We start from the raw sequence: 57,671 nt of genomic DNA on the forward strand, positions 1-57,671 counted from the left end.
ATGAGAATTTCCGTACCTGATTTATGGCAAAAGGTCATAAACAATATTAAATTGTCCGTAACACCTGAAACTTATAATCTGTGGATTTCACCTATAAAACCTCTAACCCTTGAAAACAATATATTTACTTTAGAAGTGCCAAATATCTATTTTTCACAGTGGATAACAAACAACAAAAAAAATATTGAGCAAATTTTATCCGATTTATGTGGACAACAGATAGCTTTAGAGTTAAAACCACATCAAAATATATCCGACATAATAAAAAAAGTTGAAGATATGCCTGATCATGAAGATGTTCGAGTGCTGATAATGCAGAAAGATCAGATAAATCCTAAATACGTTTTTTCCGGCTTTGTTATCGGCGCTTCAAACAGATTTGCGCACGGATGTTCCGAAGCGGTTGCAAAAAATCCCGGCAAACAGTTTAATCCTTTATTTCTTTACAGCGGAGTAGGACTAGGTAAAACGCATTTGTTAAACGCAATAGGCAATCACATAAAACAGTCAACGCCAAAACTAAAAGCTCTTTACGTCACCTGTGAGAAGTTCGTCACGGAATTTATAGAGTTAATACGATTTGATAAAATATCGTTTTTCAAAAGCAAATACAGAAGTTTAGTAGGAACGAAGTATCGACCCTGTCTAATGTGCTTAATTGGAGTTTTCCGACTTTACTTGTGCTTGGAGAATGTCTGTATTTCTCTGGACATCGAGTATTAATTTGAGGCAAAAGACTTGATTAATTATTAAATTATAAATTATGAAAAAGCCTGCAGAAATGCAGGCTCTTTTTTTGCGTTGTGTTATGTGTTTTCGGTTTGGTTTTTTTGGCAAAAAGTGGCTATAAATAAGGATTTGGCTTACTCTCTATCTCTAACTACTCTATTGCTACTAAGTCTGGCAGACAATTTTTGAGATTTTAAAAAGATAAAAAGCAAAGAATTTAACGGCAAGCCTTATTATAAAAATTACAAAGAGATTGTATTAGTCGCAAAAGAAGCAAAGCAAATAAAAATAAAAGAGAACAATATTAAGAAAGTCGAGTTAACTTCAATGCCGACTAAATACGGCATAGAGAATGTAGCAACTTTCAATCTATTCAATAGCAAGATGTTTACTTATCCAAACGACAAAAGAAAAAAAGCGAAAGTAAGTATGAAAATAAGATTTAACGATGGCACCAGCAAAGAGTATGAATTGTACAGAGGACAGATTGCACGTCATAACGATACGGGAACAGGGCAATTAACAACAACGCACGCAAAGATATTCCTTGCCATCACACATATTTGGCAAGAGCAGAAAAGCAGATTCGCTAACGACAGCTATTGTGCCGTTGTTGATACTTCATTAACAGAAATCGCAAAGAAGTTAGGTTATAAAAAAGTAAGCGGAGCCGACCGAAGCAGAATACTGCAAAAGATAAAAGAGATGGTATATTTTTATATGATGGTTTCAGACGGGGTACGAGATTGCGGATTTTCACTTTTAAACAATATTATCGTATGGGATAAAGAAGACCGCAAAGAGAACAATTACAAATCAACGATAAGAATTTCTATAAGTCCATTCGTTTCAAAACAATTATACGACAGAAAAATTATTATGAGAAAACCTCAATGCTATAAGATTAAAAATCCTACGGCTATTAAATTCCTGTTATGTTATGACAAAAGAATAGTTGCGGGAAACAGCTTAAGAATGAATATATCCGAAGTAGCAAATGATTTGGAAATAAATATATCTACTAATAAATCAATGATAATTGAAGTACTAAACAATGCATTAAAAGAATTAAACGGCTACGAACTTAACGATAGTTATCGCTTGTATGTAGAATTAGTTAAAGAGGAAAAGGAATGGATTGTCGTTGCCGACCGTATCTTAAAAGAGAAACAACAATCATTAGAAGTGAACTGCAGAACTGACATAGAATGCGAAGCATAAGAGGAGCGAAGCTCCGTGCTTGTCTTTCCTATCTTAAAATACTGCCCTCAAAAAGCTCAAATCTAAAGGTAAATATAGTCATATCAAACATTGTCTAACATTCTGTCTTTGAAAAAAAAGCTATGATAAAATATTAAGTGGAATATAAAAAAGAAACTGACTATTATGAAAACGATATGCGTCATATTGCTGACGCTCTAAAACTTGAAAAATATTTGTTCAAATAGTATCCGTATCAGCAAGGATATAGGCATTATAACTCTACTTGATGTATATAATTGCCCACTGTAAATAGATTTGAGGGTCAAAAATGACTGACTTCCACCCACGTTTAGACCCTTCAAAAATATATTTAGTCCAGCCAAATAGTGATAATTCTCTTAATCTGTAAGCAGAGATATTCTTATGAAAAAAACTAATAATAAATATAATAAAGATAAATATAAACCCATAGAAAATGCATTTCCTATTAACAATCCGTTTAGAAGTTCTAGAACTGTTCAAAAAGCTTTAAAAATAATTAATAAAAAGGTTGTTAAAAAAGATTAAATGAGGATATGATTGTAATTAAATTTAAAAAAATATTTGCTGTGATTTTAATGTTGTCTGTGTTCTTGTCTGGCTGTCAGAGGAAGGTTATAACAGGCGTTTCTAAAAATAAAAATGATGTTTCAACTTTAACGAATACTCCTGCTCCATGGGATAATGATACATGGTGGGATGGTCATAAGTTTACCGAAGCTACTAAGAACTTGTTACGGCCTTGGGATGATTAGTTGTCTGCGCCTACTCCATCGCTTACTCCTACTTCACCAGAGCCTGCGTCTCAAGGCAAACTCAAAAAAATGGCGTTGTTATGCCCGCCATTAACACAATTTTCTTTTATGTCGCCCGCACTTGTTTCCCCAATCATATCAATTTCAAGAGCAGCGCTCTTAGCTGTGCCAACTGTCTGCGGAATGTGGTTCGCACTATTCTCTTATAGAAACGAAGTATCGACCCTGTCTAATGTGCTTAATTTGAGTTTGCTAGCTCTCTGCATTGGAAGTGTACGCTTATTTAGAATTCTACGTTAAAAACTCGATTAATTATTAAATTATAAATTATGAAAAAGCCTGCAGAAATGCAGGCTCTTTTTTTGTGTTGTGTTATGTGTTAGTAGTTTGTTATAATATGTGTTCCTAGTTTGGTTTTTATGCGTTGGTAGTTTGGTTTTTATGCGTTGGTAGTTTGGTTTTTATGTGTTAGTAGTTTGGTTTTTATGTGTTGGTAGTTTGGTTTTTATGTGTTAGTAGTTTGGTTTTTATGTGTTAGTAGTTTGGTTTTTATGTGTTTTCGGTTTGGTTTTTATGTGTTTTCGGTTTGGTTTTTATGGCAAAAAGTGGCTATAAATAAGGATTTGGCTTACTCTCTATCTCTATTACTACTATTAAAGACTATGTCTGCCTAAAGTCTGGCAGACAATTTCCTTTTGAAATTTTAAAAGAAAAAAAAGACAAAAAACCAAAGAAATAAAGGATAAAAAATGTGGAATGAAATCATTACAGAATTAAAAGAAAAAATACCGACTGAATGGCTTGAACCAATAAAAGAGGAAAGCTTTAAAGACGATATGTTAACGCTTGCTGTTCCTGATACATATTATGCTCAAAAGTATGAAACTGATTATAAACCATTAATTCAAAATATACTAAAAGCAAAAACAGGCAAAGCCGTCGGCTTGCAATTTCAAATTGTTGCTTCTAAATTACTGGCAGAGCCTGTTATAAAAGACGAAAAGCCAAAAACGCAATTAATGAAAAAAACGAAGTTTAACGGCAAGCCCTATTTTAAAAATTCTGCGGAGCTTGCATTGGTTGCAAGAGACGCAATTCAAGTAAAAAATATAGATACTCAAAATGCCGAGTTAACTTCAATGCCGAGTAAATACGGCATAAAAGATGTCGTATCTTTTTGCCTCTTTAATAGCAAAATGTTTACTTATCCAAATGATAAAAGAAAAAAAGTTAAAGTTAGTATGGATGTAAGGTTTAGTAATGGCACTCTTAAAACGTTTGATTTATATCGAGGTCAAATTACGTTTAATGATGTTGGTCGTGGACAGTTGACAACAACGCACGCAAAGATATTCCTTGCCATTATTCATATTTGGCAAGAGCAGGGTTGTAAGTTTGCGGATAATAAGGGCTTTTATGCAGTTGTTGATATTTCAATGCGGGAGCTTGCTAAACGGTTAGGCTATCAAAAATTAAGCGGAGCCGACGTAAAGCGATTGACTGTATTGACTAACGACCTTGTCGATTTCCCTATGATACTTTCTGATGGATATACGGCTTATACTTTTACATTCTTGTTTGACGTTGTTGCCCGCACTTTTAAAAAGAGCAGAAGCAATAGGACTATGTTGAGATTAACTATTAATCCTTTTATTTCAAAACAATTTTACGATAGAAAGGTTTTCTTAAGAAATCCTCAATGCTATAAAATCAAAAATCCTACTGCTATTAAATTTCTGTTATGTTATGACAAAAGAATAGTTAAAGGAAATGGTTTAAAACTAAATATATCTGAAGTCGCAAATGATTTGGAAATTCTAACAGAGCAAAAATCAATAGTTGCCGAACATTTGGGAAATGCGTTTCAGGAGTTAAACGGATACGAACTTAACGATAGGTATCGCTTGTATGTAGAATTAGTTAAAGAAGAAAGGGAATGGATTGTCGTTGCTGAACGTATCTTAAAAGAAAAAACAACAATCATTAAAAGTGAACTGCAGAACTGACATAGAATGCGAAGCATAAGAGGAGCGAAGCTCCGTGCTTGTCTTCCCTCTCTTACTTAAAAGCCTGCCTTTAAAAAACTCAAATCTAAAAGTAAAGATAGTCATATCAAACGTTGTCTAAAATCTTGTCTTTAAAATCTATTCTGTTTACTTTTAAAACGTAAAAAAACTATTAAAAATCGTAAAAACTGTGTTAAAGGCGCGCTGGCGCCTCAAATAACGCAAAAATTACATTAAGAACGTCATAAAATGTCAAAATATGTCAGTATTGTGTCATAATAAGGAATTATCACATAGTCTAAAGCCTTAAAATTGTATTAGCACGCTGTCCACATTGTTTTTGATTATTGTGGAAAAATGTGAAAAAAAACCTTACTTGATGTATATAATGCCCATTGCGTACCAATTTCAGGAAAAAAATGCCAGTTGGATATACTTGATATGCAATTGGCTGACTTGTTTCAAAAAGACACCGATTGTACCTCAAAATAACAGCGATAGTTTATGAAAGCGTAAAAAGCTAAGACGTTATGATAATGCTTAGTCGCTGTTTGTAAATATGGCGAAAAAATGTATTATATGTTTATAGGCTCGTACAACATTTGGATAATGCTTGTGATATATAAATAGTCAAAAGCCGTCTTAAAGTAGACGGCAAAAAAACTAAAAAAAGTGAGCGAAGCGAACACCTATTATACTTGATATACATATCAAAAAATAGACCCGAATAAAACTTATCTGCTTTGTTATACAAACTTACCTTAAAATCCACGAAAAAAAATATCTGGACAGTTTAAAGAAAAAAATGAAATTGAAAAAAACTTTATGCGTATATTTAACGCTTGTTCTGTTTTTGACAGGCTGTGGAAATCTTAAAAGCCATATAAGAGGTAATCAGAATACTGACGCTTTCTGCCGACCAGCAGACAGGCAATATTATAAAAAGCGATAATAGTGGAATAATTGAAAAAGAGGAAATAAAAAAATTTGACTATAAAGTAATTGGATTAGTTGGATTAGACGATGATGGCGATTTATTTCAAGATGAAGATGAAAAGGAGAAAACTTCCAGCAAAGAACCAGAGCTGATGTGGCAGGATAAGGCGAAAAAGTATGCTGGTGATGCTGGACACTTTTTGTATGAACATAAAGGGAAGATAGCTTTTGCTGTGGTAGTAGTAGCTGGTGTTTACTGGTTCGGGATAAGACCTATAAAAACGGGCTACCCGTACAACCAGAAGTCTTACAACTACGACAACAACAAGCTTTACAACAATACCAACAGCAACAGCACGAAATAGAAGCACTATTTGTACCAGACGACTTGTTAGACACGGATAGGACCGAGCTGGATGTGATGTTATCTGACCTATAAAGACAACTAACCCAACTATACCAACTACAAGAACTACTACTACTACAACGACAATTACAACAAAGACTGCTTTTAGCACAAGAACGGCAACAACTATTACAACTACAAATAAGTCTTTCTACAACACCAAACAATGCCATTTCTGCAAATAGAATACTTAGGGTACCAACATCGATTAACACAACAATTATTGCAACAAGAACAACAACTAGCAGAACAACTATGACTACAAGCAGTATAATATTTTAAATAAATTAAAATGAGAGATATTCTTATGAAAAAAACTAAAGATAAATATAAACCCATAGGAAATGCATTTCCTATTAACAATCCGTTTAGAGGTTCTAGAACTGTCCAAAAGGTTTTAAAAATAATTAATAAAAAAGTTGTTAAAAAAGATTAAATGAGGATATGACTGTAGTGAAATTAAAAAAAATATTTGCTGTGATTTTAATGTTGTCTGTGTTCTTGTCTGGCTGTCATAGGCAGGTTATAACAGGTATTTCTAAAAATAAAAATGATGTTTCAACTTCAACGAATACTCCTGCTCCAGAGGACTACGCCTACTACTCGGTCTTGGCTTTGGTAATTTCCATCGTCTACGCCTGCTCCTACTTCACCAGAAGACTACGTCTCAAGACAAACTCAAAAAAATGGCGTTGTTATGCCCGCCATTAACGCAATTAATACTGGTTGAAGGTTTGACATTGCTAATTCTGTAATCCGCGAATTAGTTCTGTATCTCTTTTCTTTTATGCCGACCGCACTTAGTTCACCAATCATATTAACTTCAAGGTTAGCGCTCTTAACTGTGCCAATTGTCGGCGCACTGTCTATTGATAGACGACATACAGTTTCTAGTAGGCAAGGAAGGCTCGCAGGAAGAATTTTTCCACATGTTTAACAGTCTAAAAAAGCAGATAGTCATTTCGTCTGACAGACCGCCTAAAGATCTCAAAGACGTTGAAGAAAGACTCATTTCAAGATTTGAATGGGGTATTATAGCTGATATACAGCCACCGGATTTAGAGACAAGAATCGCAATTTTACGCAAAAAATCCGAAGAGGAAAAAATATATATCCCTGATGATGTTATTTTACATATAGCAACGCAGATCAAGTCAAACATAAGACAACTTGAGGGATCGCTTCTGAGAATAACAGCTTTTTTCAGCATTTACAGGAACACCTTTAACTGTGGATTCCGCACAAAAAATGCTCAAAATCATTAGAATAAATAACTCCGAACATATACAATAGAAAATATACAAAAAGCTATTTCAGACGATTTCAACATAGAAATAAAAGATATGAAATCAAAACGCAGGACAGACGCCGTTGCATTTCCAAGGCAAATCGCAATGTATCTTGCGAGAACGCTAACCGATGAATTTTCAACCAATGCTATTAGTTAGGCGAAGCGTTCGGCGGAAGAGATTACTCAACCGTCATGCACGCCTGCAATAAGATAAAAGAAAAAATGGACTCCGATCCATATTTTAACGCTAAAATTAATAAAATTATCAAAAAAATACGAAGCGAGCAATAAAAAGAACAACTCTGCGCATAAAATATAAAAATTTGATATAATATAAAAACAGGCTAATAATTCTAATAACTTCATTGCTTTATCAGCATAGTTATCTTCATTAAATTTTTATAAATTCTATTTGATAATTATACTTTTTTAGCATTCAAAAAAAACTTATCAACAATATACAGGACATTATAGTAACTAATGTGCTTTTATAGAAATTTGGGAGAAAGTGAATGAAAGTAATTTGTGAAAAAGAAGAATTAATGAGAGGAATTCAGATGGTATCTCCAGTAACACCATCTAAAAATACACTTCCTGCTTTGTCAAACATTCTATTCGAAGCCGAAAGAGATAAAATAAAACTTTCATCCACAGATCTTGAAATAGCTGTACAGTGTTATATTAAGGGAGAAATAACAGAAGATGGTGGAATTACGATACCCTCTAAGAGATTTGCAAACATTATAAAAGAGCTTTCTACTGACGACGAAATAGAAATTAAAGCCGATGAAACAAATCAGATAAATATTAAATCCGGAAAATCAAAATTTAATCTTATGGGAATTTCAAAAACAGAATACCCTGTAATACCGGAACCTCCTAAGAACAACAATTTTACTATTAAAAGAGGAATATTTGCCTCAATGCTCAAAAAGATTGTTTTTGCAGCGTCAAGAGATTCACAAAGATACGTTTTGAACGGAATTTATTTTATACTTGGAGACAGCAAACTTACAATGGTTGCCACAGACGGCAGAAGACTTGCTTATGCTAAGACTAATATAACACAAGCAGAGGTAAAAGGAAAAGCTATCGTTCCGACAAAAGCAGTAAATGATATATTAAGACTTCTTTATTCAGATATAAACTCTGAAGACATGAGAATCGGCATCTCGGACAATCGAATCTCTGCAGAAATCGATGATATAACTCTACTTTCAACGCTTATAGAAGGAGTGTTTCCAAACTATGAGCAAGTTATACCTAAAAAATCAGATTTAAAGATAAAACTTAATGTGAAAAACACACTTACTGCGGTAAAACAAATGGCTCTTTTGACTGATAACCACCTTTCGTCAGATAGATCGTCAGCAGTGAAGTTTTATTTTAGCCAGGATCTTTTGAAAATCTCAGCTTCATCAGCTGGAATCGGTTCAGGCGAAACCGACCTTGAAATTGAATATAAAAATGATCCGGCAGAGATTAATTTTAACCCAGATTTTATAAAAGAAATTTTCCAAAGCATTGATGAATATTCAGCGATATTTGAATTTACTAATTCTTTAAATCCTGCGGTAATATATCCTGAAACAGATGAAAACTATCTTTGTGTCGTGATGCCGATGAGAGTATAGAAGTGTCTTGGACGCGGTCTGAGGAAATAATTAGTTTATTAAAGAAAAAGCTGGGTTTAGACGAAGATTTTTTTATTGTAAGGAAAAGCTGGGAGAAAGAAATAGCTATAAGCGGCATTGAGATAAGTGGATATAAAAGCGGCACGATTTTTGCACAGACGCAGAGTTCAACTGCGAGCTTCGAGCTTACAGCTCGCAAAAAGGAAATAATAAAAAAGTTAAATCAGTATATCGGCAGTTCAAAAATAAAGAATATAAAAGTAGAGATAAAATAGTATATTTTATATTTCAAGTAGAAAAGTTGAATAATATTAAGAGGGTTTTTCATGGCAAATAAAGAAGTGAAGAATGAAAGTTCTGAAAAGGACGGTTATAGCGCGTCTAATATTCAGATTCTTGAAGGATTGGAAGCAGTGCGTAAAAGGCCTGCTATGTATATTGGTTCTACAGGCAGTCAGGGACTGCATCATCTTGTTTACGAAGTTGTCGACAATTCAATAGATGAGGTTCTTGCTGGATATTGCAAAAATATTGACGTTACCGTTCACTCTGATAATTCTATAACGGTACTTGATGACGGGCGCGGAATTCCTGTTGATCCGCATCCTGATCCAAAATTTAAGGGCGTGTCGGCTTTGGAAATAGTGCTTACTAAGTTGCACGCAGGCGGTAAATTTGATAAAAATTCATATAAAGTTTCAGGCGGTCTTCACGGCGTAGGCGTATCGTGTGTGAATGCTTTAAGCGATTTGCTTAAAGCTGAAGTCTACCGCAATGGGAAAGTTTATGTACAGAATTATTCAAAGGGCAAGCCTTTGTGCCCCGTTAAAGAATCCGGCGTAACGGAAGAGAGAGGTACTAAAGTTACATTTCATCCCGATCCGGAAATTTTTTCAGTAATGAAGTATTCATTTGATACCCTTGCAAATAGGTTAAGAGAGCTTGCGTTTTTGAATGCGGGTACGCGTATCAGAATTTCAGATGAAAGAGACGACGATAAGGAACATATTTTTGATTATAACGGTGGTATAAAGACTTTTGTGCAGTATTTGAATACAAATAAAAATGTTATTAATAAAGATCCTATTTATTTTGTAAAAGAAAAAGACGATGTGTATGTGGAAATTGCAATGCAGTACAATGATTCTTATAATGAACTTATTTTTACTTTCGTAAATAATATAAACACTGTAGAGGGCGGAACTCATTTGTCGGGATTTCGCTCCGCTTTGACGAGATCAGTCAATGAATATATCAAAAAAAATGAAGTTTCAAAAATTAAGGATTTAAAACTTTCCGGCGAAGATGTCCGCGAGGGACTCACTGCCATTATCTCAATTAAAGTTCAAGATCCTCAGTTTGAAGGTCAGACTAAAACAAGATTGGGAAATTCTGAAGTCGAAGGCATAATGCAGTCTGTTGTCGGCGATGCGCTTACAACTTTTTTGGAAGAAAATCCGGGCATTGCAAGCCAGATTTTAGATAAGGCGATTAACGCTGCGGAGGCAAGGGAAGCCGCTAGGAAAGCAAGGGAACTCACAAGAAGAAAAGGGGCGCTTGATTCGGCATCTCTTCCTGGAAAACTTGCGGACTGTTCCGAAAGAGATCCGCAAAAAACAGAACTGTTTATTGTTGAGGGAGATTCTGCGGGTGGTTCTGCAAAACAGGGCAGAGACAGATCATTTCAGGCTATACTTCCTTTAAAAGGTAAAATTTTAAACGTGGAAAAGTCACGCCTTACTAAAATACTTGCAAACGATGAAATAAGAACACTGATTACTGCAATAGGCGCGGGTATAGGCAAGGAAGAACAGGATTTTAATATTAATAAAGTTCGTTATCATAAAATTATTATTATGACCGATGCTGATGTTGACGGCGCTCATATAAGAACGTTGCTGCTGACGTTTTTTTACAGGCAGATGCCTCAGCTTTTGGACAGAGGTTATATATACATAGCACAGCCTCCTCTTTATAAAGTTAGAAGGAATAAAAGGGAGATGTATTTGGACTCTGAAGAAGAACTTGACAAGTTCTTATTCCAGCAGGCGCTCGACGGATTGTCGATGTCGCTTATACGAGACGGCGTAGAGGTAAAAGAGATTGATTATAAATCGTTGCACAAGATAGTTGCGAATATAAGTGAACTCGATATACTCTTAAAAAAGCTGTGGAAAAAAGGAGTTAGTTGGAAAGAATATCTCAGATTTAAAAAAGAGGGAAAACTGCCACTTTATAGGGCGATGAAAGATGGCAGTGTGAAGTATATTTATTCCGACAAAGAGTGGAAAGAATTTAAGGATCCGTTGTTTGAAAAACGGAGAGAACTTCTTGCTTCGCAAGGTGAGCTTGACGAAATTACCGAAAATCTTAAAACTGATGAAGTGATGCCGGAATATAAAGATTTATGGGAACTTCCGCGCGTAGATAATCTTGCAGAGCAACTTGAAGAAGAGGGTTTGCATCCGGAACATTATAGTGAAACGCACGCAAAACCGGTTTACAGACTTCAAGACTCTGAAAAGAAAGTTCAAGGAGAAATTTACGAACTATATTCTACGACAGAGCTTATTGAAACTATAAGAGAGTTAGGTAATAAAGGTGCCACTATCCAGAGATATAAGGGGCTTGGAGAAATGAACCCGGAGCAGCTTTGGGAGACTACAATGGATATAAAAAACAGAAAACTTTTACAGATAACTCTTGAGGATGCCATCGAAACGGACAGGGTGTTTACTACTTTAATGGGCGATCAGGTTGAACCGAGAAGACTGTTTATACAGACGCATGCTCTTGACGTGAGAAATTTGGATATATAGTGGCGAGATATGCTGTGTCTGTCGGAAATAAAAAAGAAAAGTAAAATGATTTCTATTTCAATTTTAGTATTTTGTGCCCCTCCCCTAAATGATTTTAAAGATTGTAAAGAAGAAATATAAAGATATTCAAAGAGTGGAAATTTAACTTTTTTTGTCTGTTATATTGAGAGACGAAGTCCCTGAAATATGAAAGTATGTTGATTTTATTGTTAAAATATCAGGAGAGTTAAAAGCATAAGATATATTATTTGTGATTGTTAAGAGGTGCGAACTGTAACTCTAAGTCTAAGAAAGTATTTTTAATCAATCAAATTACATGGTCAAAGCTTAATCCTACACCCAGATAGGAAAAAAGAAAACTCACACAAGCAACTGAACCTTTTTTCATTTTTGTAAAATCTAAAGATTATTATTTTAACTTAGATAATTATTTGCGGCATTTTTATAGCTTAAATAAAAATTTAAGTTCTAACCATCATCAAGACTGGGTAAGAAATATTTTTGAGCAATAGAAGTAAAAGAGACTAATCCTGAACAATATTTAAAATATTTGCTTTTTAGGTTAATAAAATTATCAAAAATAGATGGAGCATTATTTAAAAGTACGAAGTCTCGGATCTTAGATAATAATAAAACTTGATAAGCGATGCTGAGAATTCTACAGAAGTTAAAGGGTTCCATTTGACTGAATGGAATAATATAAGAAAGAAATATGCTGAAGGTGGGTATGAAGAGACAAGAAAGTATAACAAATAAAGCAGATTCTATAATGCAAGAATGCAAATAAGAGGTTTGAAATGCCGAAAGAAAAGAACATAAAAGATGAACAGGAAATATTGCCGGTAAGCATTATTCCGCGAAATATTGAAGATGAAATGAAAAACTCTTATATAGATTACGCTATGAGCGTAATTGTCGGAAGAGCGTTGCCTGACGTGCGCGACGGCTTAAAGCCGGTTCACAGAAGAATACTTTATGCGATGAAAGAAATGGGATTAAAACATAATACTGCATATAAAAAGTCAGCGAGAATCGTCGGAGATGTGCTAGGTAAATACCATCCTCACGGTGATTCTGCAGTTTACGGCGCCATGGTCAGAATGGTACAGGATTTCTCTTTAAGGTATCCGATGATTGACGGTCAGGGAAACTTCGGAAGTATAGACGGCGATTTTGCCGCTGCTATGCGTTATACCGAAGTGAGAATGGATGCGATTACCGATGAAATGCTTGTAGATTTAGATAAAAATACTGTTGATTTTATTCCTAATTATGACGGTTCTTTAAAAGAACCTGTGATACTTCCCACAAAGCTTCCCAGTCTTTTGATTAACGGTTCTGCAGGTATTGCCGTAGGTATGGCTACAAATATTCCTGCCCATAATATAGTAGAAGTCAGCGATGCATTGGTGACTTTGATTGACGATAAAGAGATTTCAGTTTCAGAAATTGTAAAATATATTAAGGGTCCGGACTTTCCGACAGGTGCAATAATTTTAGGAAAGAGCGGCATTAAAGACTATATGGAAAAAGGCAGAGGTTCAGTAAAAATCAGAGCCAAAACCGAAATAGAAGAAGTTAAAAGCGGCAGAGAAGCCATTATAGTAAATGAAATTCCTTATCAGGTAAATAAAGCAAATCTTATAACTTCTATTGCTGATTTGGTAAAAGATAAAAAAATTGACGGTATTGCAGATTTACGCGATGAGTCTGACCGCGACGGTATAAGAATAGTCATTGAAATTAAAAGAGATGCAAATGTGCAGGTTGTTTTAAACCAGTTGTACAAACACACTCAGATGCAGTTGTCTTTCGGCGTTATAATGCTTGCGCTTGTAAACAATAGACCTAAAGTAATGAATGTTAAAGAAATTTTAATACATCATATTGAACACAGAAAAGTTATTATTATAAGAAGAACAAAATTTGACTTACAGAAAGCCGAAGCAAGATTCCATATTTTAGAAGGACTAAAAATAGCGATTGACAATATTGATGCTGTTATCAAAATTATAAAAGAATCTGCCGATGAGGATAATGCGCGTGTAAGTTTGATGTCAAAATTACGCTTAACTAAAATTCAGACTGAAGCTATTTTAGAAATGAAAATCCGTCAGCTGACCGGACTAAAGAGAAAGGAGATCGATGATGAATATTTAGAGCTAATAAGACTTATCGAGAAACTTCGCTCTGTACTAGCGGACCCTAAGAAGGTTTTGGATATAATTAAAAACGAAGCCCTTGATATAAAGAGAAAGTACGGCGATAAAAGAAGAACGCAAATTCAAGCTGCAGAAGCTGATTTCAATATTGAAGATTTAATTCAAGAAGAGGAAGTTGCGGTGACAATGTCGCATGCCGGGTATATTAAACGCATACCACTTGACACTTACAAAGCACAGCACAGAGGCGGACGCGGAATAGCTGCGATGAACACAAGAGAGGAAGATTTTGTCGAGAATTTATTTATTACAAGTTCTCATTCATATATGCTGTTCTTTACAACGCGTGGAAGATTGTACTGGATGAGAATTTACGAAATTCCTGAGGGAGCGAGAACGTCAAAAGGAAAAGCTATAGTAAATCTCCTGCAGCTACAGGGAACGGAAGAGAAAATTACCGCGGCGATTCCGATAAGATCTTTTAATCCTGAATATACTAAAGACGAATATCTGCTGATGTGTACGAGAAACGGCATAATCAAGAAAATTGCGCTTGACAAGTTTATAAATCCGAGAAAACGCGGCATAATAGCGATTAAACTTGAAGACGGTGATATTTTAACGGAAGTAAAAGCGATAAATAAGAACCCTGAAGTTGTAATAGCTACAAAAAAAGGCAGTTCTATTAGGTTTAAAGAGAGTGATATAAGAGTGATAGGTAGAGCCGGTCGGGGCGTAAAGGGGATAGAGCTTAAAAAAGGTGACGAAGTTATAGGTATGGAAGTTTTTTCCCCTGATGATGTTTTCCTTTCGATCTCCGAAAACGGTTATGGCAAAAGAACGAAAGTAGGCAAGTATCGTTTGCAGAAAAGAGCGGGACATGGTGTTATAAATATGCAGATGTCAGAAAGAAATGGAAATATGATAGGCATTAAAAAAGCAAATGATGGCGAAGAGGTAATGATAATAACCCAAAACGGCATAACGATAAGACTCAGAGTAAACAGTATTTCTGTTATAGGCAGGAATACGCAAGGCGTGCGTCTGGTGCGGCTTGATGCCGGGGACAAAGTGGCGGCAATCGCCTGTGTGGTGAAAGATGAAAACAGCGAAGAACCGCAGTGTACTGTAAAGAAAGTTGAAAAAGAGGGTTGGTAAAACAGGATAAAGAATGGAGAAAAAATATAATAGAAAGAAAAAGTGTAAAATCACTAGTATGCTATATGCTAAGAATTTGAAGATATGAAGCTGTAAGAATTTAAAACAATTAGAATAGACCGATGAAACAGTAAGCATTTCCCGAATATATTAATCCACCTGCGTTCTGCATTTATTATTTGCTGAGCCTGTGTCCTTTTATATTATTCAGTAACCGTCCTTACAGTTTTGGATTATAGTAGATATATAATATAAAAATTTGTGGAAAAGCTGGTATTTTATTTGTTATTTTTAACTTTTTTCATTTCGGATATTTTGTACTTTGTACAATGCATAAACAATCAGTATCCAAAGGGGTACTGCGATAGTCTGTCTAGTACATCCACAAAATTTTGCCATAACGATCAAGATGAAAAGGATAAATGCGAATATCAAATAATTTGTATAAGGATAGAGAGGCGATGGAAACAAAGTTTTGTGATTTTCAAGATTTTTTTGTTTTTTAAACTTTATGTGAGACATTGCAATCAGACCCCAGTTAATAAGAATACAAACAACTACAAAGCTTATAACTGTTTGAAAGGCATCAACCCAATTTGGCATAAAATAGTTTAACGGAACTACTAAAAAAGTTAAGACGCCAGATAGCATCTGTGCAGCGACAGGCACACCTTTTTTAGTTGTTTTTGCAAAAATCTGCGGAGCATTATTTTGTAGAGCAAGTCCGTAAAGCGTGCGACTGTTGCTGTAAATACAGCTGTTATAAACTGATAATGCAGCGCTTAAAATTACGAAATTAAGAGCCCATGCGGCATGTTTAAACCCTGTTTTGTCAAATATCATTACAAAAGGACTGTCAGTAGTGTGCAAATTGCTCCAGTGATAGAGTGCTAAAAGCACAATAATAGAGCCGATATAAAAGAACAAAATGCGAAATACCACCTGATTTACGGCTTTAGGAATAGTTTTTTGGGGATCGGCAGTTTCCGCGGCTGTAATTCCTATGAGTTCCAGCCCACCAAAAGCAAAAGTTATCATTGGAATAGCTGCCAGAAGTCCGATAATACCGTGAGGAAAAAATCCGCTTAAAGCAGGATCGCCTGTATGTTCGCCGATAGTTGCCGCCATCCATAAGTTTTTAATGGTTGCACCGTCAACTAAGCCAGGATTTATAATTAATATGTATCCGCCTGCCAGAATCATAGCGCAGATTGCAGTTACTTTTATAATTGAAAACCAAAATTCTATTTCGGCGTAAGCCTTTACCGCGGTCAAATTTATTGCATTTATAAGTATAAAAAATAGTAAAGCTGTTTTCCATGTTGCCAATGTCGGAAACCAGTACTGCGCGTATGCTGCTACCGCGGTCAGTTCCGCTATACCGACAAGAACATATTGAATCCAGTAATTCCATCCTGATAAAAATCCCGGAAATTTTCCCCAATATTTATAAGCAAAATAGCTGAAAGATCCCGTCATAGGCTCTTCTGTTTCCATTTCGCCAAGCTGGCGCATAGTTAAGAAAATTGAAATCCCAGCAATCAAGTATCCCAAAATGACCGCGGGACCTGCCTTAAAAATTGCCTCTCCTGTTCCTAGAAATAAACCGGTTCCTATGGCGCCGCCGATTACAATAAACTGAATGTGACGGTTTTTAAGTTTGCGTTTCAAATTGCCTTCTTGAGGCTGTTTCATAATGACTCCAGTAAAAAATTTTAATTTTGAAAGAAGAGACTATATATTTATATATAGTATAGCAAAGAATTGTCGGTCAATTCACCTGAAGGGGAATCCCTATGCTTTCTTCCAAGCCGTCTCTTTATACATCTTGTATTTAACGTCTGGACTGTTAGGTATTTGTCTATCTGTACCAATCGCGGCCGAACAGTACAAGCTTAGCGTCGTTGTTTTTTATTTCCCAATAAGTATGTTGGGAAGGTCTGGTTATCAAGCAAGTAAATCATACCGGAGTGCCTGCCAGACGTTGTTTAAGCACACACAGCAGCTCCATCCCAACAACATAAGTCCTCTTTATTTCATTGTCCTTTTTAGGTCTTTATTATTCTCGATATAATCGTTGTACACCTTTTCTGATAGCTTTTTGACTTCCTTATTATTATAAAAGACCTCTAATAAGCTCGCGGACATTGTCCAGTCTTTTAAGATCGCCATAGCGGCGGCTGGGGCCTGTCTTAAACTCGCTGATGCACGACGGAATGTTATATTACTTTCCCCAACAATGTATGGTTTAAAGACATAAAGCCAGCCGTATCGAGGCAGGCATAGCCGAGAAGGAGAGAGATACCATTATCCCTACACTATTATTATATCAATTATATGATAGCATAAAGCTATTTCTATTCCTTGCTTGTCAACATATTGACACTGGAAAAGTGTAGCATGATGGTAAAAGCGAGCGAAAAGCTAGAAGAGAATTTAGCGACAAAAGAAATAATTGAAGCGGATAATAAAGCGGAGAGAATGATAAAAAAAGACAAGTCGCTTATAAATCGTCATATCTGAAAATCCTCTTCGGTTTCAATGCAAGAGAGCTGAAAACTATGGAAGACGAACTGAAAATAGAATGACTATAAAAGCTAAATATAGTAAATATAGCAAGCCATCCCTTTCAAATACGTCTTATCAGGGATAGTTAATACTTCTTAGTGGAATGGAAAAGCTGAGTAGTGTAAAAAAACCTAAAAGTCAGACAAGCAAAGTTTGAAAACGCTCTAAAAGCCGCATAGAAAGATATGGAAGATCTAATTTCATGGGAGCTACTTTACTTATGTTGTAATCCGTATATCAAAAATATCTCAAAAAGCTGGAGTTGTAAAATACCGACTATCAGGATATAAAAAGAATCTAGAAGATAAACACGCAGCAGCTTAAGAACTTCTAGAATCCAAAGAATTAAAGATAAAAAGAAAGACTAAGAATAACTATGAATTTCAGAGCTGTCAGTGATACTATTTTTGAGTTGCGCTGACAAGCGAAAGACTTTGAGTTGAAAGCTGTCACGGCTATTGACTCAAAATTTTCTGTAATGCTAATGGCTAAGGCAATTGCTTTTAGAAATGCCGCAAATAAAATAGTAGATAAAAATATTGAATATAGTATTACAAAAAAAGAGATGGATATAGATAACTATCCAGAGTCTGAGTTATTAGTAATAATAAAAAGAATAATTAGATTTACGTAGCAAATAAATTGTTGATGTTGAAAGAGAATGCCAAACGAGATCTTTACTACGCTTATAAAAATTATGAAAATAAAAAGAAAGAAGCTTTAGAAAAAGGCTGAAAAAACTCCTAGCTAAGAAGTTCTTTCCAATTTTGTACACCCCGGATTAACGGAAATAAGACAAAATATCTAATTAATATTTTGGCGGGCAACGCTCATTAAAAGCTTAATTCTATTGATTTGATTAACTTCGCTTACACCTGGATCATAGTCAACAGAGATGATATTTATGTCATTGTAGCGTCGTTTGAGTTCTTTCATAACGCCTTTGCCTGTAATATGGTTTGGCAGACATCCGAAAGGCTGTACGCAGACAATATTTTTTACACCGTCTTCTATAAGTTCTAACATTTCAGCGGTCAGCAGCCAGCCTTCGCCAGTTTGATTACATACCGAAATAATATCGGAAGCTTTGTGTGCTAAATCTTTTGTTGTCTGATATGAATGAAAATGCTTGCTTTTTTTAAGGGTTTTTCTTATACCAGAACGAAGTCTTTCTATATAACTGCTTGCAATAAGTGACATAACTTTGTTTTTAAAGCTTCCGGCGAGATATTTATGTTTGTATATATCATCAAGCATACAATAATTTATAAAATCTGTCATATCGGGAACTACTATTTCCGCTTCTTCTTTTTCTAAAACTGAAACCAAATTATTGTTTGCGTAAGGATGAAATTTAACTAAAATTTCCCCAACGATGCCGACGCGCGGTTTTTTTACCTTTTGGGCGACTATGCCGTCAAAATCTTTGACAATTTTTTTTACGGTGTTTTTGAAATCAAAGTACAATGTTTTTCCTATTCTGTCGGAAAGCCTCATAAGCCATGTTTCAACTAAAGCATCCGTCTGTCCCGAATGAACTTCATAAGGGCGCATGCGGTTTGACAGTCTCATAAGCAAATCGCCGTAGAGAAGTATAAGCAGAGTATCTTTTAACATTGAAAAAGAAACACCCAGAGATTTATTGAGTGAAGAATCCGTAGTGCTTAAAGAAATTACCGGTACATTTTTAAAGCCTGCTTTCTCTGCGGCTTTTCTTAAAAAACTTGCATAATTTGTAGCTCTGCATCCGCCGCCTGTCTGGGAAATTATCATTGCGGTCTTATTTATATCGTATCTGCCGGATTTTAAAGCGTTTATAAGCTGTCCAACGACAACTATCGTTGGGTAACACGCATCGTTATTTACGTATCTTAATCCTTCTTCAATATCGGCTTTATTAACTTCAGGCAAGACTTCTAATTTTATTCCATAATTGCGCATAACAGAACCTGCGAGGCGGAAATGTACGGGGGACATCTGAGGGCATAAAATGGTGTGAGAATCTTTCATATCTTTTGTAAATTCTGAAAACTTCGAGACCTTCGTCCCTTCAAAAATAGTATCTTTAAATTTTAATCCTTTTCTTTCTTTTATTGCGGCAAGTAGCGAACGTATGCGTATCTTCACCGCGCCCAAATTAGAACCTTCATCTATTTTTAGGACTGTATAAATTTTGCCTGATTTTGAAAGAATCTCTTCCGTTTGTTCCATTGTAATCGCATCTAGTCCGCAGCCGAAAGAATTGAGTTGTATAAGCTCTAGACTGTCTATTTTTGTAGCGAGATTAGCGGCGCGGTAGAGGCGAGAATGATACATCCACTGGTCGACAAAACTAATTTTCGGAAGCGGTCCCGACAGATTTGCCACAGAGTCTTCGCTTAAAACTATTACTTTGTAAGAGGCAATTAAATCTGCGATGCCGTGATTTATCGCCGGGTCAATATGATACGGCCTTCCCGCAAGAATAACTGCCGGTTTTTTGGTTTCTTTAATTTCCCTTATAAGCACCGTCCCTCGTTTTCTTATATCTTTTTTAAACAGGTTAAGAGCAGCTCTCGCTCTAAGTATTGCAAAGACTAAATTCTTTTTTGTTATATTGAAATCTTTGAGTTCTTCAGCAAGTCTGTGTATAAGTCTTTTAATATTGTCAAAAGGCAGAAAAGGCTGAAGAAATTTTATTCCTTTTTCTTCTAAAGCGCTCATATTTAAACGTATAACTTCAGGATAGCTTCCCACTATAGGACAATTATAATGGTTGGCAACATCTTTAAATTCTTCCACTTCATACGGTATGCACGGATAAAAAATTATTTTAATGCCTTTTTCAACAAGATTTTCTATATGCCCGTGAACCATTTTTGCAGGAAAACATACGGTTTGTGACGAAATGGTGTCAAGTCCGCTGTTAAATAAAACGTTCGATGATTGATCCGACAAAACCACTCTAAAGTCGAGTTTTGTAAAAAAGGCAAACCAGAAAGGATAATTTTCGTACATATTTAAAACACGCGGTATGCCGATTTCGCCTCGCGGCGCTTTTTCCAAAGGGAGCGGTTTGTAATAACTAAAAAGGCGTTTGTATTTGTAATCAAACATATTAAAAGCGAAACTCTGCTCTTTTTTATTCTGCAAAACATTTTCGCATCTGTTGCCAGAGATAAAGGTTTTGCCGTTGGGGAAAACAGTTATATTAAGCAGACATTTATTTTCGCAGCCTTTACAACGCGTAGTTCTCATTTTACATACAAATCCTGCGAGTTTTTCCTTAGATATAAGCGAAGTTGAATATTTTTTATTCTGCATGGCAATGATTGCAGAGCCGAAAGCTCCCATAAGTCCTGCAATGTTGGGACGAATAACTTCTGTTTTTAAAAGAATTTCAGTAGCTCGCAGGATACCGTTATTAAAAAACGTGCCACCCTGAACAACGATATGCCCTCCGAGTTCTTCGGGATTGTTTATTTTTATGACTTTATACAAAGCGTTTTTTATAATGGAGTAATCTAGACCTGCGGAAATATTGCCCGCGCTTGTGCCCTCTTTCTGCACCTGCTTTATTTTAGAGTTCATAAAAACCGTGCATCTAGAGCCTAAATCCGCAGGTTTTTTTGCAAACAGCGCCAGCTGTGCAAAATCCTGCAGCTCATAATTCATCGACTTTGCGCAACTCTGCACGAAAGATCCGCATCCCGAAGAGCAGGCTTCGTTTAAAGCTATTTTATCTATAAGTCCATTTTTAACGTATATACATTTCATATCCTGTCCGCCGATATCCAGGATAAAAGACACTTTCGGATTAAAATAATATGCTGCCTTATAGTGGGCTATTGTTTCAACTTCTCCATGATCAAAATTAAGTGCAGCTTTTATCAATGCTTCGCCGTAGCCGGTAATACATGCGCCCGCTATATGTGCCTTGCGGGGAAGTTCCTCATAAATGTTTTTTAAAACGTTTATTGCAGACTGTAGTGGAGTTCCATCGTTTGAACCGTAATAAGAATATGCTATCGCTTTATCTTTGTTTATTAAAACCGACTTAGTGGTTGTAGATCCCGCGTCGACTCCCAAAAACAAATCCCCTTCGACGTCTTTAACTTTAACGGCAGGCGTTTCGTTATGGCGCCGAATAAACATTTCATAATCTTTTTCGTTTACAAACAGCGGAGGCAGAACTTCCGACGCGCTACGCAAAGGTTTGTACTTAAGATTTTTAAATTTTTCTTTTAAACTTTTTAGCGTAATTTTATCGCCTTTGCCTAACAAAGCCGCTCCGAAAGACACGAAGAAGTGTGCATTGTCAGGGGAAAATACGTTTTCAGGTTTTAATTTTAACGATTTAATAAAAAAGTTGCGGAGTTCTGATAAAAAGAAAAGCGGTCCTCCGAGGAAACATACGTTTCCTCTGATTGTGTGTCCTCTTGCCAAACCGCCTATAGTTTGGTTGACGACAGCCTGTAAAATGCTTGCCGCTATATCTTCTTTTGATACTCCATCGTTCAAAAGCGGCATGATATCAGTTTTTGCAAAAACGCCGCACCTTGCGGCTATTGGATAAACTGTTTTATGGTTTTTTGAAAGTTTGTTTATGCCTGCAGCATCAGTCTTAAGCGTCTGTGCCATTTGATCTATAAAAGCACCAGTGCCGCCGGCACACGTTTCATTCATTCTCTGGTCTGTTAAAGCGTTGTCAAAAAATGTAATTTTTGCGTCTTCCCCGCCCAGTTCTATTGCAACATCGACTTTTGGGAGAAAGGTTTTTATGGCTTTTGTGCAGGCTATAACTTCCTGCTCGAAATATATATTTGCTTTACGCGATAAATCTATTGCACCTGATCCCGTTGTACAAATTGTAAGATTTGTAGTTTTCAGTTTTTCCGGAGTTTCATCAATTAAACTGATAATCGTATTTAATAAATCCGACTGATGCCTTTTATAGTTGCAGTAAATAGGTTCGTTATTTTTATTGAGTATTGAAAGTTTAACGGTTGTAGAACCTATGTCAATTCCTGCACTGCCCAATTCGTATTCTAATTGATTCCCCTGCTTATAAAATGTATTCATTTTTATGTATTTATGTAGGTTTGTAAAATATCAGCAATAACACTTTTATAATATCAAAATTAATTTGTTTAGTAAAGCTAATGTAAAACAAAATTGACGGTAGAAAATAAATTTGATACTCTAAAAAAAAGATTTATTGTGTGTAAATAAATAACGCGTATATCGGGCAGTTAGCTCAGCTGGAAGAGCATTTCCCTTACAAGGAAGAGGTCGCAGGTTCAATTCCTGCACTGCCCACTATTGATTATTCCTCTTTCTTTATCTCTCTGCAAAAGAAGTCTTTAAAAAAACAACCGGCAACAGAATATTCCCAATCAATCCCGCTATTACTTATATGTTATATATCATTGGGCATTAAGCGCCGTCGCTGTGAATTTGGGCCAGAGCTGTTTGTTCACTAACGAATAATTTTTTATCTTATAAACTTAAGTTTTGCCTGTCATCTTAAAGAACTATTCTCTCTTATTTGTCCTGTTGATGGAACAAAATTCACGAAACATCTTGTCTATTTTCTTCTTAGGATTTTTCAAAGGCTCTGCTTTCTCAGAATGATAACGACTTTAAAGGTAAATTTTTAATTAGGTTTATATATTAATCAGATAAATATACGGCATTTTAAAATTGATGATGGTTTTTCAGTTGTCAGATTTCAATAGCTCAACAGCTTTATTTTTAACAATACCAATACTAAGCAAGTTCATGCGTGGATAAAACGAGTAAATTCAATATGGACATTCTATTTACAAAAAGAACGAAGTATCGACCCGGTCTTTTAAATAAGCTGTCGGTTATTTTTGCTTGTCTTTACGAGTAGAGTAGAAACTTACGTTTTAAACAATTGAAAGCAACTTTAAATGTCAATGAACCTTTTTCAATATATTATGATTACATTTCAACGATAGAGATTGTTTTGACAGGACATTGTCTAGTAATATCCTGTTTTTTATTCCGCCTTTTTGAGGAAAAAAAAGAAAACGCACGGGCAGGCAAGACAAAAAGGTGAAAAGAATTTAGTTTTATGACCGCTTTTTAGGATGAAAGGGAAACGGAGGAATGCTAACATAAGAGTTTATGTTTTACGAGCTGCAAGATTGGAAGAGAGGACTAACCGCAATGTGATTTTTGAGGTTTTATGACCAATCCATTTGTTGAAACTATCCGGCATAAAATGATAAAATAACTTTTTATTATGGCAAAACTCAAAATAAAAAAATATGGCGATCCTGCTTTAAGAAAAAGAGCAGAAGCGGTTTCAGAAATTAACGAAATCATAAAAGAACTCGCTTCCGATATGCTTGAAACAATGTATTCCGCTTCGGGAGTAGGTCTTGCTGCTCCGCAAGTGGGCATTTTACTCAGGTTTTGTGTTATTGACGTGGATCCAAATAAAAAATCTCCCATTGTTATGATAAATCCTGAGATTATTTCAGGCGAAAACAAAATAACCGCTGAGGAAGGATGTCTGTCTTTCCCGGGTTTTTACGGAAATGTAAATCGTTTTGAGAATATTATTGCCGGATACACTGACTTAAACGGCAATAGACAAGAAATAAAAGCGCAGAATTTTCTTGCTAAAGCCCTACAGCATGAAATAGACCATTTAGATGCAAAACTTTTTATAGATTACCTCCCGGACTGGAAAAGAGAGTCTATTGAAAAAAAAATAAAAAGGAAGAAAAAAGCAGGCGATTGGTGAGGATATTATTTTTTGGCACAGCTTTCATTTCAGAAACTTATCTTAAAGAATTGCATAAAAAATGCCATGAAATTTTTGTCGTAACAATGCCGGATAAACCTGCTTTGAGAGGTCAAAAACTTATTTATCCCGCAGTAAAGGTTTATGCCGTAAAAAACAATATCAGTTTCATCCAGCCTGAAAAATTTACACTTGATGTTATTGAAACAATAAAGAATTTCGCCGCGGATACAGGTGTTGCTGTAGCTTACGGCAAGCTCATTCCGAAAGTTGTTTTTGACATTCCAAAATACAAAACTTTTAATATACATTTTTCACTTCTTCCCAAATATAAAGGGGCGGCTCCTGTTCAGCATGCTTTATGCAGAGGAGAAACAGAAACGGGCATATCTTCTTTCTATATTGAAGAAGGACTTGATACCGGCGGCATAATAATTCAGGAAAAACTTAATATAAGTATAAAAGATAATGCGGAAACTCTATTAAATAAGCTTATTCTTTTGGGTATAGACGTTATGAATAAAACTCTCGAACTTTTTAGATGTGGAAAATGCGATGCAGCATCTCAAACAGGTGATCCGAGCTTTGCCCCGCCCCTTAAAAAGATAGACGGTTTAGTCAACTGGAATAAGAGAGCGGGCGAAATATATAACCAGTTTAGAGGCTTATATCTTTGGCCGGGAATATACTCAACAATTTCGCAGGGCAAACTCGTGGGTAAAAGAATCAAATTTAGGGAGATAGAAGTATTTGACAGCGATTCGATAAATAAAGATTCCGGAATTGTGTACTCGGCAGAAAAAAACAGGGGGTTTACGGTATCATGCGCCGTCGGCAGTATTTTGGTTGTAAAAATGCAGTCTGAAAATAAACCTGTCGTGTCCGCATGGGATTTTATTCAAGGCAGGCAGATTTCTGCGGGCGACCGTTTTTAAATTATTATGATATAATGAAATAGTTGTAAAAATTGACGCTTAATCCTATAAACCTGCCAGTACTCAACGACTAAAACCTTAATTTGTTGCCCGGTTCGGCATTCGGTATGATGCCGGCAGGAGCGGCGGTCTAATTTTTTCACAGCACGAATTGTTTCGCAGTTAAACAAATCAAATAAGGAGGATTTTGCTATGGCAGTCGAAATCAATAAAAACAATTTTGCACAGGAAGTATTATCGTCAGATAAACCGGTGTTGGTTGATTTTTGGGCGCCTTGGTGCAATCCTTGTAAAATGCTTTCCCCGATTATTGAAGAACTTGCCGCTGAATATGAAGACAGTGTAAAAGTAGGTAAAGTAAATACAGATGAAAATATGTCTTTATCAGCAAAATTTCAGATTGTTTCAATTCCGTGCCTGATTTTGTTTAAAAACGGTAAAACGCTACATAAAACAGTTGGATTCAGATCTAAAAACGATATAAAAAAGATTATTGACAGTGCACTTATGGTAGGGGATGAATAGAATGAGTTACTCAAAAGAAGTAATACCTGTTATTGAAAATGTTATGCCTTTAGCTGCGTATATTAAACATGAATGTCTAGATTTAAAGAAGAATACGATATCGCCTTTAAAACTTCAAAAATCGTTATATTTCTTATTTGCGTATTGGGGAGGATTCATAAGAAAAAGTAAACAGATTCAACAGACAGTACCTGCGAAATGTAATAATAATGAAGAATCCAGCTATTATAGTGATTATTCAGAGTATTTGTATTACTCAAAAATAGAAGCATGGATGTATGACCCCTGTACTTCCTATTGTTTATAAAGAACAAGATATTGATAAATACTACAATCCCCAATTTATTAAGGAAAATTTTGTAAAAGAATTTGTAAACGATTTATTATTTCAATTGTTTAAAATTAGTGATTTTAGACTGGTTGATATAGCACATTCTGACAGAGTTTGGAAAAAGTATTTCGACAAACAGGAAAAGCATCATAAGACTGAAATGCTTCTTGAAGAAATAATCGATGAATACGTATCCAAAATTTAAAGTATTTACTTCAGATGATCCATCAAAATTAGATAGAGAAGAATCCTTAATTTTAAAAGAGTCTACATATTTCCCCAAAGATAAGACAGCTAAAATTATTGCTTTGAAATCTTTAAAGTCAAGAATTTTAAGGATTTATCTTTTACAAATTATTTATCCAGTAATGAATGCAAAGAATATAATATTTTAAAAAAGGTATAAGTATTTTGGATATATTTTATATAGAAGATACAAAGGGAAGCAATATATACAAATTAAAACGCTTATGCTGTATAATGTCAAGGTATAGAAATAGAAAATGTTATTCAAATTGTTCAAAGCATTATGGAAAATGTAAGGACAGAAACATACCAAAAATACGAAAATGTAGATATAAAAAAGATAAACGACTCCCCTTGAGAATTTTTTTAAAAGAAATAGACAATTGCTTTTATATATGTTTGATTGACTTGTATCACATGGGTATGGGTTGGCCTGCTACGAACAAAAAAATTGGGAAAGAGGATTTGCAGGGATTATATAATGGTCATAAAAAGTACTGTATATCAAATATTCAGAATACATAATTTTTTATAGCTTTCATTTGCATCATTGTAAATGCCTATCTCCAACACACTAAAATTAAATGAGAAATCTATTCTTGCTTGCTTGTGAAATTATTTAAAATATAGACTTATGATATGAAGCAATCGGTTTCATTTTAAAGTTAAAAAATGGATAAAGATAAGCCAGGCAGTTTTCATGATAAACAGTTTCTCCATCTATTTTATTAACGAGGTGTAATTCCGTATTATAATATTTTATCCAATCAATAATAAAAAGGGGTATTATGTGATATACGATGTTATTATTATTGGAGGCGGACCTGCAGGACTGTCGGCGGCAATTTACGCTTCAAGAGCGAGATTAAAAACGCTTATTATAGAAAAAACAGGTTGCGGTGGACAGATGACAACAACTGATTTGCTTGAAAACTATCCGGGTTTTAACGGAGGAATTAATGGTTTTGAGCTTGCCGTAAAACTTGAGAAACAGGCAAGAGATTTCGGCGCGGAAATAATTTATGATGAAGTCGGCGCTATTGAACAGGGACTGTCGAAAAAGGTGATTACCACAAATTCCGCTTATGAAACTAAGACTGTTATTATTGCCGCGGGGACGTATGCAAAAAAAATGAATATACCCGGCGAGTCAGAGTTTATGGGCAGGGGCGTGTCTTTCTGTGCTGTATGCGACGCTCCTTTTTATAGAGATAAAAACGTATTAGTTGTCGGCGGAGGTGATTCTGCAATCGAGGAAGCTGCTTACATATCAAAATTTGCAAAAAACGTAACTGTTGTCCATAGAAGAGACAAGTTAAGAGCTGCGAAAATTCTGCAGGAAAGAATGAAATTGCATCCAAATATTTCAGTAATATACGATTCTGTGCCGAAAGAAATTTTCGGTAGTGATTCTGTCGAGAAAGTAACGATAACAAATGTAAAGACAAATGAAAGTAAAGATTTGATAATCGACGGCATTTTTGTTTTTACAGGGTTGATTCCAAATACTTTATTTCTTTCGGGTGTTGCACTTGATAAAACGGGATATATTATAACGGATGAAGATATGAATACTTCCTCTACCGGTATTTTTGCCTGCGGCGATATAAGGAAAAAACAGCTGAGACAAGTTGTGACAGCTGCATCAGACGGTGCTCAGGCAGCTGTAAGTGCGCAACGCTGCATAGAAAATCTATGAAAAAATTTTTTATTATAGACGGAAATGCGTATATCCACAGAGCGTATCATGCTTTGCCACCGCTTTCTACTTCAAATAACCGTCAGGTCAACGCAGTTTACGGTTTTGTAAAGCTTCTGCTTAAAATCAAAAATAGTTTTAAGCCGGACTATATGGCAGTTTGTTTTGATTATCCGTCAAAAAATTTCAGGCATGAAATTTTTAAAGATTATAAAGCAAACAGAAAACCTCTTGACAAAGCACTTATAAGCCAGATGCCGATAGCAAGAGAAGCCGTAAAAGCTTTAAACGTTGTGGGAATAGAAATAAAGGGTTATGAAGCCGACGATTTAATCGCCACGGTAACCGGGAACAATAAAGGAAGTGGGGTACAGACTGTTATCGTAACTGGCGATAAAGATATTTTACAGCTGGCTGAAGATGAAACCGTTTTAATCTGGAACTATTCTAAAGACATTATGTACGATACGAAGAAAGTTGAAGAAAAATACGGTGTTGCGCCTAAACAGCTGTCCGATATTTTTGCTTTAATGGGAGATGCCTCCGACAATATTCCCGGTATAAAAGGCATCGGCGAGAAAACTGCGGTAAAGCTCATAGAGAAATTCGGGAATCTAGAAAATGTTTTGCAAAATGCGGATTCCGTAAAAGGAAATATGGGAAAACTGCTCAGTCATGGTAAAGAGCAGGCGTTGCTTAGCAGGAAATTAATAGAACTGAACAGACGGGTCCCTTTGGACTATAAACTTGGAGAGTTTGAAAGTAAAGATATAGATGCTGGGAAAGCCGTTTCTTTCTTTGAAAAATACGAGTTTAAAAGTCTGTTGGCTAAGTACTCCGTTAAGGAGCATGAACTTCAATTCCCTGTTATTTTGAATGAAACTCATCGCAATGAAGAAGCCGGATCCGGTAGCTTTGTGACAGACAAACCGGTTTTTGAAGTAGTAAATTCTCAAGAAAGGGCAGCTGAAGTTGCAGAGAAAATAGAGCAAGCGGGAATTTTTGCATTAAAAACCGTAAGATCCACACTCGACTCTTTAAAGACGCGGATTGTAGGCATATCATTGTGCGTTGAAAACAAAGCTTTTTATTTTCCAATCGGGCATAATGATTTAACCGCACGGCAGGTAATTTTTGAGGACTTCAAAGATATTTTCGCCCCGTTATTTTTTTCGGATAAAATAAAGAAAATAGGACACGACCTGAAACAGGAAAGAAATATTTACAGTATGTCCGGAGTCGGACTGAATAATATATATTTTGACATAATGCTGGCGTCGTATTGTTTAAATCCCGCAAAGTCACACTGTATAACCGATATATCGAAAGAGTATTTAGATTTTACGGCTGGTGTCGGAAGTTATGCATGGAAAGGAGCAAAAAAATCTTCGTTTGCGAATTCTTCAATAGAAGCCGGCGCAAAATATGCAAATTCAATTTCTGCGGCGGTTTTCGCTATATATAAAATATTTGATTTTCAGATAAAAGAGAAAAAACTTTCGCTTCTTTTCTTTGATACGGAAATGTCTTTGGTTGAAATTCTTTCCGAAATGGAAATCTCAGGCATAAAAGTTGACTTGCCTTTTCTGCGCAACTTCAACGAAAAAATTGTTTACGAACTCAAAATAATTGAAAATAATATATACAAGATTGCAGGCATAGAATTCAATATTAATTCTCAAAAACAGCTTTCTTCCGTAATGTTTGAAAAGCTTAATCTGCCTGTAATTAAAAAAACTAAAACCGGTTATTCCACCGATGAGGAAGTGTTGGTTGAATTGTCTTCTCACGAATTCCCAGCCGAAATATTAAAATACAGAGAACTCCAAAAACTAAAAAGCACTTATATAGATCCTTTAACAGATTACTGCGTTTATTACGGCAGCAGAATTCATACTATTTTCAATCAGGCTGTGACAACTACGGGAAGATTGTCGTCAACAGAACCTAACCTGCAGAATATTCCTGTAAAATCTGCCTACGGAAAGGAGTTTAGGAAAGCATTTGTGCCGGAAAGAAATAAGATTTTTATATCTGCGGACTACTCGCAGATTGATTTAAGAGTTTTAGCTCATATTTCGCAGGACACAAAATTTATTGAAGCTTTTAAAGCCGGCACGGACATACACAGCGCAACGGCAAGGGAAATTTTTAACATACCGGAAGGATATCCGCTGACTGACAGTTTAAGAAGCGCTGCAAAGTCTATAAATTTCGGCATAATTTACGGTATGTCGCCTTTCGGGCTTTCAAAACAGTTAAATATTCCATTTGGGAAAGCAAAAGAATATATCGACGGATATTTTGAAAGATACGACAAAGTAAAATTTTGGATGGAACAGATTGTCAAGCAGGCTTCAGAAGACGGATATGTGCGTACGATTACCGGAAGAATAAGATATATTCCCGAATTGCGTTCGACAAACGCTCAAGTGAGGAAAGCAGGTGAGAGGATGGCTTTAAACACTCCGGTGCAGGGGAGCTCTGCAGACATCATAAAAATTGCTATGATAAGCGTATATAATGAAATAAAACTCAAAGGTTATAAATCTTTAATGCTTCTGCAAGTACACGACGATCTGCTTTTTGAAGTTCCTGACGGAGAATCTGAAAATATGATTTCAATTATAAAAAATAAAATGGAAAATCCGTTACATTTAAGTATTCCTATAGTTGTCGATATTAAAGCAGGCAGGAACTGGGGAGAAATGAAAAAAATATGATAATAGGTTTGACGGGCGGGATTGCTGCTGGAAAAAGTGAAAGCGCTAAATATTTTGAATCGCTCGGCGCCTGTGCTATAGATGCCGACGCAATAGCGCACGAACTGACCGCCAAAGGCATGCCGGCTTTAGACGAACTGTCGAAAAGTTTTGGAGGCAGTATTTTGCTTTCCAGCGGAGATCTAAACAGAAAAAAACTTGCCGATATAATTTTTTCAGATGAGAAAGCAAAACTCAGGATTGAAAAAATTATTCACTCTCATATAATTTCGCGTATAAATGAAATAATTTCGCAAAATATAATGAGGAGCAATATAGTAATTGACGCACCGCTTCTTTTTGAGGTCGGGTTAGACAGAATATGTGATAAAAGCGCAGTTGTTCGGGTTTCGTATAATATTCAGGTAGAACGGCTAGTGCTGCGCGATAAACTAAATGCTGATCAGGCAAAAAGGAGAATTAGTTCCCAGATGCCGATGGAAAAAAAAGTTGAACTTGCCGACTTTGTAATAGATAATTCCGGATCTAAAGAAAATTTGAAAAAAAGAGTAAAGGACTTATATAAATTGTTGACATCCGAAGTAAAAATAATATAAAATTCTTTTCGTCTAATTGTAAATGTTTTTCAAATCAAAAATAATAATCAGAATGAAATAACAAGTCAAACAGTCAGTGCAATAAAGTAAAAATATCTATGTGAAATTTCTTTATAATAAAGCAATCGAAAAATCAAAAGAGCGTTAAAAACTCTGGAGGGGCTAATGGAAAGGGGCAAATCTTCTATGGATGTGTCGGTTTTGTCAAAACGGACAATGGCAGAGCTTATAGAAATTGCAAAGAGTTTTAAAGTTGATTCTGTTGCAGGTTTAAGAAAACAAGAGTTAATAGCAAAAATTTTTGAGGCGCAGACAAAAGAAAACAAATCGGTTTACGATGAAGGGGTTTTAGAAATTCTGCCTGACGGTTTTGGCTTTTTGCGTTCTCCGGATTACAATTATCTGCCGGGTCCGGACGATATATACATATCTCCTTCACAAATAAAGAAATTTGCCTTAAGAAAAGGCGATACGGTTGCGGGTTATGTTCGTCCCCCTCAGTCGCAGCAGGAACGCTATTTTGCGCTTCTTCAGGTAAGGTCAATCAACGGACAGGAAAATCTTGAAAATATAAGAGACCGCGATCTTTTTGATAATTTAACGCCGCTTTATCCTGACGAAAAAATGGTTCTTGAAACAAAAAAAGAAGAAATATCGATGAGAATTATAGATATGCTTGTTCCTATAGGGAAGGGACAGAGAGTTTTGATTAATGCTGCTCCGAGAACGGGCAAAACCGTTCTTCTGCAAAAAATAGCTAATGCAGTAACTAAAAATAATCCCGATATTGTTCTTATGGTTCTGTTGATAGATGAAAGACCGGAAGAAGTTACGGATATGCAGCGTTCAGTTAAAGGCGAAGTCATATCCTCAACTTTTGACGAGCCGTCAGACAGGCACATACAGGTTGCCGAAATGGTTATAGAAAAAGCCAAACGAATAGTTGAAAACGGAAAACACGTAGTTGTTCTTTTGGATTCCATTACAAGGCTTGCAAGAGCTTACAATACGGCAATGCCGTCAAGCGGAAGAATTCTTTCCGGCGGTCTCGATTCAAATGCTCTGCAGAGACCTAAAAGATTTTTTGGAGCTGCAAGAAATATTGAAGAAGGCGGCAGTCTTACTATTATAGGCACTGCTCTTGTTGAAACAGGAAGCAGAATGGACGATGTCATATTTGAGGAGTTTAAAGGAACCGGTAACTGCGAGATTTATCTTGACAGGAAACTTGCCGACAGAAGAATATTTCCCTCGATAGATCTTTTGCGTTCAGGCACGAGAAAAGAAGAACTCCTTCTAAGCGAAGATGAAAAAAACAAAATGTGGATATTGAGAAAATGGATGAACTCAATGAATTCCATAGAAGTTATGGAAGAGTTAAGCAAAAGATTACTCAACTCAAAATCTAATAAAGATTTCCTAAAACAGATGGAACTTTCCAGTATGGAAAGGTTATAACGGCTTGGAATCCTGCGGACTAGATAAAACTTGTGTAATTATGTTTACAATATTAAGTTATTGAATAAAGCACGGAAAAGAGGAGCATTACAATGAATTTAGAAAAAACCATTCAGATAGTAAATTACGTTTTACAAAAGTATGATTTCAGTCTAAATTATACCAAACTGTTAAAGCTGCTCTATATTGCCGACAGAGAGTGTTTAGACAGATGGAATTTTACAATTTCTGAAGATAATTATGCTGCGATGAAGCAGGGAATGGTACTCAGCGGGCTTTATGATTTTATCCGCGGAAATGCGGATAAATTATCTCAACTTAAGTGGGATAGTTATTTTTATAGAGACAACTATGATTTGCGTTCCAAACATATAGAGAATTGTTCTTATGACGAATTGAGTGAAGCAGAAAAAGAAATACTGGACGAAGTTGATAAGAAGTATCATTTTAAACCTTGGGATTATTTGGTTAACGAGGTTGTTCATAAATTTCCCGAATGGAAAGAGGTTGAGGATAAGATAAGAAATTCTTCCTTAAAAATTGAAAAAGAAAAAATACTTTCGGTTTTAGACAGAGATGAACGAGAGATAAAAGAGATAATCTCAAGTGAAAATGCGTACGAAAAGTGTAAAAATGATTTGAAAGGCTGATTTTTATGGGATTTAAGGGGATAACTTTCTGGTGCGATGATGAAAGTGAAAAAAATCACTTGCGTTTTGTGATATCTGACCCCGATGTTTATGGTAATGTGCTGACAGTAAACATGACAACGTTGTATAATCGTGAAAGAGCGGACATTTCCTGTGTTTTAGATTGCGGTGACCACCCGGGAATAAAACATGAATCATTTGTTGCTTATCAAAAAGCCCTTGGAGTATCTGTCGAAAAGATTATGACAAAAATTTTAAGGCACTGTTATAAAAACACCGCAAAATTAACTGACGAAATCTTGAGAAAAATTCAGGAAGGCGCAAAAAAGAGTAATTTCCTTCCCCAAAAACTAAAAAAATATTTTGAATATTTTTAAGCTTCTTAAAAAATTCTTAAACAAAAAATGACTGTAATTATTGAATAAAACACAATAATATTGTAAAATTATGCCTCATCAATATAATGCGGCGTGTTCCAAGAGAACTTTAAAAGCGGCACATCATATTATTATGTAAACAATAAATGCTGATAGGAGAGATGGCCGAGCGGTTTAAGGCGATAGTCTTGAAAACTATTATAGGGGAAACTCTATCGGGGGTTCAAATCCCTCTCTCTCCGCCAGACGATTCCATTTTTGTCATTAGATGTTTACTTTAATAACAAGTCTTAAAGCTGCGTTTTCGCTTCATTGATTTTATTATTTTATTATATTATTGACTGGTTTTTTTCCTTAAGAAATCAGATCTTCAATGTTTTTAACAGTCTTAAAGCGGACATCCGTAAATGCTTTAAAATGCGCTTTACCGCATTTTATTTTAAGTTTTTCCTCTGTTCTAAGTTTATCCAAATTTAATTTAGATTTAGTTTCGGCTACGAAATATATTCTTTTATCATTTTTGTATATCAATGCCCAGTCGGGATTATAATTTCCCAGCGGAGTCATTATTTTAAACCAGTACGGCAGTTTGATAAAGAAGTCTATATTATCATTGCTGTCGCAGTCTTCGGCAAATTGTTTTTCCGGATCGGATAAAGAATTAATAACAATGCTGTCTGTTATTGTTTTACTTTGGTTTTTAACAGCATAGAGATTTTCAATATATGTTTCTATTTCGTTATCTTTGAAAAGCTGCATCTGCCATTCCCGTCCTGCTATTTTTTCATATTTAATACCGTCTGTCATAAGCTTATTTATAACGCTGTTTATTTTGTTAACGGCAAGGTCTAAAAACATCTGCGGGTTTTTCAAAATATCTGCAGTTCTGCCTGAACATGTTACTATTTCAACTATGGTCTTTCTTGTCAGTTTTGCATTGAGCTTGTTTTGGATATAATCAATAATATTGGGTATTTCAAAACTGCACTGTACGCTTTTGGAGGCAATGCCTTTCATAGCTGCTGAAACCCTTTCCTCCGTTAGGTTAATATCAGATTTAACGGTTCTTATTATGGGAGCTTTTATTTCGTCTTCAATCTCTTTTAAGTCTTTGCCCGCTTCAGATACAAGTTTTTCAGTCTCATAATTTACTCTGTATGCGGTTTTGTGTTTAATCTTGTCCCAAAGCTCTTTAAATTTTGCATCAAGTTCAAATCCCTTTTTTAAAGTTACTTTTTTTCTGTTTCTTTTATTTTTTATCTTTTCGCTGAAGTCAACTCCGCAGTCTTTTTCAATTTCTTTTTGAAGACTTTTTACAAAATCGACATAAGCTTCGTTAGAGATAAACGTGAGCTTGTTAATGTTGTTATCATAAATTCTTTTCCCTTCGGCGTTTACGGCAAGCCGCAGTCCGCGTCCTATTTCTTGTCTTTTTTTCATTTCGGAGTGAGATTCATTAAGCGTGCATATTTGGAATACCATTAGGATTATCCCAGCCTTCCCTTAAAGCAGAATGGCTGAATATAAATCTCAAAGGGTTATTTATGTCTAAAAGCTTTTCTTTATCTTTCATGATTAACCGGTAAGTATCCATATCGGCTTTTGTTTCTCTGCTTTCAGAGGAATCCGTTAAATGTCCTTTTTTGTTCTGTGAAAAATACCCGTTGTGAATATCTTTAAGTTCAAACGGTATGATTCCTCTGTAATCCGGATTGGAAACCGTTTGATTGTAAATGTATTCAAACCATTTAAATATTTTACCTTTAATAATATTCCCGTTTTCATCATAAGATCTGTAATTTGCCACTCTGTCTATAAAGAACAGCGAAAGAACTTTAATTTTTTGAGTTTTAAAGGATTTTTCTTTCTGCAGATGTTCCATAATAGTTCTTTCTATTTGGGTTTTCGTTATTTCATCTTGTATCCGGCTGTTGTTTTGTCCCGACGAATATATCCTTCTTCCGTTTTCAAACTCAACGAATTTTTCAGCAATATTCATCTCTATTGGTATAAACCCGTTTCTGTAGATTTCTCTTTTTCCGGACAGTTTAAACAAGTTATATTTTTCATCTGCATCTATACCTATACTTACAGTTTTAGGCTTAATTCCCGCTGCGGTTTCACGCTCTATTTTCACTTCTGCCCCCTGATGCTGTTTTTGTTTTGTTTAAATCTCAAAAGCTCTATAAACGCATTATTATGGTTATGCTCTGTTGTTACCGAATCTACTTCTATCTGTTTTACAAGTCCAAGCTCAAATGCTTTGACAGGGTTTAAACTGTAAACCAGATTATAAAGGTTTCTGTGCGTGGCAGAATACCTTAAAGTACAGGCGGGATTCAGTCTTTCGACGGCTCTTTTTCTTATATCCGTTTCCATGTTTTGCGGCTCGTCAACTATAACTATCGGATTTACGTTTTGTATAAATTCTATAGGCTGTTTGCCGGTCAGTTTGTCATTGGGGCGGTTTACAATATTTTCATCTTTTGCAAAAGAATCTATGTTTATAACCAGTATTTGTATATTATTGCTGTCGGCAAACCCGCGTACAGCGGACACTTTTGAGGAATCATAGACCTGAAAGTCTGCAGGCGTATTTCCGTATAATCCCTGAAAGTGTTCGTATGTTATTTCTAAATTTTTAACGACGCCCTCTTTTATGGCAATGCTCGGCACCACTATTACGAATTTTTTAAAACCGTATTGTTTATTGAGTTCATAAATTGTCCGCAGATAAACATAAGTTTTTCCTGTTCCCGTTTCCATTTCAACAGTAAAGTTTAAGCCTTCCAGTTTTGAAGAAACAGGCAGATTATTGTTTTTCTGTATCTCCCGTATATTTTTTAAAATTTGTTCTTCCGATAAAACAATATTATTCTTAACGCCTTTTACAAGCAGATTTAAACCGTCCTGCCCTCCGAAAGATACCTCAAAATCTCCGTTGTTTACGGACTGTCCTTTAAATATTTCCGTTACGGCTTTTACAGCCTCCTGTTGGTGCGGTTGTCCGGCGTCAAAATGTAGTTTCATATTTACAATCTCTTTTAATTTGCGGCTTTGTCTTGAAGTTTAATTCCTAAACCGTTAAAATGTTTTTCATCGTTGTCTTTCATGAATTCAAATAATTCTCTAATTTCTTGTCTGCCGGCTGTATAACTAAAATCATTTGCATCTGTTACTGATGAAATTTCTGTTGTATGGGAAAATGCATTTGCCATATTAAGTAGCCCTGGATACTTATTGTCATTTCCTGCAATTGACTGAAAATTAATATACAAATTTCTTTTATTTGGAACTTTAAAAGATAAAAAAACTTCTAAAACTCTTCTTATCAAGTTGCCGGTCGACAAATCTTTTTCATCATCTTTTCTATTGTATATACCGTTTAACTTTTCAATCAGACTCATATACTCAGAGATATGGGTTTTTATATACTTATTGGCAGGTTTTAGCATTGAACCAGAATCTTTTCTGTTTTCAATTTCAAATATCTCTACAGGAGTTTGAGGTTCCGCGTTGTTTTTAATTTGAGATTTAAATTTAGCTTTCAAAGCCTCTCTTATTTTGGCAAAGAAATAAAAATTATGCGTTAAGAAAAATATCTGTCCGTAATCTATTACTGAACTAGTTAATAGTTCTTGAATATTGAATAAGTTATGACTGTCAAAACTTGAGACCGGGTCGTCAATAACTATAATCTCATTTTTTTTCTCATTTTTGGTTGAAGATTCCAAAGACGCAATAAAATACAGGAAAGCAATAAGACTCTTCTCGCCATCGCTTAAATTTTTAGCAGGTTTGTGCTGTCCATTGATTTCTCTCTTAAAGAAATAACTGTCATTTTCAAGTTCTAAAACAAGGCCGGTATCTAAAAAATTTTTAAGAAATACATTGATTTTTTCAATGACTTGTGGTAGGTTACTAAGCAAAGTTTTTTTATCTTTTATTTCTTTGTCTATATTTTTAACCTTTTGAGTATCTTGCAACTCATTTTCTGTTTTCACTTTTATATCAGCTTCTAGTTTTGTTAAATCTTTATACTTCGTTTGAATATAATAATAAATAACTTTTTTCCTGCTTTCACTTTTCAATGAATTGCTTTTACTTACATATTCATTATTTTGTTCTATGGATTTGATTGTATTAGTTATGGCTTGTTTTAATTCGTTTATCACATCTATAAAATTATCTACATTGTCAAAATAAATTTCTCTGTCTTTATGTTCAGATTTTTCTTTTATTTTTTGTTTTAGAGTTTGAAAATATTCTTTAAAATCATTAAATTGTTTGCCAGTTGCTTCTATATTTGTTTGATATGCCTTAAAGAGTTCTTCAGTAAAAAAGTCAGTATTCTTTAATTTATGATATATTGGGTATGAATTAATCTTTTCAGAAAAAGCATTTATTTTATTTTTATTTTCTTCAAATTCTTTTTCCCATTTTAATAAATCATCGTCTTTTTTAATTATTTCCTTTATCTCATTTGCCCTTGTATCCCAATAGAAGTCAGATATTTTTTGTCCGCAGAACAGACATTTCGAATGGTCTTCTTGATGAATACAAGAACCTTCCTCTATCCATTTTATGACTTTTTCTTTCAATTCGGCTGTTTTTCTTTTGATTGGATTTTTAAGTAATTCAATAGAATTATTGAAATCATTTGTCGATAAGACGACTTCTTCTATATTTTTAAGTATTTCAATATATGGTTGGTCTATTTTTGATTTTTGGGGGGATGTAAAGATGTAAACAGCTTGTCTCTTTTCGTCATCTGTAATTTTATCTGGAGAAGGAGATGAAGATTTGTAGTTTTTATAATCGCTTTCAAAATGGTTTTTTTTATAATCATTCTGTTTCAGATTTAATGTGCCTTTAATTTCGCTAGCGATAGTTGTGTAATGGTTATCCAGTTGCTTTTTTACTTGCGATAGTTCTACAGAGACATTCAATTCGTCTTTGTCATTTTTGAGAGCTTTTCGTTCTTCTTCAAGTTTTGTAATATCATTTTTAATGTCAATGTTTTCTTTTCCGATAACAGCGTATAGTTTTTTTGCCTGCCCTTCTTTTAACTGCAGATTATCTTCAATAAAATCGGAATTGAAAACTCGTATCTTATTTTTTATATGCGAATCGCTGAAATTTTTAATGTTAATGGCTTTATCATTAACTGAAATCTCTAATTCGCATCCTTCAAGTTCCGGCGTAACAAATCTGCCGTTATTAAGACAGGAAAATACTCTGGTAAGTGTTGTTTTTCCGCTCGCATTACAGCCGTAAAATAAATTCGCTTGCTTGAATTCTGGCAAAGAAGTACCTTTTGAGAAATCTCTAAAAGATCCGAAGTTTTTCAATTTATTGACGCTGTTTATAAAGTTTGTCATTATTGCCTGTCTTTAAAGCAAATGTTTTTACAAATTTTAAATTACAACTAAATCAATTTCTGCATCTTGCAGCTGCAATACAGTGTTTGTTTTAAAGCTGTCCCGACCGTCAAACAAGCTGTCCAGCATAAGACATTTTGCAGGTTTTAATTCTAATATTTTTGAAATTATTTTATCCGATACTTTTTCTAAACAAACTATAAGTTCGTTGTCATTTACGGCATAAATTTTAGAATTATCTGCTTCTATAATTTCAGCTTTGACATTGAGATCATATCCGCATTTTAAAAGAAGTTCTAAAAGCACATTTTCTTCTTTAGCGCCGTCTTTCAAGGGATTTTCAAACAGGTCAATGCCGGCTTTCAGTTCCTCTTCATCGGAAACCATATCGCTGCGCCAGATTTTAAAGCTGGATTCTTTCAATTTATACACTTTAAAGCCTAAATCCGGACATTCCTTCCCTTGTCTTTCGCTGGAGAGGGACGACAGTATAGGATATTCTCTTTTCGCTTCGGCTTCAATTTTTTTAGCGGCTCTTCTTATGCGTTCTTTAGATATTTCAGCTATTGTTTTATATCCGGCTTTAAACGCTTCGGATTTTTCTTCTGTTTTTTCAGGCAGTTGAACGCATATAAATTTCCTGTTTCCGCCGTCTTGTTTATTTAATTCCATAACAGCCTGCGCTGTTGTGCCGGATCCGGCAAAAAAGTCTAAAATGATATCTTGATTTGATGCATTACCCAATTTCAATAACCTTAATAACAATGAAACTCCTTTTGGATTATCAAAAATTCCTTTTCCTAGTAAAGAAGCTATTTCCTCATTATTGCCATGTGTATGACCGACAGCTTGATACCTCAATATACTTCCAGATACTACGCCTTTTGGTTCAACTTTAGAAAGATATGTTTTTTTATCCACTCCTCCATTAGAATTGAAATATAATTCTCCATTTTTATATAAGTTTATCAAGGTATCTTTCGAATATCTTGGATAACGACCGGAAGGGCATTTCCATTCTATTCCATTATCAAATACAATAGAATACTTTGAATTTTCAGTGCCGCTTTTAGCATGCAATGGGGTTGCTTTCCATGCTCCTTTAATATCATTATCTCTGTTTTTGTAACTTTGATTTTGTTCATCTGTTCTGTCTAATTTTCCAATAGAAAACTCTTCTTTGTTTTTGCAAAAGAACAGAATATTCTCATGCTGATAGGAAATATATTTTGCATCATTTGATACGGTATATTTACTTTCCCAAATTAAATTTGCTATAAAATTCTCTTCCCCGAAAATCTCGTTCATCAAAAGTCTTAAATTGTGAACTTCATTATCGTCTATAGATATAAAAATTACGCCGTCGTCTTTAAGAAGGTTTTTGGCTAAAAATAATCTGGGATACATCATATTAAGCTACAGTTGCTGTGGAACTGTCCATTTTCTTTGGAGTTTTTGTGAAATAGTCCTTCTTTAAGCAGGTATCCTTTTTCGTCTTTTTCTTTAATTTTTTTGAGATATTCTGATTTGGTTTCTGAAAATTTGTCAGGATATATAAAATTGTCGTTGCCGGTGTTGTACGGCGGGTCTATATAAATCATTTTAATTTTACCGAAATACGGCTTTTGGAGAATTTTTAATACTTCCAGATTTTCTCCTTCTATAAACACGTTTCCTGAAGAATTGAATTCGACGGATCCTTCCGGCGCCGGATACAGAGTTTTTGTCGTAGGGGTTTGTATGGTGGTAAAGGCTTCGCTTTTGTCTGCCCAGTTCAAAACATATCTTTCGTTGGAAATTGATGCGCTTTCGCCGAGAATTAATTTAAGACGTTCAAAATCAACTTTGCCTTCGCTGAAAACTTCCGGGAACAACTGCTTAAACTTTGTTAATTTTTCTTCTGCAATATTAATTGATTCTTTAGAGAAATTCTGCATAAGAACTCCGGTTTTATTGGCTTTATTTACTTATAAAAAATGTATTGTTCCTATTATTTTATTTTAATTTTTATTATTGTAATTATAACTAATTAGGTTAAAGTTGTCATTTTGCCCGCCCTGTGAAGCTGTTATTTTTTTTCTGGATTCTTCAAAGACTATGCCTTTTCAGAGTGGCAGATAAAGATTGCGACAACAAACTATGATACACAGCAGCGGCTGATGAAATTTTTTATTTGTTATTCCTGCGAAAGCAGGAATCTATTTCACAGCTGAAAGCAAATATATGTCGTTATTTATTTTACTATTGTTTTTTTATTGAAAGAAAAACCGCATCCGGGTTTTAGTTAGATAAAAGAAATTATTTTTGTGGTTGTTGCTTAATTTCTTTTAAATTTGATAAACAAATTTTTTTGTTTTATGTTTATTGTGGAGTGTTGTCTCATCGTTCTCTTTGTCTGTCCACGCAAGATGATAAATGTCAATAAGATATATATAAAATACAAAATCACTTCTTACTTTAACATATATTCTTACATGAAAATAAGCCAGACGCGCTCTAAACCCGCTTGCACTCTCCCGCTCTTCATTCAAAAACTTATTTATTATTTATGTCTTATCTTTAACTTCAAAAACGGGACAGTCGTCTAGGTTTGTCCCGCCAGCAACCCTATAGCTTTTTGATTTACTGCAGAGCATCAACATCATTAACGACTCTTTCGCTGTTTCCATAATAAAGCGCTTCATACTGTGCAATTATTATACGCTATGGATCCGCAAAATCGCTTTACAACATGAACATCTAAATTGTGTGTATCTGTCTGATATATTTTATGTTGGGTTGTGTGTGTAGTGCTTCGGCACTGTTGAAAAGTCTTTCTACTTCTAAAAAAACTGCCGTTATTGCAATATTTTAATTATGAAAGATAAGGCACGTACTCCCTATTGCTACTACTACTACTGCCTTTTATACCAAGATCTATCGCGTCATCAAAAGGCACGTACTCCCTATTGCTACTACTACTACTGCTGCACCACCTATTCCCATACCTATTTGCAAGCCCTTATTCAAGCCCTCATTCAAGCCCTCAGAAAAGGATAAACTCTCGCGGCATTCTGTGGTTTTTGCCGTTTGGTCTCCCAAGCTTTTATCACAGTTTGTCTTTGTTGTAGCCAGATCAGTTTTACACTGGTTAAGTTTGGCCTTCTGACGCTTACATAAGTCACATAAGTCTATGCCTAAGGCGTTCGAGTACGACACTAAAAATAACAACATAAGTACAACTGATACTGCTTTTGATACTGCTTTTCTTATTTTCATTTTTATTCTCCTGTTTCTTAAAAGGACTTTTTTTGTCAAACTCTCAATTATAACGTTGTACGCGTGGCAGCTACTGCCCGTCTTTATTGTTTTTTTTGTTTTGAACCGCTGTTGATTTTGTTTTTAAGAGTGGCAGCAGTTGATAGGTAATCTAGATACTCGGTTATAATACTCCAATTCGGAGATGCCACTTTAAATTGTTCTTCAATTTTTTCATACGCTACCTCCATCGACCTAAAGATCTTTTTGTTAAGGGCAGTCTGCGGCTGACTGCACGCCGAAAATGTTAAAGCTAATAACATTAAAGAAACTACTTTTTTCATTTTTCCTCCTTGGGATGGTTGTGTGTGTAGTTGCAGCGCTATTGACCAGTTCTACACTGGTTAAGCTTTGGCTTTTCTCATGCTTACAGAATATGGGGAAAAGGCGTTCGAGTACGACACTAAAAATGACAATCATTGCCTTTCTTATTTTCATTTTTATTCTCCTGTTTCTAAATTTGACATTAAAAGCCTTAACGTTTTTATTTTTTATTATAAATCCGTCCCAATATGCAAACAAAAAATATAATGACTTTTGTAGTTTTAAAGAAGAAATTTCTCTCTTTTGGCATCACGATATTTTTGTTTAACATATCCGGCTAAAGCTATAATATTTTTAATCTCAGCCATTTTATCTCTCATGCTGGGAAGCTTCTTGTAGGATAAATTATTTTTATTATAATGTCAAATGATTGAATATAATTTGTTAAAAAAGAGGATAAATTAAATAGATGGTTTGGCTATGTACTTTTTGTCTTGGCAGTAAAAGACTTCAACTGGTATCCTTTGTCTTGAACACTTCATTGTTTTGTTGTTTAGATTATTTTCAAATCTCTTTATATATCGGTTTTATTACCCTTTTTAAGTTCTCTACGCTTGCTTAATAATATTAGTTTAGTTTTTCTCTGCATTCATATTAAGTTTGTTCACATAATGACAAAAATATAAAAATTTTTATAAATAATATAAATTTTCAAGCAGGATAAAGCGGAGTTTATAATTTTTTGCTGTTTTTTTGCGGTTACCGCTTCCTGAGGCGTTCCGCTGTAAGAAGATTTTCTGTATTTTGCTTCTATAAAAACTATCGTATCGTTATGTTTTGCTATTATGTCTATTTCGCCAAAATTTGTTCTGAAATTTGTCGTTAAAATTATTCAGATGGTTAACGACTGCTTTCTCTTTTTCAAAACCGATGTCTCTGATATTTTTCATTTTATATCCGCAACTGTTATCCGTTCGGAATAAAAAACTTAAAACTTTAAATATTTAATTTAGTTTGGGAAATAATATCGTTTACAGGGGAAAATGTTAATCTGTGAATAGGGCAGATTCCGTGTTTTTTTAAAGCTTCTATATGTTTTTTTGTTCCGTATCCTTTGTGTTTTTCAAACTCATAAACAGGATACTGTTTTGCATATTCAAGCATCATTTTATCTCTGGAGACTTTGGCAAGTATTGAAGCTGCGGCAATGCATGCACTTTTTGCATCGCCGCCTACAATAGTTTCCTGATTAAAAGATAGTCCGTGAACCTTGCGGTTTCCGTCTATGAGGTATAAATCAGGCTGTGTTTTTAATTTTAATACGGCACGCGACATTGCAAGAAACGTTGCCTGTAAAATATTTATTTCGTCAATAATTTCATTGTTGACGAGTTCAACTGCATAATCCAGTGCTGTTTCTTTTATTATTTCAAAAAGGATTTCTCTTTTTTTTTCTGATAATTGTTTGGAATCGTTTAAATAGGGGATCGCTGAATCTTTGGGAAGTATAACAACAGCCGCTACCACTGGACCTGCTAAAGGACCTCGTCCGGCTTCATCAATACCTGCAACCGGATAAAAGCCCTTGTTATAAAAATTTCTGTCAAAAGAGAATATATTTGAAAACATACTCTCACCACAACCGATAAGTCAAAGTTTTTAAATAACGGCAGTTTATCCTTTTCATCTCGAATTTCTCCTTCAAGACATTAGTCCGCGGCGTTAAGAGGTATGTAAAACTCAAATTTGTGTTGCAACTCAAGCTGTCTGCGAATAAACTCGGCGTTTAGTCAACGTATCTAATATCCCGCTGAAATTATCTCTATCATATAATTGACGTTAATGTTTTTTGTATTATTTATGGTGTAGAAGTGGAATGTTGAAGAAAATGGATTATTGAAAAGCAGTTAATAATACTGGCAAATTCAATTATCCTCTCGTACTATCGAGAATAGTTAAGCTCTCTCCTCGTATCTCTAAAAGTGTATTTTGAAAATACATAAGTGTAAGCGACAGTTTAACAGCTTTAAAAAACAGAAAAAAAATATATCCATCTTTCTCAAGCTGGATGAGCGGAAAAAATATTTGTCTCCGAGTGATGAGCTAAAAAATAGTTTCTTAATTTGCCGCGGGAACTTGGTTTACTGTTTCTTTTTTGAGATTTCTTCTTGAAGAATATTCAGAGATTCTTGCAGCTTTACCTGAAAGATTTCTCAGATAATAAAGTTTTGCTCTGCGTACTTTTCCGCGTCTTACAACTTCAATTTTATCAATACGTGGAGAGTGAATAGGAAAAATTCTTTCAACCCCTATTCCGAAAGAAATCTTTCTAACCGTGAAAGTTTTTGAAAGTCCGCTGCCTTTAATGCGTATAACTATACCCTCAAAAATCTGTATTCTTTCATTTCCGCCTTCAACTATTTTAAAGTGTACTTTTATCTGATCGCCCGATTTAAAACTGACTCCTAGATCTCTTTTCTGTGCTATCTGTACTTGCGCTAATAACGATAACGACATTTTACTGCTCCTTATAATACGGAATAAAGTAAGAGCTGAATTTGAGTTAGAGACAGCAGATAACTGCAAAACTGAATTTATCCGTGCAAATAAACACTGTCATTTGTCTTTTTATCGCCGACCTAGATTCATTCAACTTTTTACTCTATTTCTTTAATAAATCCGGACGGCGCTCTTTTGTTCTTTTGTATGATTCCTCTACGCGCCACTCGCTGATTTTTTTATGATCTCCCGACAAGAGAACTTCGGGAATTTTATAACCTTTGAATACCGCAGGCCTTGTATAATGCGGATAGTCCAATAAGTTGTTATAAAATGAGTCGTTTTTTACGGAACTTTTTTCTTTGACGACGCCGGTAAGCATTCTTGCGGTGCTGTCAATTAAAACCATAGCGGGAATCTCGCCGCCGGTAAGAATATAATCGCCTATAGATATTTCTTCGTCAACATAATTCATAGTACGTTCATCAACACCTTCATAATGACCGCATATAATAACCAGCTGTTTAAATTTTGCAAGATTTTTTACAATGCTGTCACTAAGAATTCTGCCCTGCGGAGACATATAGATGACATAAGGCTTTGTATAAGGATTCTTGTAAGTGCTATTCTTTTTTTTAACACCCGTGCTCTTTATGGCATCATAGAGCGGCTCTAGTTTCATAACCATACCACAACCGCCGCCGAAAGACTTGTCGTCAACTTTTTTATGTTTGTCTTTGGAGAAAGATCTTATATCGATTATATTAATCTTGAGAATCTCTTTTTCTATTGCTTTACCTATCAGACTTTCTGTAAGAGGTCCTTTGAACATTCCCGGAAATATTGTAAGAATATCAATCTTCATATACAAAATAGCCGTTGTATTCAAGAACATCGTCTGCCAATTTTACTTGACTGTAAATATATTCGTACTCTTTAGGCAAGATGACAAAAATCTTTTTCCTTATAACGTTTACTTCTTTTACTATATTTTTTAGTGCAGGAATCAAGACTTCTTCGTTGTAGTATTTTACAACCCAGACATCGTTGCTACCTGTTAATATAATATCAGAAAGAATACCCAGTCGCTTTCCATTCTGGTTAAAAACTTCAAAACCTAGAATATCGGAAACTTTCCATTTCAAATCTCTCTTTTTAGAATCCATTTTATTACTCTACAACTTCAACGGTTGCTCTCTTATCGAGTTTAGCAGAAGCTGAATTTATAATAACTCTTATTGCTTTTATAATTCTGCCTTCTTTGCCAATAATTTTACCTCTGTCCCCCTCGGCAACTTTTAATTCTAAAACAGTTGCTTTCTCGCCAGTAACTTCTCTTACTTCTACTTGATCCGGATTATCAACTAAAGCTTTCGCAATAAAAAGCACTAGGTCTTTCATAAGTCCCCCCGTAATTTGTGTAACTTAAAACTAAACTATTGTTTAATTTCAACTGTTCGGTTCTTTTTTATCAATGCAGCTACAGTTTCCGAAGCTTTTGCTCCGACACCTAACCAATAATTTATTCTTTCTATATTAACTTTAAATTTATTATCTTCTGCGATAGGGTCATACTGACCAAGAATTTCAATAGGCTCTCCGTCTCTTTTTGCTCTTTGATCAATCGCTACAACTCTGTAATAAGGCCTTTTGGGTTTGCCCCTTCTTTGCAAACGTAGTCGGACTGCCATTTGCTACCTCCATAGCGCTTAACATCGTAATCCACTCGAAAACTGGAATATCTAAAAAATTATATATAAATGTATTCAGTTTTGTCAAATATGCTTTTAAGACTTTACCTCAAAATTAATGTATAAAATAATTTAGAGTATATTCAAATTGTTGTTAGCGCATCCCAGAAAAAATTAGAGCGGAGGGGGAGAGATTCGAACTCTCGGTACGGATTTTCATCCGTACACCGGTTTAGCAAACCAGCGCACTAGACCTGCTATGCGACCCCTCCACACCATCCACACTTTAAGAAAAAGTGTACTAAATAAACATTATTCTTTGCAACGTTTTATGTCGTTAGCGTTGCTTTTTCATATATTAGTTTATATAATCCTAACTCAATGGCGTAAGGACATATTTGCTGAAAATACTCCAATTTATATTGAGGTAAAAGTGAAGTTAATTGACGGTAAAAAAATTTCAAGCGATAAAAGAGCCGAAATTAAAGAAGAAGTTGCTAAAATTAAGCAACAAACTGAGAAAATTCCGGGTTTGGCGACAGTTCTGGTAGGCGGAGATCCTGCAAGCAGGGTGTATATCAAATCAAAAATTAAAGCATGCGAGGATGCAGGGATAAAATCTTTTCATCATAACCTTGATGCAAACTCATCAAAGGAAGAGATTATCGCTTTAATAAAGAAATTAAATGAAAATTCTGAGATTGACGGGATTCTACTTCAGTTGCCTCTTCCGCAAAATAAAGATGCCCAAGAGTGCCTTAATGCAGTAAGTCCTTTGAAGGATGTCGACGGACTTCATCCTTTTAATGCAGGGCTTCTCAATTTGTCAAAAAGCTGGAATGAGATAATTGAAAAAAATATTCTAGTTTCCTGTACACCTCTTGGTGTTTTGCATATTTTACATAAATCAGGCATTATAATTGAAGGTAAAACGGCTGTTGTCATAGGAAGGTCAAATCTTGTAGGAAAACCTCTTTCTATGCTTTTGCTGGCAAACAATGCAACGGTTGTAATGGCGCATTCAAAAACAAGGAATCTGAAAGAAATATGCAAGTCTGCAGATATTGTTGTTGCGGCTGTAGGCAAATCTAAATTTGTAAACAAGGATTTTATAAAAACAGGAGCTGTGGTTATTGATGTTGGTATAAACAGAACGGCTGAAGGATTATGCGGTGACGTTGATTTTGATGCGGTTAAAGATATGGATATAAAAATAACTCCCGTTCCAGGCGGCGTGGGTCCGATGACTATAACAATGCTTTTAGAAAATACGCTGAAAGCGTTTAATAATAGAAAAAGATATTTGTCTAACAGGATGCCATAAGAGATTCTGTAACAAAAAACTATTTATAATAAAGGCAAAATAATTGCAGAAAACAGAAAAAAAACGTATCCTGTTTTTTTGTAAACGCCTGTCTCATCTCAAAAATAATAAATTAACAACTAACAACTGAAAACTGCAACATTATGGAGATAAAATGGACTTTGATTTTATAATAACTTTTTTCTTCCCATTTTAACGGGTCTTATGTATTTTTTTTATGGCGTTTAAAGTAAGTCGCATAAAAATATTCCGCTCTATGATGTTTGGAGAAATAGGTTTTAAAAAAATTGAGTCCGCTTTTATAATGTTTGGAATTTATTTTATTACGCGCCTGCTTCAGAACATTTTAGGACCGCATCCGCTGCCGTTAATAATAAATTGTATAAGACAGTTTTTTTAATGGCAATTATCGCCCCGTCAATTCTCATTGCGATTTTCCACTGAATGCCCATATCCCAGGTGTGGTGGTACTCCGCGTTCGACGAACTTTGCTGCTTATATAATCCTGATGGGGATAATTTTTATTTTACTTAACAACGTTGTCCTAAGTGGTTTAAAAAAGTTTTGTCGTCATGGGGAAATATCAATATTTATGAGCCTGTGCGGTTTCAGTCCATTTCCACAATACAGTTTTTACTGATACACTTAGTTTATCAGGCAAAATGGAAATATCTTGAAATAATAGGCATTAAACTTCCGCCGCGCGAAGTACCCAGCGATTTAAAATAAAAAAATTTATAATACGGGCGTAGTCTAAAATCTTTCTGTGCTTTATGCAGAAATAAAAATAAGAACTGCATTTATTGATTTTTATTTTAGCATAAGCGGGATCCAGAGAATAATGAAACCTTTATCAAAATATTAGGGTTTTATTATGTCAAAGCCAGTGTATTCGCGTAATGAATTGGGAATCACTACGGATCCGTCTTCCTGCTGATAATTTTCAAGTATTGCGGCAAAAGTTCTTCCAACAGCGACTCCTGAGCCGTTTAACGTATGTAAAAGTTCTCTTTTTTTATTTTGGGAATATTTTACTTTTATATTCATTCTTCTTGCCTGAAAATCTTTTAAATTTGAACACGATGAAATTTCTCTGTATATTCCGTATCCTGCAAACCATACTTCCAAATCATAAGTTTTTGATGAAGAGAAACCAATATCTCCAGTGGATAAAAGCACAACCCTGTAAGGAAGCCCGAGCAGTTCCAATACGTTTCCAGCATCAAGAACGAGAGATTCTAATTCTTCGCTTGAAGTCTCAGGCTTGGCAAATTTTACAAGTTCCACTTTATCAAACTGATGGTTTCTAATAAGACCTTTTGTATCTTTTCCATAAGAACCGGATTCTCTCCTGAAGCATGCTGAATAAGAAACATATTTTTGCGGCAGAGCAGATTCTTCTAAAACGTCATCTCTGTAAATATTTGTTACGGGAACTTCTGCTGTTGGTATCAGATATAAATCGTCAATGGCGCACTTAAATGAATCTTCTTCAAGATTTGGGAGCTGTCCTGTGCCTGTCATTGAAGTCCGATTTACAAGGTAAGGCGTTGTTATTTCTTTGTATCCTTTTTCTTTGTGTTTGTCGAGGAAAAAAGATATGATTGCTCTTTCCAGAGCGGAGCCTTCATTTTTTAGAACCGCAAAATGCGGACCTGAAATTTTTGAAGCAGCTGCAAAGTCAATAATGCCTAATTTTTCTCCAATTTCCCAATGATATTTGGGTTTGAAAGAAAACTTTTCCGGTTTTCCGACAAACCTTATAATTTTATTGTCTTTTTCGTCTTTCCCAACGGGAACACTTTTGTCCGGGATATTGGGAATGCGGAGAAGAAAATCTTCTATACGCTTTTCAATTGTCAAAAGCTGTTTTTCCTGTTCTTGAATTATATCTCTTACTTTATTTATTTCAGCAAGAAGTTCAGCCGGAGGTTCTTTGCTTTCTTTTTTTAGTCTGCCTATTTCTTCGGATTCTTTATTTCTTTTAAGGCGCAGCTGTTCTATTTTGCCGATTATGGTTTTTCTTTCGCTGTCCCAGTTTAAAAGCTGGTCGAAACTGATATCCAGATTTCTGTTTAACATTGCCTGCTTAACTTCTTTTACATTTTCTCTGATAACTTTAATGTCTAACATTTATTCTCCTGTGTCACGCTCGTATAGTCAGATTGGTTGATATTACTACAGCTTTATCACCCAGAGTATGATATCTCCACTCTAACTACTCTAAAAAATTGCAGCTATCTAAATTGCTTTTATTTCAATCAATGTAGCGTCATCGTTATTTTATGAACAAATCGGCTTCGTGTTGCAGCTGTCTCTGTAAAAATATAGATTCTCTCTGCTCTTATAATTAAATTTATTTTTTAGAATATTTAGTGCTGTCATATTTTCAAACACAGTTTCAGAAGTCCAATTTCTGGCAAAGACTCAGCAAAATATTTTTGAGGAATATTTTAAAATGATACCTTACATAAAAGTTTGCTATTCAGTGCGATTTAACGGTAGTAACTTATCTGCATAATTTAGTTTGTATAATGGAGTTCTACTGAATCTTTAACTCCGATTATTGTTTCAACATCGTTTATAAAATTGTCGGAACAGTCGGATAAATATTCAGTTTCAATAGAAAAATTACCGTGCAGTGAATCTTCCAGAATCAGATAAACTTTCGTTTTACCTGTATGTATCTTAAAAATTTTCTTCAGCTCTTCTTCTAAAGCTACATTAAAGCTTGCAGCTGAAAATTTTATGCGTATTTCGTCGCATTTTGACGGAGATTTCTTTTTTGCTTCGTCTATTGTCATTATATCTTCCGTTATCATTTCAAGCTGTCCTTGCATATTCGTAAGCCAGCCTTTTATTACGACAATGTTGTTAAGAGTGAGGTACCCTCCGAATTTTTCAAAATTTTTAGGGAAAAGTAATGCATTAACGTTGCCGTGTAAATCTTCTATCTTAAATCTTGCGTACGGTTCTTTTCTAGTTGTTGAAGTAAGTTTTTTTACCGAAACTATCATACCGGCAATACGCACTGTTTTGCGATCAGCATTTTCCTTGAGCTGAGGAAGCTTATCGAGTCTGTAATTAGAATAAGCAATAATATCTTTCTTTCTATGTGTTAAAGGATGTCCGGAAATATAAAAACCTAAAACTTCTTTTTCAAAATTCAGTGCTTCAAGCGGTTCGAGCGGTTTTACTTCTTGTAGGGAAAGTATGTCGTCTGTAATAGTTTTTACGTTGTCAAAGAGAAAGCCTTGTAATGATTCTCTGTATTGTTTTACTTTTGCGGCTTTATCTGCATATGAATCTATGCTTTGAATCAGTCTTCCTCTTATTGTAAATTTATCTTTACCGAAAGAGTCGAAGACTCCTGCCTTTATAAGACTTTCCAAAGCTTTTTTGTTAATTGACTTTAAATCTATTCTCTGTAAAAAATCAACCCAATCTTTAAAACTTTTAAGTTGCCCGTTTTCAATTCTTGACTGTTCTATGGAGTCTGTTACTCCTTTGCCCACATTTTTAATGGCAAGCATACCGAAACGTATATTTTTATCTTCAGTTTTAAATTTTCCGTCAGAATACTGCACATCGGGCGGAAGCACTTTAATGTCGAAACCTAACGCATCGCCCAGATAGGCTACAAGTTTGCTTTCTTCGTTGTTTTTTGTCGCAGGGCGTCCTATTTCGCTATTACACAGAGCCGTTATATATTCTAGAGGATAGTTTGCTTTTAAGTAGGCTGTTTTGTAAGAAATTATGCCGTAAGCGGCAGAATGGGATTTATTAAAGCCGTATCCGCCGAACGCTACTATATTATTGAATATTTTTTCCGAAATTTTTTTGTTTACGCCTTTTTCTTTAGTGCCTCTTACAAATTTTTCTCTTTGCTTTTCAATAACTTCAGGTATTTTTTTACTCATAGCTTTACGTAAGCTGTCTGCTTCTCCGGGAGTAAACCCTGCGAGCGCTACGGACATTTTCATTACCTGTTCCTGATATAGAATGACGCCGTATGTATCTTTTAATATGGATTCTTGTAACGGATGATCATAAACAATTTTTGTTCTGCCGTGTTTACGGTTTACGAAGTTGTCCAGCATCCCCGAACCCATAGGTCCCGGGCGATATAAAGCGATTAAAGCTATTATGTCATCGATATTACTGGGTTTAAGTTTTTTTATTAAATCCCTCATACCTATGCTTTCAAGCTGAAATATGCCCATAGTTTTAGCTTCGCCAAGGAGTTCATAAGTTTTTTTGTCGTCCAGAGGGATATTGTCTAAATTGAAACTTGGATTTTTTTCCCGTATAAATTTCACACAGTCGTCAATAATAGTAAGCGTTTTTAAACCTAAAAAGTCAATTTTCAAAAGTCCAAGCTGTGGCAGCACGCCACCGTCATACTGAGTTGTAACAATATCTTTTGAACCCTTTGCAAGCGGCGAATAACTTGTAATTTCTTTGTTTGCTATAACCATACCGGCGGCGTGCACTCCGGTATGTCTTTTTAAGCCTTCAAGTTTTTGCGAGGCAGCTATAAGTTTTGCAATTTTTTCGTCCGCTTTAACAAGTTTTGACAAGTCTGTAGAAGCCTGCAGAGCTTCAGCAATGCTTGCATTTTGGGGAATAAGTTTTGCAATATTATTTGATTCTGCGGGGGTAAAGCCCATGACCCGCGCGACGTCTTTTATAACAAGTCTCGATTGCATTGAGCCGAATGTTATAATCTGAGCGCATTTTTCTTCGCCGTATTTCCGACGCACATATTGTATAATCTCATCGCGTCCGTAATCTGCAAAGTCTATATCTAAATCGGGCATTGATCGTCTGTCGGGGTTTAAAAATCTTTCAAAAAGCAAACCGTACTTTAAAGGGCAGATGTCTGTAATGCCTAAAGTGTATGCAACCATAGCTCCGGATCCCGACCCTCTTCCGGGTCCTACGGGAATGCGGTGATCTTTTGCATATTTTATAAAGTCTGAAACTATTAAAAAATAAGAAGCAAATCCCATCTTATTGATTACGGAAAGCTCGTGTTTTAATCTTTCCTCATGTTCCGGCTTTATCGTGTCGTATCTTGCAGCAAGTCCTCTGCGGCAGAGCGTTTCAAGATATTCTGAATCTGATTTATATTCTTTCGGTATTGGAAACTGCGGCAGAAGCAGTTTGTCTGTATTTATCTCAAGATTGGTTTTTTCTGCAATTTCCAAAGTATTTTTTATCGCTTCAGGCACAGAGGAAAACGTTTTTATCATATCTTCTGCGCTGCGGTAGTAAAAAAGATCGGAATCAAAATGAAGTCTTTTAGTCTCATTTAGCATTTTGCCTGTTCCGATACAAAGCAGAATATCGTGTACTTCAGCATCTTCTTTTTTTAAAAAATGGCAGTCGTTTGTTGCGACAAGTGGAATTGCGGCGCTTTTTGATAGTTCAATGAGACTTGGAATTATTTTCTTCTGGGTTTCAAGACCATTGTCCATAATTTCTATATAAAAATTATCTTTGTCGAAAATATCGCGGTATTCTATTGCGGCGTTTTGCGCTTTTTTTTTATTTCCTTTGACTAAAGCAGACGCAACTTCGCCCGCAAGGCAGCCCGAAAGAGCAATCAGTCCGCGTCTGTACTTTTTTAAAACTTCTTTGTCTACGCGCGGTTTATAATAAAAGCCTTCCGTAAAACCTGCGCTTACTATGCGCATGAGATTTTGATACCCTTCAAAATCTTTGGCAAGTAGCGTTAAATGGTGATAGTTTACGTTATCTTCGGTAATTCTATTGATATTTTTTTTATCAAAACGCGATTTTGGAGCCACATATATTTCACAGCCTATGATAGGCTTTATGCCGCTTTGTTTTGCAGCCAAGTAAAATTCCATAGCGCCGTACATATTGCCATGGTCGGTAATGGCAAGGGCTGGCATTTTATATTCTTTAGCTATCAAATTGAATAATTCGCCGGGCTTTCCTTTATCATCTATAAGTTTGCATGCGCCGTCAAGGAGAGAATATTCAGTATGATTGTGTAAATGTACAAATTCCGCAGCCATAAAAAATACCTGTTTTTTGGATTTTGATTATTTGTATTGTATCATTTTTAAAGATTTAATTTAACGAGTATGGATTGTATTCATCCGCATAGCTGAAATCCCCCCCCCTAATCGTAACCTCTCAATAATAGAGGGAAAAAGAGAGAAGAATTAATATCAATGTTAGATATATCTGTTTTATCTATTGAGTAAGGCATATATCTGTAATTTAAGATAATTCAGTTTTTGTTTGTCATGTTGAGGGGACGAAATATCCAGTCTTTTCCGGGTTTGTCAAAATTTTCGCATTTTTAGAATTACAACAACTTAACGTTCTTTGCCTGTGAATGCACTCATCCTCCAAAACTTTTTTACATTCTCTGCAAGAAAATATACCGGATTGTCTTTGCAATGCTTTGGCGATAAAGATAAATCTTATTTTGTTGTACGACAAAAATAATTTCATATAATATAAAAAAGATAGTTATACAATATTTCATTTTGACGCTGAAACAAAAATACTTTCTAAAAGCAGCGAAATGCAGGGATACATAAAAATATCGGACTGTTATAGAAAAATGTCCGCGGTATCTAATGCGTATTTAAATCAAAGATGATGGAGAAAAATTATGTTGACAACAGCTATGACAACTTTCATTGTTTTAATCGTTCTTGCGGGATTATATATTCTTTTGACTTATAATAGATTTGTGATGCTTAAGAACAGGGTAAAAGAAGCGTGGAGTGATATTGAAGTGCAGATGAAACGCCGCTATGACTTAATACCTAACCTTGTGGAAACGGTTAAAGGTTATGCTTCGCACGAAAAGAATACGCTTGATGCTGTTATAAAAGCAAGAAATGCCGCTATGCAAAACACCGGAAACATTGCGGATAAAGCCCAATCTGAAAATGCGTTATCCGGAACGTTAAAATCTCTTTTTGCTCTATCTGAAAGTTATCCGAAATTAAAAGCGAACGAAAATTTTTTAGAACTTCAAAGAGAACTTACGGATACCGAAAACAAAATACAGTCGAGCCGGAGATTTTATAATTCAAACGTTCTTGCCGTCAATACGAAACTAGAGCTGTTTCCAAGTAATATTATAGGCGGCGCATTTGGTTTTACAAAACAGGATTTCTTTAAACTTGACGATACTGAACAAGACGCAAAAAAAAATGTTAAAGTTTCGTTTTAACTTTTCTGTTGCCTGCTGCTGTTTATTTTTTTTGACTGCGTGCACTTAATTGAGTTCAAAGTGATGCTTAGCTTAGTAGGTCTTAATAGTTATATATGCTGCAAATGAGAGTTTTATTATGACAAATATTACGACTTACGACTTTATCAGCTCAAACTCCAGAAAAACCGTATGGCTTATGATTTTGTTTCCGATAAGTCTTGCTGTGATAGTTTATCTGATAATACTGTTGGCAAGTGCTGTCGTGGCTGTTGATAACAGTCAAATATACAATCGGGTTTCCGTGCTTGCGGTTGCCAACCAAACGGCTGCTCATGTTCTCCCGGTAGTGTCGGTTATAGCGATCCTTTGGGTTCTGATAAGCTATTATGCGGGACAAAATTTTGTTCTCTCAGTTGTAGGCGCTGTTGAACTTACAAAAAAAAATGCTCCTGAAGTAATACGCACTGTTGAAAATGTCGCTGTAGCGGCAGGTCTTCCGGTGCCGAAAATTTATGCAATAAACGATGAGGCATTAAATGCTTTTGCAACCGGAAGAGATCCGACTCATTCTTATATAGTTTTGACAAAGGGCATTATCAATAAACTTGAAAAACCAGAACTTGAGGGCGTTATAGCGCATGAAATGTCACATATAGGAAACAGAGATATACGGCTTATGCTTATAATGATTGTATGTATAAGTTTTGCTACTGTTGTTGCGGAATTATTATTGAGATTTGTGTTAACAGCAAAAATAAACAAGTCTAAAAATAATAATAGTTCTGCTGCAGTACAAATATTTTTGTTTGCTTTGGCAACAGCTTTTTATATGTACGGATATCTGATTGCTCCACTTATAAAGTTTGCGGTATCGCGTACAAGAGAATTTCAGGCTGATGCAACTGCCGCTTTGATAACAAGAAATCCTCAAGGACTTATAGATGCCTTAAAAAAGATTTCAGGCAACTCTAGAGTTGAAAAATTAAGCGATAAACAAACAATTTCATCAGTCTGCATTGCAAATCCGTTAACTAAAGATAAACAAAATTCTTTCTTCTCAAAAATTTCAGGACTTTTCGCAACACATCCGCCTATTGAAGACCGAATAAAAGTGTTGCAGGCTATGGATGGATACAGATAAAACCAAAGACTGTAGAAGTCCGTCTTTCTTTTAAGATTTGAAAGAAAAAACATATCGAAAAGAAATAATATTATCAAAGCGTCAGTTTTTTTGTGTATTTTTTATCTGCATAATTTTTGCAGTTATTACTGGGTTTGTGCATTTTTGATATGAGTTATTCTTTTAATAAATTTGTAAATAGCTTTGTAATTATTGGCGGTTTTATTTTTTATAGCTTTCAGTATTCGGTTAGATTGTTATTTGTTTTCTATAAATATCTTACAGATAAGCAATTAAAACCAATTAGTAAGCCTTTGATTATTATAAACATATTTATTGTTATTACTGTTATAACTGTCTTGTTCTCTTTCTGTTTTTATACGCACGGAAAATTAAGAATAGCAATAGAAGATCAGATGCGGAACATGGAAATACATACATTCGTAGATTGTAACGGCAAGGAATATTTTATCAGAGGTAGGGACAGAAAGGAAGCGGGGGAAAACCTAAAGAGACTGCTTGCTGCTGGGATAGATGTCTCAAAGTGGAAGTAGTAATAAATTATGTAAAAAAACACTCAGATGAAAGAAGCATTAATCTGGCGTTAGCGGTATATAAGTTTCAAAGATGTTTTAAAGCCATAAATAACCGAATGTATTATGACATAATTTGTTGTCAAGGTTTAAGCGGCTAAATTTTATTTCCTATACGGGAATTCATATCATTTGAAAAGAAGTGACCTACGGCATAGATCATTTTATCCCACTTCCTAGTTCGTTTAAAAATTTCAATGCTCCTGTCGAACTAAGAAAAAGTTTGTCAAAAATCAGCATTGTTTCGGCTAGAAGCTTCACAGCTTTGGCATTATCCTTAACGTTTCCTTCC

General features: G+C 35.1%; 50 protein-coding genes, 3 tRNA genes and 1 pseudogene. 34 read left to right on the plus strand and 20 right to left on the minus strand.

Annotation, left to right across the window (positions count from 1 at the left end):
- The 7 genes from RSTT_RS00005 (at position 1) to RSTT_RS06710 (ending at position 6,510) form a co-directional block, all read left to right on the plus strand.
- Complete coding sequence (locus RSTT_RS00005) at positions 1 to 723, plus strand: DnaA ATPase domain-containing protein (protein ID WP_096525990.1); 723 nt, start codon at positions 1 to 3, stop codon at positions 721 to 723.
- Positions 724 to 1,056: 333 nt separating this feature from the next.
- Complete coding sequence (locus RSTT_RS00010) at positions 1,057 to 1,950, plus strand: hypothetical protein (protein WP_149029992.1); 894 nt, start codon at positions 1,057 to 1,059, stop codon at positions 1,948 to 1,950.
- Between the two features lie 405 nt (positions 1,951 to 2,355).
- Positions 2,356 to 2,499: a hypothetical protein gene (locus RSTT_RS05990; protein ID WP_172412789.1), complete on the plus strand. Its 144-nt coding sequence runs from the start codon at positions 2,356 to 2,358 to the stop codon at positions 2,497 to 2,499.
- 8 nt (positions 2,500 to 2,507) lie between these two features.
- On the plus strand, positions 2,508 to 2,726 hold the full coding sequence (locus RSTT_RS00015; protein WP_096525226.1) for a hypothetical protein: 219 nt from the start codon (positions 2,508 to 2,510) through the stop codon (positions 2,724 to 2,726).
- A 749-nt stretch (positions 2,727 to 3,475) separates the two neighbouring features.
- Positions 3,476 to 4,732, plus strand: a complete 1,257-nt coding sequence (locus tag RSTT_RS00020) for a chromosomal replication initiator protein DnaA (protein ID WP_096525227.1) — start codon at positions 3,476 to 3,478, stop codon at positions 4,730 to 4,732.
- Positions 4,733 to 5,820: 1,088 nt separating this feature from the next.
- Positions 5,821 to 6,033, plus strand: a complete 213-nt coding sequence (locus tag RSTT_RS05845) for a hypothetical protein (protein ID WP_096525228.1) — start codon at positions 5,821 to 5,823, stop codon at positions 6,031 to 6,033.
- A 348-nt stretch (positions 6,034 to 6,381) separates the two neighbouring features.
- Complete coding sequence (locus RSTT_RS06710) at positions 6,382 to 6,510, plus strand: hypothetical protein (protein ID WP_269457762.1); 129 nt, start codon at positions 6,382 to 6,384, stop codon at positions 6,508 to 6,510.
- A 242-nt stretch (positions 6,511 to 6,752) separates the two neighbouring features.
- On the opposite strand, the gene RSTT_RS05995 is transcribed toward RSTT_RS06710, so the two are convergent.
- Positions 6,753 to 6,890 (minus strand): hypothetical protein, encoded by a 138-nt coding sequence (locus RSTT_RS05995; RefSeq protein ID WP_172412790.1) that lies wholly within the window; start codon positions 6,888 to 6,890, stop codon positions 6,753 to 6,755.
- Between the two features lie 53 nt (positions 6,891 to 6,943).
- Between RSTT_RS05995 and RSTT_RS00030 the strand changes: the two genes are divergently transcribed.
- The 6 genes from RSTT_RS00030 to gyrA all read left to right on the plus strand — a co-directional run bounded on the left by RSTT_RS00030 (position 6,944) and on the right by gyrA (position 15,138).
- A complete protein-coding gene (locus RSTT_RS00030; RefSeq protein WP_172412791.1) occupies positions 6,944 to 7,339 on the plus strand; it encodes a DnaA ATPase domain-containing protein in 396 nt (131 codons plus the stop codon).
- 78 nt (positions 7,340 to 7,417) lie between these two features.
- The gene (locus tag RSTT_RS07025) at positions 7,418 to 7,522 is read left to right on the plus strand and encodes a helix-turn-helix domain-containing protein (protein WP_442861935.1); all 105 of its coding nucleotides are present in this window, start codon (positions 7,418 to 7,420) and stop codon (positions 7,520 to 7,522) included.
- A gap of 355 nt (positions 7,523 to 7,877) precedes the next feature.
- Positions 7,878 to 8,999, plus strand: a complete 1,122-nt coding sequence (gene dnaN, locus RSTT_RS00045; protein ID WP_015423016.1) for a DNA polymerase III subunit beta — start codon at positions 7,878 to 7,880, stop codon at positions 8,997 to 8,999.
- 2 nt (positions 9,000 to 9,001) lie between these two features.
- A complete protein-coding gene (locus RSTT_RS00050; protein ID WP_095558626.1) occupies positions 9,002 to 9,274 on the plus strand; it encodes a DciA family protein in 273 nt (90 codons plus the stop codon).
- Between the two features lie 51 nt (positions 9,275 to 9,325).
- Complete coding sequence (gene gyrB / locus RSTT_RS00055) at positions 9,326 to 11,818, plus strand: DNA topoisomerase (ATP-hydrolyzing) subunit B (RefSeq protein WP_096525232.1); 2,493 nt, start codon at positions 9,326 to 9,328, stop codon at positions 11,816 to 11,818.
- Positions 11,819 to 12,615: 797 nt separating this feature from the next.
- Positions 12,616 to 15,138 carry a DNA gyrase subunit A gene (gene gyrA, locus RSTT_RS00065; protein WP_096525233.1) on the plus strand — a complete coding sequence of 841 codons (2,523 nt, stop codon included), beginning with the start codon at positions 12,616 to 12,618 and terminating at the stop codon, positions 15,136 to 15,138.
- A gap of 291 nt (positions 15,139 to 15,429) precedes the next feature.
- Here gyrA and RSTT_RS00070 read toward each other — a convergent pair whose 3' ends face one another.
- Positions 15,430 to 16,833 (minus strand): amino acid permease, encoded by a 1,404-nt coding sequence (locus tag RSTT_RS00070; RefSeq protein WP_015423019.1) that lies wholly within the window; start codon positions 16,831 to 16,833, stop codon positions 15,430 to 15,432.
- A gap of 705 nt (positions 16,834 to 17,538) precedes the next feature.
- Between RSTT_RS00070 and RSTT_RS06715 the strand changes: the two genes are divergently transcribed.
- Together RSTT_RS06715 and RSTT_RS06000 are read left to right on the plus strand one after the other, a co-directional pair.
- Positions 17,539 to 17,661 (plus strand): hypothetical protein, encoded by a 123-nt coding sequence (locus RSTT_RS06715; RefSeq protein ID WP_269457763.1) that lies wholly within the window; start codon positions 17,539 to 17,541, stop codon positions 17,659 to 17,661.
- Positions 17,662 to 18,190: 529 nt separating this feature from the next.
- Positions 18,191 to 18,340: a hypothetical protein gene (locus RSTT_RS06000; RefSeq protein ID WP_158302753.1), complete on the plus strand. Its 150-nt coding sequence runs from the start codon at positions 18,191 to 18,193 to the stop codon at positions 18,338 to 18,340.
- A gap of 170 nt (positions 18,341 to 18,510) precedes the next feature.
- Here the strand turns inward: RSTT_RS06000 and RSTT_RS00080 are convergent, their stop codons facing one another.
- The gene (locus tag RSTT_RS00080) at positions 18,511 to 22,767 is read right to left on the minus strand and encodes an acyl-CoA dehydratase activase-related protein (protein ID WP_096525234.1); all 4,257 of its coding nucleotides are present in this window, start codon (positions 22,765 to 22,767) and stop codon (positions 18,511 to 18,513) included.
- Between the two features lie 164 nt (positions 22,768 to 22,931).
- Between RSTT_RS00080 and RSTT_RS00085 the strand changes: the two genes are divergently transcribed.
- The 14 genes from RSTT_RS00085 (at position 22,932) to RSTT_RS00155 (ending at position 34,248) form a co-directional block, all read left to right on the plus strand.
- Positions 22,932 to 23,004: transfer RNA gene (locus RSTT_RS00085), tRNA-Val, on the plus strand.
- 952 nt (positions 23,005 to 23,956) lie between these two features.
- Positions 23,957 to 24,463: a peptide deformylase gene (gene def, locus RSTT_RS00090; RefSeq protein WP_015423021.1), complete on the plus strand. Its 507-nt coding sequence runs from the start codon at positions 23,957 to 23,959 to the stop codon at positions 24,461 to 24,463.
- Positions 24,460 to 25,398, plus strand: coding sequence for a methionyl-tRNA formyltransferase (gene fmt / locus RSTT_RS00095; protein ID WP_231941953.1), 939 nt, complete (start codon positions 24,460 to 24,462; stop codon positions 25,396 to 25,398). The genes def and fmt overlap by 4 nt, the downstream gene beginning before the upstream one ends.
- A gap of 150 nt (positions 25,399 to 25,548) precedes the next feature.
- A complete protein-coding gene (trxA, locus tag RSTT_RS00100) occupies positions 25,549 to 25,923 on the plus strand; it encodes a thioredoxin (RefSeq protein WP_501037343.1) in 375 nt (124 codons plus the stop codon).
- A 1-nt stretch (position 25,924) separates the two neighbouring features.
- Positions 25,925 to 26,230 (plus strand): Panacea domain-containing protein, encoded by a 306-nt coding sequence (locus RSTT_RS00105; protein ID WP_095558631.1) that lies wholly within the window; start codon positions 25,925 to 25,927, stop codon positions 26,228 to 26,230.
- A complete protein-coding gene (locus RSTT_RS00110; protein ID WP_096525236.1) occupies positions 26,202 to 26,459 on the plus strand; it encodes a hypothetical protein in 258 nt (85 codons plus the stop codon). The genes RSTT_RS00105 and RSTT_RS00110 overlap by 29 nt, the downstream gene beginning before the upstream one ends.
- The gene (locus tag RSTT_RS00115) at positions 26,437 to 26,649 is read left to right on the plus strand and encodes a hypothetical protein (RefSeq protein ID WP_096525237.1); all 213 of its coding nucleotides are present in this window, start codon (positions 26,437 to 26,439) and stop codon (positions 26,647 to 26,649) included. Before RSTT_RS00110 ends, RSTT_RS00115 begins: the two co-directional genes overlap by 23 nt.
- A 644-nt stretch (positions 26,650 to 27,293) precedes the next feature.
- Positions 27,294 to 28,199, plus strand: a complete 906-nt coding sequence (trxB, locus tag RSTT_RS00125; RefSeq protein WP_096525991.1) for a thioredoxin-disulfide reductase — start codon at positions 27,294 to 27,296, stop codon at positions 28,197 to 28,199.
- Positions 28,196 to 30,922 carry a DNA polymerase I gene (gene polA, locus RSTT_RS00130; RefSeq protein WP_096525239.1) on the plus strand — a complete coding sequence of 909 codons (2,727 nt, stop codon included), beginning with the start codon at positions 28,196 to 28,198 and terminating at the stop codon, positions 30,920 to 30,922. Before trxB ends, polA begins: the two co-directional genes overlap by 4 nt.
- Positions 30,919 to 31,518: a dephospho-CoA kinase gene (gene coaE, locus RSTT_RS00135; RefSeq protein ID WP_096525240.1), complete on the plus strand. Its 600-nt coding sequence runs from the start codon at positions 30,919 to 30,921 to the stop codon at positions 31,516 to 31,518. The genes polA and coaE overlap by 4 nt, the downstream gene beginning before the upstream one ends.
- Before the next feature lie 186 nt (positions 31,519 to 31,704).
- Positions 31,705 to 32,976 carry a transcription termination factor Rho gene (gene rho / locus RSTT_RS00140; RefSeq protein ID WP_095558968.1) on the plus strand — a complete coding sequence of 424 codons (1,272 nt, stop codon included), beginning with the start codon at positions 31,705 to 31,707 and terminating at the stop codon, positions 32,974 to 32,976.
- Positions 32,977 to 33,068: 92 nt separating this feature from the next.
- Positions 33,069 to 33,626, plus strand: a complete 558-nt coding sequence (locus RSTT_RS00145) for a Panacea domain-containing protein (protein ID WP_096525241.1) — start codon at positions 33,069 to 33,071, stop codon at positions 33,624 to 33,626.
- A 5-nt stretch (positions 33,627 to 33,631) separates the two neighbouring features.
- A complete protein-coding gene (locus tag RSTT_RS00150; protein ID WP_096525242.1) occupies positions 33,632 to 34,003 on the plus strand; it encodes a hypothetical protein in 372 nt (123 codons plus the stop codon).
- Positions 34,004 to 34,158: 155 nt separating this feature from the next.
- Positions 34,159 to 34,248: transfer RNA gene (locus tag RSTT_RS00155), tRNA-Ser, on the plus strand.
- Positions 34,249 to 34,357: 109 nt separating this feature from the next.
- Here RSTT_RS00155 and RSTT_RS07215 read toward each other — a convergent pair.
- The 15 genes and pseudogenes from RSTT_RS07215 to RSTT_RS00230 form a co-directional block, all read right to left on the minus strand.
- Positions 34,358 to 37,033, minus strand: a pseudogene (locus RSTT_RS07215) (restriction endonuclease).
- Between the two features lie 14 nt (positions 37,034 to 37,047).
- Positions 37,048 to 39,384, minus strand: coding sequence for an AAA family ATPase (locus RSTT_RS00165; protein ID WP_096525243.1), 2,337 nt, complete (start codon positions 39,382 to 39,384; stop codon positions 37,048 to 37,050).
- Between the two features lie 36 nt (positions 39,385 to 39,420).
- Positions 39,421 to 40,794, minus strand: coding sequence for a site-specific DNA-methyltransferase (locus RSTT_RS00170; protein ID WP_096525244.1), 1,374 nt, complete (start codon positions 40,792 to 40,794; stop codon positions 39,421 to 39,423).
- Positions 40,791 to 41,321, minus strand: a complete 531-nt coding sequence (locus RSTT_RS06345) for a hypothetical protein (RefSeq protein ID WP_096525245.1) — start codon at positions 41,319 to 41,321, stop codon at positions 40,791 to 40,793. The genes RSTT_RS00170 and RSTT_RS06345 overlap by 4 nt, the downstream gene beginning before the upstream one ends.
- A gap of 609 nt (positions 41,322 to 41,930) precedes the next feature.
- On the minus strand, positions 41,931 to 42,068 hold the full coding sequence (locus RSTT_RS06005; protein ID WP_158302754.1) for a hypothetical protein: 138 nt from the start codon (positions 42,066 to 42,068) through the stop codon (positions 41,931 to 41,933).
- Between the two features lie 232 nt (positions 42,069 to 42,300).
- Complete coding sequence (locus RSTT_RS00185) at positions 42,301 to 42,642, minus strand: hypothetical protein (RefSeq protein ID WP_096525247.1); 342 nt, start codon at positions 42,640 to 42,642, stop codon at positions 42,301 to 42,303.
- Positions 42,643 to 42,725: 83 nt separating this feature from the next.
- Positions 42,726 to 42,965 carry a hypothetical protein gene (locus tag RSTT_RS00190; protein WP_096525248.1) on the minus strand — a complete coding sequence of 80 codons (240 nt, stop codon included), beginning with the start codon at positions 42,963 to 42,965 and terminating at the stop codon, positions 42,726 to 42,728.
- Positions 42,966 to 43,609: 644 nt separating this feature from the next.
- Positions 43,610 to 43,837 carry a YraN family protein gene (locus RSTT_RS06890; RefSeq protein ID WP_096525992.1) on the minus strand — a complete coding sequence of 76 codons (228 nt, stop codon included), beginning with the start codon at positions 43,835 to 43,837 and terminating at the stop codon, positions 43,610 to 43,612.
- A 104-nt stretch (positions 43,838 to 43,941) separates the two neighbouring features.
- Positions 43,942 to 44,574 carry a ribonuclease HII gene (gene rnhB / locus RSTT_RS00200; RefSeq protein ID WP_015423029.1) on the minus strand — a complete coding sequence of 211 codons (633 nt, stop codon included), beginning with the start codon at positions 44,572 to 44,574 and terminating at the stop codon, positions 43,942 to 43,944.
- Positions 44,575 to 45,063: 489 nt separating this feature from the next.
- On the minus strand, positions 45,064 to 45,462 hold the full coding sequence (rplS, locus tag RSTT_RS00205; RefSeq protein ID WP_096525249.1) for a 50S ribosomal protein L19: 399 nt from the start codon (positions 45,460 to 45,462) through the stop codon (positions 45,064 to 45,066).
- A 145-nt stretch (positions 45,463 to 45,607) separates the two neighbouring features.
- Positions 45,608 to 46,309, minus strand: a complete 702-nt coding sequence (gene trmD / locus RSTT_RS00210) for a tRNA (guanosine(37)-N1)-methyltransferase TrmD (RefSeq protein ID WP_096525250.1) — start codon at positions 46,307 to 46,309, stop codon at positions 45,608 to 45,610.
- Entirely contained in the window at positions 46,299 to 46,610 is a 312-nt protein-coding gene (locus RSTT_RS00215) for a ribosome maturation factor RimM (RefSeq protein WP_015423032.1), read from the minus strand. Before RSTT_RS00215 ends, trmD begins: the two co-directional genes overlap by 11 nt.
- A gap of 4 nt (positions 46,611 to 46,614) precedes the next feature.
- Positions 46,615 to 46,845 carry a KH domain-containing protein gene (locus RSTT_RS00220; RefSeq protein WP_015423033.1) on the minus strand — a complete coding sequence of 77 codons (231 nt, stop codon included), beginning with the start codon at positions 46,843 to 46,845 and terminating at the stop codon, positions 46,615 to 46,617.
- A gap of 35 nt (positions 46,846 to 46,880) precedes the next feature.
- Positions 46,881 to 47,135 carry a 30S ribosomal protein S16 gene (gene rpsP, locus RSTT_RS00225; protein ID WP_096525251.1) on the minus strand — a complete coding sequence of 85 codons (255 nt, stop codon included), beginning with the start codon at positions 47,133 to 47,135 and terminating at the stop codon, positions 46,881 to 46,883.
- A gap of 180 nt (positions 47,136 to 47,315) precedes the next feature.
- Positions 47,316 to 47,407 (minus strand) — tRNA-Ser (locus RSTT_RS00230).
- 161 nt (positions 47,408 to 47,568) lie between these two features.
- Between RSTT_RS00230 and folD the strand changes: the two genes are divergently transcribed.
- Positions 47,569 to 48,459 (plus strand): bifunctional methylenetetrahydrofolate dehydrogenase/methenyltetrahydrofolate cyclohydrolase FolD, encoded by an 891-nt coding sequence (folD, locus tag RSTT_RS00235; protein WP_231941954.1) that lies wholly within the window; start codon positions 47,569 to 47,571, stop codon positions 48,457 to 48,459.
- 217 nt (positions 48,460 to 48,676) lie between these two features.
- Positions 48,677 to 48,859, plus strand: a complete 183-nt coding sequence (locus tag RSTT_RS05850; RefSeq protein ID WP_149029993.1) for a hypothetical protein — start codon at positions 48,677 to 48,679, stop codon at positions 48,857 to 48,859.
- 461 nt (positions 48,860 to 49,320) lie between these two features.
- Here the strand turns inward: RSTT_RS05850 and serS are convergent, their stop codons facing one another.
- Both serS and RSTT_RS00245 read right to left on the minus strand, forming a co-directional pair.
- The gene (gene serS / locus RSTT_RS00240; RefSeq protein ID WP_096525253.1) at positions 49,321 to 50,592 is read right to left on the minus strand and encodes a serine--tRNA ligase; all 1,272 of its coding nucleotides are present in this window, start codon (positions 50,590 to 50,592) and stop codon (positions 49,321 to 49,323) included.
- 389 nt (positions 50,593 to 50,981) lie between these two features.
- Positions 50,982 to 54,506, minus strand: a complete 3,525-nt coding sequence (locus RSTT_RS00245) for a DNA polymerase III subunit alpha (protein ID WP_096525254.1) — start codon at positions 54,504 to 54,506, stop codon at positions 50,982 to 50,984.
- A gap of 608 nt (positions 54,507 to 55,114) precedes the next feature.
- Between RSTT_RS00245 and RSTT_RS00250 the strand changes: the two genes are divergently transcribed.
- The 3 genes from RSTT_RS00250 (at position 55,115) to RSTT_RS06620 (ending at position 57,340) form a co-directional block, all read left to right on the plus strand.
- Entirely contained in the window at positions 55,115 to 55,684 is a 570-nt protein-coding gene (locus tag RSTT_RS00250; protein WP_231941955.1) for a LemA family protein, read from the plus strand.
- A gap of 118 nt (positions 55,685 to 55,802) precedes the next feature.
- Positions 55,803 to 56,807, plus strand: coding sequence for a M48 family metallopeptidase (locus tag RSTT_RS00255; RefSeq protein ID WP_015423039.1), 1,005 nt, complete (start codon positions 55,803 to 55,805; stop codon positions 56,805 to 56,807).
- A 149-nt stretch (positions 56,808 to 56,956) separates the two neighbouring features.
- Positions 56,957 to 57,340 (plus strand): hypothetical protein, encoded by a 384-nt coding sequence (locus RSTT_RS06620; RefSeq protein WP_096525255.1) that lies wholly within the window; start codon positions 56,957 to 56,959, stop codon positions 57,338 to 57,340.
- Positions 57,341 to 57,671 lie beyond the last annotated feature (331 nt).

Origin of the sequence: Candidatus Endomicrobiellum trichonymphae (assembly GCF_002355835.1) — a bacterium.
Lineage (GTDB): Bacteria > Elusimicrobiota > Endomicrobiia > Endomicrobiales > Endomicrobiaceae > Endomicrobiellum > Endomicrobiellum trichonymphae.

Bases quoted from the DNA above. Each gene is read 5' to 3' on its own strand.
- RSTT_RS00005 (WP_096525990.1), top strand. From the start codon at position 1: ATGAGAATTTCCGTACCTGATTTATGGCAAAAGGTCATAAACAATATT.
- RSTT_RS00010 (WP_149029992.1), top strand. From the start codon at position 1,057: ATGCCGACTAAATACGGCATAGAGAATGTAGCAACTTTCAATCTATTC.
- RSTT_RS05990 (WP_172412789.1), top strand. From the start codon at position 2,356: ATGAAAAAAACTAATAATAAATATAATAAAGATAAATATAAACCCATA.
- RSTT_RS00015 (WP_096525226.1), top strand. From the start codon at position 2,508: ATGATTGTAATTAAATTTAAAAAAATATTTGCTGTGATTTTAATGTTG.
- RSTT_RS00020 (WP_096525227.1), top strand. From the start codon at position 3,476: ATGTGGAATGAAATCATTACAGAATTAAAAGAAAAAATACCGACTGAA.
- RSTT_RS05845 (WP_096525228.1), top strand. From the start codon at position 5,821: ATGTGGCAGGATAAGGCGAAAAAGTATGCTGGTGATGCTGGACACTTT.
- RSTT_RS06710 (WP_269457762.1), top strand. From the start codon at position 6,382: ATGAAAAAAACTAAAGATAAATATAAACCCATAGGAAATGCATTTCCT.
- RSTT_RS05995 (WP_172412790.1), bottom strand. From the start codon at position 6,890: ATGATTGGTGAACTAAGTGCGGTCGGCATAAAAGAAAAGAGATACAGA.
- RSTT_RS07025 (WP_442861935.1), top strand. From the start codon at position 7,418: ATGAAATCAAAACGCAGGACAGACGCCGTTGCATTTCCAAGGCAAATC.
- dnaN (WP_015423016.1), top strand. From the start codon at position 7,878: ATGAAAGTAATTTGTGAAAAAGAAGAATTAATGAGAGGAATTCAGATG.
- gyrB (WP_096525232.1), top strand. From the start codon at position 9,326: ATGGCAAATAAAGAAGTGAAGAATGAAAGTTCTGAAAAGGACGGTTAT.
- gyrA (WP_096525233.1), top strand. From the start codon at position 12,616: ATGCCGAAAGAAAAGAACATAAAAGATGAACAGGAAATATTGCCGGTA.
- RSTT_RS00070 (WP_015423019.1), bottom strand. From the start codon at position 16,833: ATGAAACAGCCTCAAGAAGGCAATTTGAAACGCAAACTTAAAAACCGT.
- RSTT_RS06715 (WP_269457763.1), top strand. From the start codon at position 17,539: ATGATGGTAAAAGCGAGCGAAAAGCTAGAAGAGAATTTAGCGACAAAA.
- RSTT_RS06000 (WP_158302753.1), top strand. From the start codon at position 18,191: ATGGCTAAGGCAATTGCTTTTAGAAATGCCGCAAATAAAATAGTAGAT.
- RSTT_RS00080 (WP_096525234.1), bottom strand. From the start codon at position 22,767: ATGAATACATTTTATAAGCAGGGGAATCAATTAGAATACGAATTGGGC.
- def (WP_015423021.1), top strand. From the start codon at position 23,957: ATGGCAAAACTCAAAATAAAAAAATATGGCGATCCTGCTTTAAGAAAA.
- RSTT_RS00105 (WP_095558631.1), top strand. From the start codon at position 25,925: ATGAGTTACTCAAAAGAAGTAATACCTGTTATTGAAAATGTTATGCCT.
- RSTT_RS00110 (WP_096525236.1), top strand. From the start codon at position 26,202: ATGACCCCTGTACTTCCTATTGTTTATAAAGAACAAGATATTGATAAA.
- RSTT_RS00115 (WP_096525237.1), top strand. From the start codon at position 26,437: ATGAATACGTATCCAAAATTTAAAGTATTTACTTCAGATGATCCATCA.
- polA (WP_096525239.1), top strand. From the start codon at position 28,196: ATGAAAAAATTTTTTATTATAGACGGAAATGCGTATATCCACAGAGCG.
- coaE (WP_096525240.1), top strand. From the start codon at position 30,919: ATGATAATAGGTTTGACGGGCGGGATTGCTGCTGGAAAAAGTGAAAGC.
- rho (WP_095558968.1), top strand. From the start codon at position 31,705: ATGGATGTGTCGGTTTTGTCAAAACGGACAATGGCAGAGCTTATAGAA.
- RSTT_RS00145 (WP_096525241.1), top strand. From the start codon at position 33,069: ATGAATTTAGAAAAAACCATTCAGATAGTAAATTACGTTTTACAAAAG.
- RSTT_RS00150 (WP_096525242.1), top strand. From the start codon at position 33,632: ATGGGATTTAAGGGGATAACTTTCTGGTGCGATGATGAAAGTGAAAAA.
- RSTT_RS00165 (WP_096525243.1), bottom strand. From the start codon at position 39,384: ATGACAAACTTTATAAACAGCGTCAATAAATTGAAAAACTTCGGATCT.
- RSTT_RS00170 (WP_096525244.1), bottom strand. From the start codon at position 40,794: ATGATGTATCCCAGATTATTTTTAGCCAAAAACCTTCTTAAAGACGAC.
- RSTT_RS06345 (WP_096525245.1), bottom strand. From the start codon at position 41,321: ATGCAGAATTTCTCTAAAGAATCAATTAATATTGCAGAAGAAAAATTA.
- RSTT_RS06005 (WP_158302754.1), bottom strand. From the start codon at position 42,068: ATGAAGCGCTTTATTATGGAAACAGCGAAAGAGTCGTTAATGATGTTG.
- RSTT_RS00185 (WP_096525247.1), bottom strand. From the start codon at position 42,642: ATGAAAATAAGAAAAGCAGTATCAAAAGCAGTATCAGTTGTACTTATG.
- RSTT_RS00190 (WP_096525248.1), bottom strand. From the start codon at position 42,965: ATGAAAAAAGTAGTTTCTTTAATGTTATTAGCTTTAACATTTTCGGCG.
- rnhB (WP_015423029.1), bottom strand. From the start codon at position 44,574: ATGTTTTCAAATATATTCTCTTTTGACAGAAATTTTTATAACAAGGGC.
- rplS (WP_096525249.1), bottom strand. From the start codon at position 45,462: ATGTCGTTATCGTTATTAGCGCAAGTACAGATAGCACAGAAAAGAGAT.
- trmD (WP_096525250.1), bottom strand. From the start codon at position 46,309: ATGAAGATTGATATTCTTACAATATTTCCGGGAATGTTCAAAGGACCT.
- RSTT_RS00215 (WP_015423032.1), bottom strand. From the start codon at position 46,610: ATGGATTCTAAAAAGAGAGATTTGAAATGGAAAGTTTCCGATATTCTA.
- RSTT_RS00220 (WP_015423033.1), bottom strand. From the start codon at position 46,845: ATGAAAGACCTAGTGCTTTTTATTGCGAAAGCTTTAGTTGATAATCCG.
- rpsP (WP_096525251.1), bottom strand. From the start codon at position 47,135: ATGGCAGTCCGACTACGTTTGCAAAGAAGGGGCAAACCCAAAAGGCCT.
- RSTT_RS05850 (WP_149029993.1), top strand. From the start codon at position 48,677: ATGGCGTTTAAAGTAAGTCGCATAAAAATATTCCGCTCTATGATGTTT.
- serS (WP_096525253.1), bottom strand. From the start codon at position 50,592: ATGTTAGACATTAAAGTTATCAGAGAAAATGTAAAAGAAGTTAAGCAG.
- RSTT_RS00245 (WP_096525254.1), bottom strand. From the start codon at position 54,506: ATGGCTGCGGAATTTGTACATTTACACAATCATACTGAATATTCTCTC.
- RSTT_RS00250 (WP_231941955.1), top strand. From the start codon at position 55,115: ATGTTGACAACAGCTATGACAACTTTCATTGTTTTAATCGTTCTTGCG.
- RSTT_RS00255 (WP_015423039.1), top strand. From the start codon at position 55,803: ATGACAAATATTACGACTTACGACTTTATCAGCTCAAACTCCAGAAAA.
- RSTT_RS06620 (WP_096525255.1), top strand. From the start codon at position 56,957: ATGAGTTATTCTTTTAATAAATTTGTAAATAGCTTTGTAATTATTGGC.